The following is a 56,925-nucleotide window of genomic DNA, read 5'->3' as shown; positions in this document are numbered from 1 at the left end:
GCGCCGTGCCGGGTCACCATCGACTGCAGGCCGGCCAGGGGCTGGTACGGGCCGCACGGATGGTCCGACGATCCGGCGACGGTGACCCCGGCGTCCAGGAAGGAGCGGTGGGCGAACATCCGCTCGGTGCGGTCCGCCCCGTACCAGGTGGTCAACGCACCGCCGTGGTATCCGACATAGCCGGCGAAGGGGACGGCGATCGCGTCGAGTGCGCGCATGCGGGCCAGGATGCTCTCGTCGATGATGCTGCAGTGCTCGATGCGGTGCCGCAGCCCCGGCCGCGGCGCTTCGCGCTGCGCCGCCTCGAAGGCGTCGAGGACGAGCCGGATCGCGGCATCGCCGTTGGCGTGCACCCCGATCCGGTTGCCGTCCTCGTGCACGACCCGCACCTGTTCGGCCAGCTCGGCGGTGGGGGTGGTCTGTATCCCGTGCCCGCCCGCATCGGCGTACGGCTCGGAGAGCAGGCAGGTCCGCCCGCCGATGGCACCGTCGGCGAACGCCTTGACCCCGACCAGCCGCAACCGGTCGTCACCGAAGCCGCTGCCGGCGCCGAGGGCCCGTGCCGCCGGATAGTGGTCGACGGACAGCAGCATGCCGACCCGGAGGGTGAGCCTTCCGTCGGCCTGGGCCCGCCGCAGCAGGGCGATGTCGTCCGGTGCGATCAGCGCGTCGCAGACGGAGGTGAGCCCCGCGGCGTGCCACATGCGCTGCGCCCGGGCCAGGCCGCTCATCCGGTCCTCGGCCGAGCTCGCCCGGAGCGGCGACTCCCCCCGCGCGGTCGCGGGATACACGACGTTCATCAGGGCGCGTTCGACGAGCCGCCCGTCGAGACGTCCGTCGGGTCCCCGGCCGTGGTCACCGCCGTCGGGCGCGGGTGTGTCCTCGTCGATGCCCAGCGCACGCAGCGCCGGCGAGTTGGCCACCCCCCAGTGCCCGGCGACATGGACGACGATCACCGGGTGGCCGGGGGCCGCCCGGTCGAGATCCCAGCGGGTGACCGCGCCGGTCTTCGCATCGTCGTAGCGGCTGCCCCGGATCCACTCCCCCGGTCCGGTCCGCCCGGCCTCGTCCGACACCCGGCGGAGCAGGCCGTCCACGCCGCTGACGGCGTCGGCGGACAGATCGAGGTGCAGCAGGTTGTCGGCCGTCATGGCGAGGTGGATGTGGGCGTCGTTGAAGCCGGGGACGACGGTCGCCTCGCCGAAGTCGACCTCCGGCGCGCCCGGGAAACGCGACCGCAGTCCGGCGAGGGTGCCCGTGGCACGGATGCGTCCTCCGTCGACGGCGAACGCCTCGGGCTCACAACCGGTGTCCTGCTGGCTGACGATGTGCGCGGCGCGGTACAGCACCGGTGTCGTTTCGTGGATCACGCCGTCCCCCTCCGTGCGGCGCCTGCCGTCGCCTGCGGTGCCGGTTCCCGAAGCGGTACGGAGGGAGCGGCCGGCCGCACCAGCGTGAGTCCCAGGGCCACGAGCAGGTTGACGGCGAGTGCGATGATGCCGCCGTTGACGCCGTGCCACGGGTCGTTGCCCGAGGCCCACAGCGCCGTCATCACGGCCAGTCCGGCCACCAGTCCGGCAACCGCGGCCGGGGCGGTCAAGCGGCGCCAGTAGAGCGCCAGCAGCACGATCGGCACCAGCTGGGCCAAGCCCTCGTAGGACAGGACGGACAGCTGGACCAGCGTGTTGGGGAAGAAGAGGCTGCCCGCCAGGGCGAGCAGACCGGCGAGGAAGCACACCGCCTGGGAGAGCCTCTTGGTGCGGACGTCGTCCGCCGGAGCCGTGCCGGTGCGTCGGCTGCGCGGGTCCGCGCCGTTGCCGCCGCCCAGCAGCGTGCGGCCCCACAGGGTGCCGATGGCGAGCATGAAGACGCTCATCGGCACGATCGCCGACAGCGCCCCCGCGACACCGATCACGGCGACGACCGGAGCCGGCAGTGCGTCGGTGACCAGGCTGAACAGGGCCAGATCGGGATTGCCGAGGTTCGGCATCACGAACAGTGCGGTGGCTCCGACCATCATCGGGATGAACAGCAGCAGCTGGTACCAGGGCAGCAACAAGGCATTGTGACGTACGGCGTTGGGGCTCTTGGCGCTGAGGAAACCGGCCACGGTGGTGGGGAAGATCGTGATGGTGACGGCGTTCAGCAGCATGGTGGTCGCGAACCAGGTGCCGTCGAGTCCGCCGGAGTCGTGTCCGGGGAAGGTCAGCCACTCCGCCTTCTCCGTCACCATGCGGTGCATGAAGTCGCCGGCCCCGTCGAGGTAGTGCATCGGCACGTAGACGGCGAGGAACACGACGACCGCGATCACCAGCACGTCCTTGAGGGCGCTCACCCACGCCGATCCCCGAAGCCCGGAGACCAGGATGAAGACCTCGGCGACGACGAAGGAGATCACGGCGGCGAGGCGCAGATCCACGCTGCCGTACGTCATCGCGTTGACCACCACGCCCATGCCCTGGATCTGCACCTGGATGTACGGAACGATGAACACGGTTGTCACAACGGCGACCAGCATGCCCACCGGCCGGGAGCGGAAGCGGTGTTCGGCCATGTCGGCGATGGAGATGAGCCGGTGCCGGCCCGCGTACGTCCACAGGGCCGGGCCCACCACGTAGGCGACGCCGAACCCGACGGTGAGGTACGCCACCAGGTAGAGGATCGGCACCCCGTAGGAGTACGACCAGCCGGCCGTGCCCAGGAACGAGAAGCTGGTGTAGGTCTCGCCGGCCATCAGCAGCCAGATGAAGAGCACGCCGAGTCCGCGGCTGGAGACCGACCACTCGGCCAGGCCCTTGTCGCGTCCCCGGGCGCTGAGGACGCCGATGACGATGGTCGCCACCATCGCCAGCCCGAATATCGTCGTGGCGATCGCGGCCGAACTGCTCATCGGGCCTCTCCTTCGCTCGCGGCGGTGTGGTGCTCGTCGCGGGCGGGAGCCGCGGGACCTGCGGGGCGGTCGACGGGTAGGGATTCGGCCGTTCCGGCCCGGTAGGCGGGGTCGAGCCGGGCCGTGAGCCAGATGGCGAGCGGGCTCAGCACGGTGGCCCCGATGATCCAGGCGAGCAGGAAGGGGACGCCCAGGACGCGTGGTTCGATGCGGTTGGCGACCAGCGGCGCGAGGCCGTAGAGAACGGCGGGCACCAGCAGCAGCCACAGGGAGCGGCGCGAGCTGCCGGCGGGGAGTTCATCGAACGGGAGGGCTGCAGGCGGCAGTTGACTCTGCGCGGCATGGCTCCCGGTCCTACCGGTGGGGTCCGGCATGGGGGTTCCTTCCTCGGGTGTCCGGCGGGCGGGGGCTGCGCCGGGACGGACGGTGGTGCGGTGTTCGGGGTGCGGGCCGTGGTTCACACGGAGGGATCGAAGCGGCCGTCGACCGCGGTCCAGCCGCCGTCGACGGTGAGCACGCTGCCCGTGACGAAGGTCGACGCGTCCGAGACGAGGTAGGCGACGGCACCCGCGATCTCGTCGGCGCCCGCCCACCTGCGCAGGGCCGAGGCTTGCGCGTAGGCGTCGTACCACCGGGGGTCGTCGGCGATCTGGTCGGTCAGCGGGGTGCGCACCACGCCGGGGGCGATCGCGTTGAACCGCACGCCCTGCGGGCCCCATTCGTCCGCGGCGGTCCGCAGCAGCTGGACGAGACCGGCCTTCGCGGCCGCGTAGACGCTCTGCCCTGCCTCGACCGTGAAGGCGCGCATGGAGGCGAAGCCGACGACGCTGCCGCTGCCGCGGGCGGCCATCGCGGGGGCGACCGCCTTCATCAGGGACAGGTGGGCGCGCAGGTTGAGCGCGATGACCCGGTCGAACTCGTCGAGGGAGTAATCGGCGATGCGCTTGCGGACGTTGGCGCCGACGGTGACGACGAGGCCGTCCGGTGCGTCCCAGTCGGCAGCGGCCCGCAGCACGGCGTCGTCGTCCAGGACGTCCAGGGGGTACGGGACGGCGGTTCCGGTCCGGCTTCCCGGCGCCGGAGGTTCCTGCCGGGCGAGGCGCACGGTCTCGACGGCTCCGGCCTCGTCGCGGTCCGCGACGATCACGTCGGCGCCGTGGGCGGCCAGGGCGCGCACGGACTCGCGGCCGATGCCGCCGGCTCCGCCGACGACGACGATGCGGCGCCCGTCGAGCCGGAACAGGTTCGCGTATCCGGACGTGGTGCGGTGCATCGGCTCTCCTCGCTCGGGTTGCCCGGACGGGGGCGGCGAACAGGCTGCGGTCACGGCCGGATCACCGCCATCCGTGTGACGGTGAGTTCCCCGATCGCGAACCGGGGCCCCTCCCGGCCGGTTCCGGAGTCCTTCACGCCGCCGTAGGGCGCGATGTCGCAGCGGTAGCCGGGCACGTCGTTGACGACGACGCCACCGGTCTCGAGGGCGTCGATCGCGGCGAAGGCGGTGTTCAGCCCGCGGGTGAAGACGGCGGCATGGAGCCCGTACCGGCTTGCGTTCACCAGGGCATACGCGGTGTCGAGATCCGGGACCGCGCGCAGGCACACCACCGGGCCGAAGACCTCCTCGTCCCAGACGGGCAGTCCGTCGGGCACACCGGCGAGCAGGGTCGGGGTGATGCAGCGGCCTTCGCGGGCCCCGCCGTGGACGAGCCGCGCGCCGGCGTCGACGGCCTCCGCAGTCCAGGCCAGAACCCGGTCGGTGGCCGCTTCGTCGATGAGCGCCGAGACCCGGGTGTCCGCCTCCCGGGGGTCGCCGACGACGACCTGCGCCAGCCGGTCGGCGACCTTGCGTTCCAGTTCCGCGGCGACCTCCTGAACGGCGATCACCCGCTGGACGGAGATGCATGCCTGGCCGGAGGCGTAGGTGCCGCCGCGCACGACGGCATCGGCGGCGGCGTCCAGGTCGGCGTCGGAAGCGACCACCAGGGCGGCGTTGGAGCCGAGTTCGAGCACCACCTTGCGGGGCGCGGAGTCCCGGGCGATGCGGTGGCCGATCGCGGCGGAGCCGGTGAAGGACACGGCAGCGGTCTCCGGGTGGGTGGTCAGGGCGTGCCCCACGGAGGCGTCGCCGGTGACCAGCTGGACGGCTCCGGCGGGCGCACCCGCGGCGGCCAGCTGCTCGCGGACCATCCGGACCAGCCACAGCGTGGCCAGCGGGGTGGCGGGCGCGGGTTTGACGACGATGGGGCAGCCCGCGGCGAGGGCGGGGGCGATCTTGTGGGTGGCCAGCATCATCGGGTAGTTGAACCCGGCGATGCCGACGACGACTCCGATCGGCCGTCTGGTCCAGAAGCCGGTCATGCCGTCCCCGGACGGCAGCAGGTCCAGCGGCACGGTCTCACCGTGGAGGTGCGCGACTTCGTCGGCGGCCGCCTCCCAGGTGCCGATCGCCCGTACCACCTCGGTGCGGCAGTCGGTGCGCGGCTTGCCGGTCTCCAGGACGAGCAGGTCCTCCATGGCCTGCGTCGCCCTCCCCAACTCGGCTGCCACGCCCAGCAGTACCGAGCGCCGCACCCGGGAGGGGAGCCGCGCGACCACCGGCCGCAGCGACGCCGCATGCCGGACGGCCCGGCGCGCGAGGTCCTCGTCGCCGACCGGGGCCGTGGCGAACGCCCGGCCGTCGTAGGGAAAGCGGACGTCCTCGGTGCGTGCGGTGGCCACCCACGCGTCCGCGACGGGCAGGCGGGTGGTGATGTCCTCCGGGAACGGCGGCAGTTCGCGGCCCGGAGGCCGTGCGGGCTCGGTCATACGGCACCTCCGCCGGTCAGGAAGTGCCGTGCCGCGGCGGCGTACACGCGGGCGTACTCGCCGATCTCGCGCACTTCGACGTACTCGTCCTTCTGGTGGGCGATCCATTTGCCGCCCGGCCCGTAGACGACGGTGGGCAGGCCGGCGTCGCGGGTGAGGATGGTCCCGTCCGTGGTGCCGGGTACGGCGCCGAAGGGGGGCGGGGTGCCGTGCTCCCGGCGGTGTGCGGCGACAAGTGCGGTGACGACGGGGTGGTTCTCGGGGACCTCGACGGCGGGCCGGTCGTCGACGACGGTGAGTTCGACTCCGACTCCCTCCGTCCCGGCGGCTACCTCGGCGGCCCGGCGGATCCGGCCGGTCAGTTCGCCGTGGTCTGTGCCGGGGACGGTGCGCACGTCGACTCCGACGAGGCCGTGGGCGGGGATGACGTTGAGCTGGTCCGGGTCGCCGGCACGCAGCACGGTGGGGGTGACGGTGACCTTCCCGGCGTGGGGGTGGGTGCCGAAGCGGTTCTGGGCCCAGCCCTGGACTCCGGCGAGTGCCTCGACGATGCGGGCCCCGGCGACCAGCGGGCTCCTGGCCTCCTGCGGCATGGCGCCGTGGGCCATGACGCCGGTGAGGGCCAGGCGGATGCGGATGCCGCCGCGGGCCGAGGTGCACACCTCGTAGCCCTCGGGTTCGCAGACGATGACGGCATCGACCTCGGCGGCCAGCGGGGATGCGGCGAATGCCTTGGCGCCGAGCATCATGCCCTCCTCGTCGGCGAGCACGCCGAGGACGATGCGGCCGGGGAAGGGGCCGGCCAGTTGCAGGGCCCGCACTGCGTGGATCATCGCGGCGAGGCCGGACTTCATGTCGGCGGCGCCGCGTCCCCAGAGTCTGCCGTCCCGGATCTCCCCGCCGAACGGGTCGATGCTCCAGTCCCCGGGGTCGCCTTCGGTGACGACGTCGGTGTGGCCCTCGAACATCAGCGTAGGCCCGGGGCCGCCGCCGCCCTCGACGACGGCGACGACGTTCGGCCTGCCCGGCGCCACCTCCGACACCTCGTGCTCCCAGCCGAATGCGGTGAACAGCCGGGAGACGAGTTCCGCCGCCGGCCGTTCGACCTCCTCGCTGCCCGCCGCGCTGACGGTGCGCAGCCGCACCAGGTCGCGAGTGAGGGAGACCGCGGCGTCGGTGTCGACCACCGGTTCCCGGGGCGCGGTACTCGAACCGGAATGCATGAGGACCTCCAAGCGTGCTGGCCAGGCGACCGGACAGCTGGTCAGACCAGTTGATTTCCCGTACTCTTCTAGCACGCTCAGGAGTTGGTCAAGAGGCCGAGCGGATGGATGTGCCGAACCGTGCCCACCGGATGAGACGAGGGCGTGGCACCGAGACGGAACAGCGAGGGACACCGATGCCCGCCCACGACGCCCCCTTCCGGCCCGTGCAGCCGGTGCGCGCCTATCAGCGGGTCGCCGAGCAGATCGAGGACCGCATCCTCGGCGGCGACCTCCCTCCGGGCTCCCGGCTGCCGGCCGAGCGGGAGTTGGTGAACCAGTTCGCCGTCGGACGGTCCACCGTGCGCGAGGCGCTGCGGGTTCTGCAGTCCGCCGGGCTGATCCGGTCGCGTCCGGGCGATCCTCTGGGCGCCGAGGTGCTGGGGGTCACTCCGGACAATCTGAGCAGTGCTCTGGGCCGTCTGACCCGCTCCCATCTGTCGAGTCTCGGTGAACTGGTCCAGTTCCGCATGGTGTTGGACGCCGAGAGCAACCGGCTGGCCGCCCGGCTGCACCGCGAGGCGGACCTGGCGCGGATGGCCGAGCAGATCGACCGGATGGAGGCGCTCATCGACGTGGGGCTGCACGCCTTCAGCGAGGCCGACGCGCTGTTCCACCAGGCGGTCGCCGAGGCCAGCCGCAACGCGCTGCTCGGACTGTGCGCCCGCGCGGTGCACGACGCCGTCGTCGACGTCATCAAGGGAAGGATCGCCTCCTCGGACGACACCCGGGCGTGGATGGAGCGGTCCGTCGCCCATCACCGCCAGGTGCTCGCCGCGATCCGGGAGCGCGACGGCGAGCGTGCCGCCGCGCTGGCCCGCCGGGCGCTCTACGACTACTACGCCGACCATGTCGAGGAGGAGAAAAGGGAGTTGCTCGCCGCCGCGCTGGAGGACGGGTCCGTCGCGGGGCCGGCTCTCCGATGAGCCCCTCCCCCGGTCAGACGGTGTCCGCCGCCAGCAGGGTGCGAAGGTCGACGATCCGGTAGCCCCGCTCCTGGACGGCGTCGATGATCCGGGGCAGCGCTTCCGCGTCGAGCACAGGGCCCTGCCCGTCGGACGCCCCGACGTGCATCTGCACGATCTCTCCCGGGGCCAGGGCATCCACCGCGCGCGCGACGGCCCGGTCCACGGTCATGCCGCCGGCCGCGCCGAGGTAGCCGTTGGTGTCCGCCGTGAACTCGATGTCCGCGAACCCGAGTGCGTTGACGTGCGCGATGCCCTGCTCCGTGGTCTCGCTGTAGGGGAAGCGGAAGAAGGGCAGCGGTTCGGCGCCGGTGGCGCGGCGGATCGCGTCGTCGGCCCGCATCACCTCGTCCGTCATCTCCTGGCTGCTGAGCTCCGCGAACTGCGGATGGTTGTAGGAATGGTTGCCGATGCCGTGCTCGGCCGCCATCGCCCGGGCCGCTTCGGGGTGGCGATCGGCGAAGTCGCCCGTGAGGAAGAACGTCGCCGGGACCCTCCGGCGGCGCAGCTCGGCCAGGATCGTGTCCAGACCGGCGTCGTTCCATGCGGCGTTGAACGTCAGGGCGACGACTTTCTCGTCGGTGGGGATGCGCCGGTTGTCCGAGCCGAAGAGGTGCTCGACGGGAGAGGGTGCCCGCTCCGGCGCGAGCTGGGCCGGTGCTGCGGCCGTGGCCGGGCCGCGGTGCGGGACCGCGCCGGCGGTCGTGGGCAGCAGCAGGGCGGAGGCGACCGCCGCGGCGGCGACGGCGCGCCGCAGCACTCGGCGGCTGCGCGGGGTCCTCGCACCCGGTGGAGCCGGGAGCGTCCCCGCCTGCCGGCCCCGGGCTCGATGACAACTGGTGAGGTATCGGTTCATGTCGGCCAACGTAGGGGTCGGTGGGCGGAGCGCAGGCGCGGCGTGGCGCCGGTGTCACCCGGACGCCTCCGGCGTGCGCCGACGCCGTGGGAACCGCCCGGACGACATGTCCGTCGGTCAGTCGAGGGGATGGATGGCCAGCTTGAACTCGGCGAACGTCAGGAGGAGCGACCTCGAGGAGTTGTGCCGCACCATCAGGCCGACGGGGATGCCCGGGTGGACGAACATCTCATGGCTCTTGTGGTGGTAGTTGCCGCCCGGCGTCGTCGCATGGTCCTCGGTGGCGGTGGAGTCGGGGGCACCGAAGAGCCCGAGGGGGTCGCGGACGAACCGGTCACGGGTCTCCGTGTAGGAGCCGTCCTCCCAGTGCAGCATGGCGGTCAGTGATCCCCAGCCGTCGGCAGAGGGCCAGATGAGGCCGGAGCGCGGGTCGCCGTACATCGCGTGGACGTCGTCCGGCTGGTCGGGCTGGTGCATGCGGTACCGGTCGTAGGGCTCGCCGTCGGCGTCGAAGGGGAAGCGGACCATCGTGTACGTCTCGCCAGGCGGGATCTTCTGCGCCTGACTGTTCTTCAGCGAGCAGACATGTATGCCCATACGCACGATGGTAGGGCTTCTCCGCCTTCCGGGGCAGACGGCAGGGGACATCGAGGGGACCGGGCGGGCCGGGCGACGGCGGATCCGCACCGCGTCCGGTCGGCGGCAGAAGGCCTGCCCGGCCGGCGGCCCGCGGGTCCCGCAGCGGGTGCGGTCAGCCGTTCCCGGAAACGATCCGGCCGTCGCGGAGCTCCAGGACGCGGTCGGCCAGTTCGAGGAGACCGGGGTCGTGCGTGGCGACCAGGGCGGTGACGCCTTCGCTGCGCACCACGGCGTGCAGCAGTTCCATGACGGCGAGGGACGTCTCGGCGTCGAGCTGGCCGGTCGGCTCGTCGGCGATGAGCAGGGCGGGACGGTTGGCCAGGGCGCGGGCGACGGCGACACGCTGCTGCTGGCCACCGGACAGTTCGCCGGGGCGTTGCTCCGCGTGCCCGGACAGGCCGACGAGCGCGAGCAGCAGGGCGACACGTTCCTCACGAACCTTCCGGTCCGTCCGGCTCAGCCTCAGCGGCACGCCGACGTTCTCGGCGGCGGTGAGCACCGGAATCAGGCCGAAGCTCTGGAAGACGAACCCGACGGTCTCGCGCCGCAGTTGGAGCCGCTCCCGCTCGCTGAGCGCGGCGAGATCCCTGCCGTCGATCCGGATGCTGCCGGCATCGGGGCGGTCCAGGCCGCCGATGAGATGGAGCAGCGTGGTCTTTCCCGCTCCGGAGCGCCCCTTGACGGCGAGCAGTTCACCTCGCCGAACGCCGAACGAGACTCCCCGCAGCGCGTGGACGGCGGTGGGTCCGCGGCCGAAGGTGCGCACCGCGTCGTCGACGACGACCACGGAGTCCGGTCCGGACCCGCGCCCCGGCTCGGGGCCCGCCGCACCGGCGCGCCGGGCGGGCCGCTCGGGGACGCAGCGGTGTGCCGGTTCCTTGCTGGTCAACTGGCCTCCTGCGGTGTGGGGTTCCCGGCGGCCGGGGACGTGTCCGGCGGATCGTCCGCTCCGCCCGGGCCGTCGCCGGGCCGGACGGTGATGTGGTCGTGTTCCAGCCCCAGCACAACCCGGCGTCCGATGGCCAGGGCCTCGGTGAAACGCTGCGGGAGCTGGAGGCGTCCGGAGCGGTCGATGGTGGCGTACTCCCGCGCGGTGACGGCTTCTGCGCCGTCGTCGCCGACTGCGCTGCCGCGGAGCACCTCGGAGGCGGTGAGCCCGTCCCGGATGGCGACGGTCCGGCGGACTGCGGATGCGACCGTCCGGTCGTGAGTGACCAGGACGACCGTGGTGTCCAGTTCCTCGTTGACCGTCCGGAAAGCCGCCAGGACCTGTTCGGCGGCGTCCGACTCAAGTTCGCCGGTCGGCTCGTCGGCGAGGATCAGCTCGGGCTCGTTGGCCAGGGCGACGGCGATCGCGGCGCACTGCTGTTCGCCGCCGGACATCCGGTCGGGACGCCGGTCGTGGCAGTGGGCGACGCCGAGCAGGTCCAGCAGTTCGCCGGCACGGGCGGCGCGCCGACTGCGCCCGCGCCGGCGGCTGCGCCCGACGTTCAGCTGCATCGGCAACAGGACGTTCTGCCGGACTGTCAGGTAGGGGAACAGGTTGCGTGCCGTCTGCTGCCAGACGAACCCGACGACGTCGCGCCGGTAGCTCAGCCGGGCGTCCGCGTCCATGTCCACGAGGTCGAACCCGGCCACCCGGGCGGAGCCCGCGGTCGGCGCGTCCAGCCCGGCCAGAATGTTCATCAGGGTGGACTTCCCGCTGCCGGACGCGCCGACCAGGGCCAGGAGTTCACCGCGCTCCACCTCGAGGTCCAGGCCGCGCAGGGCCTGGACCTCGACACCGTCCGCAGTGAAGATCCGCACCACGCGCTCGCAGCTGATCAGCGCGCCCTGGTGGTCCGCCTCCGGCCGGAGATCCGAAGCGGCGCGGCGCTCGAGTTCGGCCAGTGACACCGGTACGACCCGGTCGCTCATGTCTGCTCCCCCGTCCTCAGTTCCCCTGCCGTCGCCCTGCGGGCGCTCCACCGTGCCTGGGCCGACGCCATCGCGCACACCGCCGCCGGCAGAACCACCGCGGGCAGTACGAACGACAGCGGGTCGGGGACCAGTACGGCCGTCGTACCCGCGACCTCCGGCGGCAGCACGTCGGCGCCGAACGCGAGCGCGGTCACGTCCACTCCCCCGCGCAGCAGGGGCACCGCGGCCAGGCCCGTGAGGACACCTCCGGCCGTTGCGACGACCACCTGCGGCAGGGGTTCGAGCGTGACCAGCGACCGGGCCTGGCGCCGGGTCATGCCGACGGCCCGCAGCCCGGACAGCAGGGCCCTGCGCCGGGGGGCCTCCTGGAGCTGGGCGAGCAGCAGGGCGATGATGCTGTATCCGGCGCCCGCCGCGACCGCCGCCACGTACACCCGCTGTGCGCCCGACTGCAGGGAGCCGGACCCGTAACCGGCGCGTTCCTCGGCCCGGACGTCCACGGCCAGGCCCTCTCCGCCGCGGGCCAGGGCCCGCAGGGCCCCGGTGTCCGCGCGCGCACCGGTGATGTGGACGGCATTGGGGGCCAGGAAGTCCGTGCCCCTCATGTCGGGGTGCGCCCGGGCCAGCGCCTCGGCGGAGACCACGGCGAAGTCCCCTGTGGTTGCCGGGGTGGCGGACCGGACGGCCACCGCCCGGACGAGGGTGGGGCCGGACTGGGCCTCGACCGTGACCTGCCCTCGTGCTCCGATCACCCGCGCCAGGCCCGGGGAGACGACGGCGGGCAGGGCGTCCTCCCCGCCGCTGCGGCTCAACACTGCACCGGGGAACGGAGGATCGCCGTCCGGTCCGAGGCGGTGCACGAGCCGGGCGTAGGAGGCGGGGTCGACGGCCACCAGGGTGAGCGGCGGCGTGGAGAAGTTGTCGGTGGACAGGCCGAATTCGGTGCGCACCACTGCGACGTCGCGCACTCCGTCGATCCGGCGGACCCGATCGGTGAAACCGTCCGGGAACACGGTGAACGCGCGGATGCGCACATCGGCTCCGACCGAGGCCGTCGCGGCATGCTCCCGGCCGGCGGCGATGCCGGCGAGAACCGATCCGCCGAAGGACGCGACGGTGAACGCGACGAGGACGGCGAGCAGCGGCATGGCCGTGACCGCCCCGGCCCGGGCGGCCCGGGCCAGGGCGAGGTGGACGACGGCACCCCTGAGGCGTGCTGTCCACCGCACGAGCAGCCGCAACGGCAGCGGATACAGCCTGAGCAGGACCACAGCCGCGACCGTCGCCAGCAGCACCGGTGCGGCTGCGGTGAGCAGGTCGGCGCCGGCGGACGGGCCGCGGCTCCACTGGGCGGCCAGCGCCGCGGCGGCCAACGCTGCGAGGGTCAGTTCCGCGACCGTCCGGCGCCGCGAGGGCCGGACGGCCGCCACGTCGTCGCGGCCGGCGACCCGCGGCCGGTGATGGGCCAGAACGGCCCGGATCGGCAGTGCCGCCGAGGCCGTGGCCGCCACGGCCGCGCCGAGCACGACCGCCGTCAGGTACCGCTCGGTGGTGACGAGCGCCAGGGCGAGCAGGGTTCCGGCGGCGGCTGACGGCACGGCGACCGCAGCGGTCTCACCGAGCAGACGCAGCCCGAGTCCGGGGAGCCCGGCACCGCGGGCCCGCAGCAGACCCAGTTCCGCGGCGCGTCCGGTGGCGGCGAGCGCGCCGGCGAGGAGCAGAACGATCACGGCGACCGTGGCGACCCCGACGACGGCGATCTGCACGAGCGGGACGGCGGACCGGCGTTCGCGCTCGAAGTCCCTCAGCAGGGTTCCCACGGCCTCCCCGTCCACGGCGAGTCCGGGCACGGGGGCCAGTACCCGCAGCACCGAGTTGGCCTCGCCTCCGGCCAGGGAGGTCAGAGCCCGCCGCAGGGCGGGAACGTCACGGGCAGCGACCCCGCCGGTTTCCAGGGGGTGGTGCCAGTAGGCGAGGGCGCCGCCGGTGAACCGCGGCAGTACGTCGCGGTCCGCGTCGCCGATGAGGACGGAGAAGTGCCAGTAGTAGGTGGGGGGGCCGTTGCCGCTGGGAACGGCCTGCAGTCCGGCCCGGTCGACATCGGGTTCGGCGTGCCAGTAGGGAGCGCGGGGGGCGCGCGGTTCGACGATTCCGGTCACCCTGACCGGCAGCCGGCCGGTCCGGCCGACGACCGGGTGGATGACCGACCCTGCCTCGAGGTGCATCTTCTCGGCCGTCGCGGCGGTGACCACGCCTTCGACGGCCTCGTCGTCCGCGTCCGCGCGGGCCCGACCGGAGGGCATCCGCCCCGATATCAGCCTGACGTGGGAGCGCAGCTCTCCTTGCTGGGCGAGCAGGGTGACCTCGGGGACTCGCCGTGAGGGCATGGGCAGCCCCGGATCGTTGACGGTTGCAGCATCGGCGTTGCGCAGTCCGTGGACGGCCGCCGCCGTGTCGAGGGGGAGGGAGGGCCCCGCAGCCGTGTGCAACGCCTGTGCCGTCGCGGCGAGTTCGGCTGGTGAGGGCACGGCCGCTGCACCGGCGGCCGCGTCCCGGCGGTGGAACTCGGCGGTGACGTCCACGCGCCGCTGGTGGGCCTCGGCGCCGGTCAGCACGGTCCGCAGGGCGGCGTTCTCGTAGCGGTCGACGGATCGGGGCAGCGCGGCGGCCAGGAAGGCGGTGACCAGGACGAGGACGCCCAGGGCCAGGGCTGGAACCCGGCCGGCCCTCAGCCGGGTCCGTATCCAGGGCACGGAGCCGGAGTCCGGCCGTGGCCGGGCCGTGCCGTTCCTGCGGCTGCCGATTCCCGTCATCGTCTCCTCCTCCCCGTCCGGTGCGGCCGGCGGTCCGGGCGGCGGCGCGGGGCCGTGTGCGCCGGCGCGTGCCGGGTCCTCCTGCGGCGCATCAGACGGCTCCTCGGCGCAGGACCGCGGCGTCGCCGGAGCTCCGCACGGCCAGGGCGGTCCCGATCGGCAGCACGGCGAGGGGCACCAGGACCAGCGTCACCAGCACGGTTGCCGAGGGGTGTACGACCAGCACGTCCGGAACCGGCCGATCCGCCGCGGAGGTGAGCACGGTCAGCGGCACGAGCAGCCGGGTGAGCAGTGCCCCGAGTGCGACACCGGAGGTGACCGCGGTCAGCACGAGGAGGCCCTGTTCGGCGAGGACCGCCCGGAGGATCCGGCCGCGGGGGGTGCCGAGCGCCCGCAGCACCTCCAGGTCGCCGGTGCGTTCGCGCAGCGCACCGGCGGTGACGGCGGCGAAGGCTGCAACGGCCAGGGCAGCGCCGACGAGCGCGGTCGCCGGCAGGGCGGTGCGCGGGCCGGCGCCGAACGGGTCGGCGCTCAGGTCTCGTTCGGTCTCCCTGCGGCTGACGAGCGAGACGTCGTCGGGCAGGGCGCGCAGGGCCGCTGCCACGCGGGCGGCGGCGCCCGGCTCGGTGCCGATCCACCACTCACCGGGCTGTAGCCCTGCGCTGGAGTTCGCGGTCAGGTAGCGGTTGACGCTTCGCAGGTCCATAAGGACGGCGCCGCCCCCGCCCGCCGGTGCGGTGGGCAGGGACTGCACGGCGCCGGTGAGGCGGACCGGGACGTCCGCTCCGGGCAGGTCCAGGACGGTGACGCCGCCCACTTTCGTCCCGGTGGCGCGCAGGAAGTCGTCGGTGACGAGGACCGGCAGTGTCCGCGGGGCCGAGCCGGAGGCGCGCAGCGTGAGCTCTCCCGTCGCGTGATCGGTGAACGCGGAGCCGGTGGCGTCCGCACCGGTGTCGTACCGCACGGCGAGCCGCTCCCGGCCGTTGTCCGGCTTCAGCGGCTTCGACCGGGGCTCGACGAACTCCTTGCCCGGCGACTCCTGGAAGTCCGGGTCCGTGACGTCGACGGTGGCGGCCCAGTCCGCCGTCCCCGTGGGCCGGGCGGTGCGGGCGGTACCGCCGGATCCCACCACCTGCAGACCGGTGATCGTCAGAACCTGCCGCTGCGACGTCACCGGCAACGGGTATGCAGCGCCGATTTCGGTCAGCCGCAGCGGTGCGGCCGGCCGACCGGTGGGGCCGGCGGCCTTCGCGAAGTCCAGGACGAGTCCGTGCGGGGCGCCGTCGGCGGGCACGTCGTCGAGAGCGAAGGTGTACGGCACGCCGTACCGGTCGTGGACGGTCGCCGAGACGCTCTCGAGTGGCACTCCGTCCCGGTCGCCCTCGGTCTCCAGACGCACGGTGATCCGCAACTGCCCCGGTTCGCCCGGCAGGAGGACACCGTCCTCCTGCCGGGCGGCCGGCCGCAGCGGATGCAGCAGGGCGGGCAGCGGGCCCTCGGCCTGGTCCGGGCGCAGGCTCATCACGTCGGCCGCGCGCACGGTGTCCGTCGCCAGGACGGTCGCCCGCCGGTCCTGGGGCAGGCTCACCCGGGAGCGGGCGACCGGCGCGACCTCGGCGGCGCCCGGCAGCCGTGCGAACACGCCGCCCTGACCGAACTGCGGGACGAGGGCGCCGGTGACCCTGATGTCGGCGCCGGCGCTGTGGGCGGCCTGATCGTGCTGCGAGCGGTCCCAGCTCGCGGCCTGGCCGAGCGCGAAGGTGCCCATGCCGGCGGCGAGCACCAGGGGGAGCACCGCGCCGGCGACGCGTCCGGGACGCCGCGACAGCTGCCACCCGGCGAGGGCGGGCCCGAGGGCGCGGCTGCGCTCGGCGCACCGGTCGGCGATCCGGGCCACCATCGGCAGCAGACGTGCGGTCAGCACGGTTCCGGCCACCAGGCAGAGCGCGGGTGCGGCGACCAGGACGGGATCGACACCGAGGGCGCCCGCGCCGTCGGCGGACAGTACGCCGCGCCCCTGCGCACGGCGGGAAAGCTGCCAGTGGGCGACGCCCGCGAGGAGCAGCAGCGCGAGGTCGCCCCCCGCGCGGATCGCCGCGTTGAGCGCGGGCCGGCGGATGCGGGCGGCCTGCTCGCCGACGAAGGTGCCGGGCCGGCGCAGCTGGGGTGCGGTCATGGCCAGGGCGCAGGCCAGGGCCGTGGCAGCGGCCACCCACCATGCGGCGGCGTCCGTTTCTGCCGGGAATCGGACTCCTGCCCGGGCGAGGGCTCCGTGGGCGGCGAGCAGGCGGACCAGCGGTCCGGCCAGCAGCACGGCGGTGACGACGGCCGGGACAGCGATCAGCAGCGCCTCGGTGAACGTGAGGGCGGCCAGCCGGGCACGTGAGCTTCCCCGGGCCCGCAGCACGGATGTCTCCTCCGCGCGCTCGCCGGTGAGGAGCCGGGCGACGAGCAGCAGCCCGAAGGCGGCGAGGGCGGCGAGCTGGAGCGCTCCGACCAGCAGGGCGGACCGGCTGACCAGCAGGGACCGGCGAACCTCGGTCAGCAACCCGGGCAGCTCGGTGGTGACCTGGGTGGCGTTGCCGGTGGCTCCGCCGTCGATCCGCCGGGCCGCGCGTTTCAGACTCGCGCGGAGGTCGTCGATGCGATCGGCGGTCAGGGCGGAGAAGTCCGCGCGGGCCTGCCAGGCCATGGCCCGCGGCGCGACCCGGCCGGAGTCGAACGCGTCGTGGGTGACGAGCAGCGGGCCGTAGGTGGTGAAGCCGCTGAACGAGGCTCCGCGTCCGCCCAGCCGGTCCAGCCCCCAGTAGGGGTCGTCGCGGTCGGCCGGCCGGTAGACGCCGGTGATGCGGACGCGCAGCGGCGGCCCGTGCAGCCGGTCGGTGAGGGTGATGCGGTCGCCGGTGCGCACGTCCAGGGCGCGGGCGGCGGTCCGCGGCAGGGCCACGGGAACGGGGCCGAGGGCCGGAGTGGGGCCCGGGCGTTCGCCTTCGACGATGGTCACCCGGGCGGGGTCGAAGGTGGCGAGCAGGGTGAGATCGGGCTCGCCGGTGGTTCCGCGGTCGCGGCGGGTGTCGGCGGGCAGCGCGTACGGGCCGGAGCGGGTACTGGCAGCGATGCGCACCGGCAGGCCGTCGAAGGCGGCCGTCGACACCTCGCGCACGGCGGTGTCCTGACGTGCACGGCTGCCGGCGGTGACGGCCGACTCCACCTCGAACAGGGTTCGGTCGGCCGAGCGGTGCCGGAGGGTTTGCCGCAGCCCGGCATCGCCGACCGAACCGCTGAAGGCGCCGAGCGCGGCCAGAGCGCAGGTCGTCAGGACCACGGTGAGGAGTGCGGCAGTCGTCAGCAGCCGGTGCGCACGCACCCTCAGCAGCACGAACCCCGTCACGTCTCCCCCAGCCGGGGGCGGGCCCTCCCCGGCCTCCCCCCGGTGTGCAGTGTTCCTCATCGGCCCGCTGGGCGCAGCCCGTTGGGCAAGGAATCGAACAGATGCGGGAGGATTCCGGGAGCGCGGCGGGGGCGGTCCGTGCGGGCCGCCCCCGCCCCGGGGGATCAGGTGACGGTCAGGATCTGCTTCGCGGTCGTCTCGGAGCTGTTGCCGGCGTAGATCTCGATGACGCCTTCCTCGACCACGAGCCGTCCGTCCTCGGCATTCGTCCAGAACCCGAGGTCATCCGCACCGAGCCGGAACCGGACGGTGGTGGACCGGCCCGCTCCGACGGTGACCCTGCGGAATCCGCGCAGCCTGCGCACGGGTTGGGCGATGCTCGCGGCCGGGTCGCGCAGGTAGAGCTGGACGACCTCGTCGCCCTCGCGGTCACCGGTGTTGCGGACCGGGACGGCCACCTCGACCGTGTCGCCCTTGCGCAGGGCTCCGGCGCTGATGCGCGAGGTGCTCAGCCGCGGCTCTCCGACCTCGAACCCGGTGTAGCTCAGGCCGTGGCCGAAGGCGAACTGCGGCCCGTGGGCCAGGTCGAGGTACTTGGACGTGTACTTGTTGTCCTTGTCGAAGGGGCGCCCGGTGTTCTCGTGGTTGTAGTACACGGGAACCTGGCCCACGGTCCGGGGGAAGGTCACCGGGAGCTTGCCGCCGGGGTTGACCTCGCCGAACAGGACGTCGGCGACCGCGTTCCCGCCCTCGATGCCGGGGTGCCACGCCTCCAGGACCGCGGGGGCGTCGGCGATCCAGTCACCGAGCGCCAGCGGCCGCCCGTTCAGCAGCACGACGGCGAAGGGCTTGCCGATCTCCGCGACGGCCGCGATGAGCTTCTCCTGCGCTCCGGGGAGCGTGATGTCGCTGCGGGAGGCGGCCTCACCGCTCATTGCGGCGGGTTCGCCGGCCACGACCACGGTGAAGTCGGCCGCCCTGGCGGCGGATACGGCCTCGGGGATCCCGCCGGTGTCCTTGCCCTCGGCGTCGACGCCTTGCGCGTGGGCGACCTTCGCACCGGGTGCCGCGGCCTTGATCGCGTCGAGGATCGTGTCCGTGGGCTTGGTGGCGAAGGGGAACGTCCACGCACCCAGCATGTCCTTGGAGCCGGCGAGCGGACCGACGACCGCGATGGAGGACGTCGTCCGCTTCAGCGGGAGCGTCCTGTCGTCGTTCTTGAGCAGCACCATCGAGCGGGCGGCGGCCTCCCGGGCCGCCTTGCGCGCGGCAGGGGTCGGCTCGGGGACGGCGGCGTCCTCGTCGACGTACGGGTTCTCGAACAGTCCGAGCGCGAACTTCAGGCGCAGGATGCGCGCCACCGCGTCGTCGAGCCGGCCGATCTCGATCTTCCCGCTGCGCAGCAGCTTCTTGCCGTGTTCGGCGAGATCGGTGCTGGTCATCTCCATGTCCACACCGGCGTTGAGGGCGAGCCGGGCCGCATCGGCACCGTCGGCGGCGAAACCGTGTGCGATCAGTTCGTGCACGCCGGTCCAGTCGCTGACCACGAACCCGTCGAATCCCCACTCCTGTTTGAGGATGTCGGTGAGGGCGTGCGTGTTGCCGTGTGCGGGAACGCCGCTGATGGTGTTGAACGACGCCATGACCGTGGCCACGCCGGCGTCCACGGCGGCCTTGAACGGAGGCAGGTAGTGGTTTCGCAGCCGCTGCTCGGAGACGTCCACCGTGTTGTAGTCGCGTCCGCCCTCGGCGCCGCCGTAGGCCACGAAGTGCTTGGCGCAGGCGGCCAGGCGGTCGTCGGCCACGATGTCGTCGCCCTGGAAGCCGCGGACCTTGGCTGCGGTGAACACCGAAGTCAGGTACGGGTCCTCGCCGTTGCCCTCGGCGATACGGCCCCAGCGGGGCTCATGGGTCACGTCCATCATGGGTGCGAACGTCCAGTGCACGCCGTTGGAGCGTGCCTCCTTCGCGGACACCTCGGCGTCCCGGGTGGCGACGTCCGGGTCGAAGCTCGCTGCCTGGGCCAGCGGGATGGGGAAGGTGGTCCAGAAGCCGTGGATGACGTCCAGGCCGAAGAGCAGGGGAATTCCCAGCCGGGACTCCTCGACGGCGATGCGTTGCAGGGCGTTGCTGCTCTTGGTTCCGAAGATGCTGAGGACCGACCCGAGCCGGCCGTTGCGTGCGGCCTCTTCGGCCTCCTTGGTCTGCCCACCGCCCGGGCCGGTGTTGTAGGCCCAGGGAAGCTGCTGAAGCTGGCCGAGCTTCTCCTCGACGGTCATCCGGCCGAGCAGTTGCCGGACCTTCGCCTCGTGCGGGCCGGGCCGGGCGGAGCGTCGCGCCACCGCTTCGGGTGGGTTCGCCGGTCCGGCGGCCTGCGCCGGGGCGCTGCCGGCAACGCCGCCGACGGCAACCGCACCCCCCAGTACGCCGAGCACGCTACGTCGTCGGACACCGTCCATGTCTTCATCCTTTGAAGGAGTTTCGGCGTGCATCGGGCACAGTCGATCAAGAGTTGACCAGAAGTTAGATGCGCGGTGCGGCCGGGTCAAGTGCTGACGCAGAGAACACGTGGGTTCCGGCGGGCGCGGGCGCCGGCCCGCACGTCGCTGCCGCACGCCGCTGCGCCGGTCGGTGCAGCGGCGTGCGGTGCGCGTCGGGCACCCCGCTCAGGACGGCGCGGAGGACCCACCGTCCTCAGGCCCGGCAGGAGACGCATCGGGCTGCGGCCCGTCACCCAGGCTGCGGCGCCCGGTGGGACGCTCCGGTTCGGGTTCGGCCGGTCCCGGGGCGGACACGGCGCGTTCGGCCGCGGTCGCGCCGCGAGCCGGCGGAAGAGTGGTCGAAGCCCGGCTGGGTCCGGTGCCGAGGGGGCGGCGTGCAGGAGTCATCCGGGCAGTCTCGCATCCCCCGTGAACAGCCTGAACCCAAGGTGGCGGAACGGCACTTCGCGCCGTCTGCGGGTCTCCGCAGCAGGGCCGTGCGGGACTGCCGATCCCGTGACCCACCGGGGCCGGACGGCCGCGTCCCGTGTCCGCCGCTCCTCGGCTGCGCGGTCCTCTCGCACGCAACGGGGAGGTTCGCCTCCGTCCGGGCGCATCCCGTCACGGCACCGGGCCCTGTCCGGTACCCGGAAACTCCACCGGGTTACGCCGTAGAGTCGGAACATGACCCCGAGCGAGGAGACCGCGCGCGTGGACAGCTGGATCTGGTCGGTGCGGCTCACCAGGACCCGCTCCCAGGCGGCCGCGGCCTGCCGGGCCGGCCATGTGCGCCTCAACGGCGAGCGGGTGCGGCCGGCGCATGCCGTTCGCGTCGGTGACGAGGTGCGGCTGCGGCATCTGGGCCGGGAGCGGATCGTCGTGGTGTCCCGGGTGGTGCGCAAGCGCGTCGGGGCTCCGGTCGCGGTCGAGTGCTACGTCGACAACAGCCCGCCGGAGCAGCCCCGCGAGGCCGGAGCGGTCGGCCGCCGTGATCCGGGTGCGGGACGACCCACCAAGCGCGACCGGCGCGAGTGGGAGCGCCTGCACGATCATCTCCGCGACCACTGAGCCATCGGCCGCCGGCCCGCGAACCGGCGCCCTGCCGGCGGAGGCCACGTCATCCGCGCCCACCTGTCCCGGGAACGGCAACGCCGGTGCCCACGGGGTGGAGGCCCCGGGCACCGGCGAAGTACGCCCGCCCTCCGGCTAATCCCCGAGGGCCGCTCTCGGCGCGCAGAGCGCCCAGATGATGAAGGCGTCCACGGCGATCAGCACGATCGACCAGACCGGGGCGTAGGGCAGGAACATGAAGTGGGAGATCATGCTCAGGCCCGCCACGACGACACCGACGACCCGCGCCCACATCGCGCCGGTCATCAGCGCGAACCCGGCGAGGACGACCGCGATGCCGAGGAAGAGGTGCACCCAGCCCCAGCCGGAAACGCTGAACTGGTACGTGTAGTTGGCGGTGCTGACGAAGATGTCGTCCTTGGCGATGGCGGCGATCCCCTCGAAGATCGCCATCGCCCCGCCCACGACCAGCAGGACGGCGGCGGTCATGGTCCATCCGGCCACTGCGCCGCGGTGCTGCTGATATCGGCCGGGGTGCTGCCCTGCGTGAGTGGCCATGTCGGGCTCCTTCGTGGACCGATCCGCACCCAACCGGTGGACCGGGGGCGCGGCCTTCGATTTCAGGTTTCCACGGGTTGCGCCGTCCGGCATCTCGGGCCTGCAGGACCACGGCCGGGAGCCGCATCACAACGTCTCCGCCGCCACTCGACCGGTGCGGACCGCTTCTTTCAGCGCCGCGTGGTCGCGCTCGTTCTGGTCGGCGTAGCTCTCTGCGAACTCGGCAAGTGCCCGGTCGAAGCGATCGCTGCGCCCCAGATAGGCGGCGATGGCGATCCGGTCGCCGGACCGCGCGTGGGCGCGCGCCAGCGTCGCACCGGACACCTCGCCGAACGCGCGCATCGTGTCGAGCTCCATCAGGTCCGGCTGAGCGATTCCCTTCCAGTCGCGCAACTGCCGTACGTAGAAGTCGCGTTGGCGTCCATCGATGCCGTGCACCCGCTGCCGGCCCAGGAAGATGTCGCTCGTCGCCTGCATCAGCCGCTGTCCGCACACCACGCGTTCGCCGTGGTTGCTGTGGACGCTCTCGCCGGCGTAGGGGGCGAGTACCGACCGGTCCGCCTCCTTGGCCTGGAGGATCAGCGGATCCCGGCCGTCCCGGCCGAGCAGCAGCACGATCCAGCAGCGGGTGCCCACACTGCCCACCCCCACGACCTTGCGCGCCACGTCGACCACCCGGTACTGGGCCACCAGATGCCGGCGATCCGACTCCAGTGTGCGGCTGTAGCGGTCGATCAGGTCCCTGATGCCGAGTTCGAGCGTGTTCCGCTCGACGTCCGGCAGCAGGTCCTCGAGCCGGACGAGCAGCGGCGGGTCCGGGACGAAACGCCGCTCGCCGTCGACCTCGGCGGTGAGTTTGCCGAAGGCCTGAAGGTTGTCGTGCCTGCGCGCCTTCGCCGCGGCCCTGGTCAGCCGCTCCCGCTCGCCCTTGCGCAGCTTCGAGGAGAGCAGGTGGCCGAGCTGCCCGAACTCGGCGGATGAGTACCAGACCTCGAGATGGCCCATGCCGGCGAGCCGGCGCATGCCCTCCCGGTACGCCCGCACGGCCGCCCGCACGATGAAAGAGCGTTCCAGGTCGTCGAACCCGTTGGCCCGGGCGGCGATGACCAGGCTCGCGGCGAGCCGTTTGACGTCCCACTCCCACGGGCCCGGCAGCGTCTCGTCGAAGTCGTTGATGTCGAAGACCAGGCGCCTTTCCGGTGATGCGAGCAGCCGGAAGTTCAGCATGTGCGCGTCTCCGCAGAGCTGCGCACGCAACCCCGACTGCGGGGTGCCGGCGAGGTCCTGCGCCATGATCGCGGCGGCGCCCCGGTAGAAGCGGAAGGGGGACTCGGCCATGCGTCCGTACCGGACGGGCACGAGGTCGGGGAGCCGGGCGCGGGACTGCTCCTCGATCACGTCCAAGGGGTCCGGCCGCCCCGGCGCGGGGGCGTAATCGGCATGTGCCGACCGGGGCGCGGCCTTCCGTGCCGCTCTGCCCCGCTCGGCCCGCTCGCCCGGTCCTGCCGGCGGCACACCCCGGTCGGGTCCGAGGCCGGTTTCGTCGTCCATGGCATGAGCCTCCCGAACTGCTCCATGGTCGCACCCCGGGCCGGTGGCCGCACTCTTGAGCCCGTGCGGGCAGGTCTCTAGCCTGGGCGTGCCCGCGGCCGGGGTGCGCGGTGCCGACGAGGCAGACGGCCTGGGGGAAGAGGACCGATGACCGGGACAACCGTGCGCCGTACGCTGCCGGCCGCCGTGCCCCTGACCGTCCTCGTGATGCTGGTGGTGTCCGGGATACAGCCGCGCGACCGGGTCACCTGGCTGCTGGAGACGGTGTGGGGGCTCGTCGGCCTGCCGGTCGCCGTGGTGGTGTGGCGGCGTTTCCGGTTCACCGGGCTGCTGTGCGTCCTGCTGGCCCTGCACGCCCTGCTGCTCATGACCGGGGGCCACTGGACGTACGCCGAGGTGCCCTTCGGCGATTGGCTTCAGCAGGTGCTGGGGCTGTCGCGCAATCCGTACGACCGGATCGGGCACCTGGCCCAGGGGTTCGTGCCGGCGGTCCTGGTCCGTGAGCTGCTGGTGCGCACCTCCCCGCTGGGCGGCAGCCGCTGGCTGTCGCCGCTGACGGTGTGCGCCTGTCTGGCCTTCAGCGCCTTCTTCGAGCTGCTGGAGTGGTGGGCGGCGCTGGTCGGCGGCAGCGGGGCCGATGCTTTCCTGGCCACCCAGGGGGACGTCTGGGACACCCAGTGGGACATGTGCTGCGCCCTGGCCGGCGCCGTCGTCGCCCTGCTGACGCTCAGCCGGGTGCACGACCGTCAGCTCGCGGGGCTCGCACAGGACGCGGACCGAGGAGCGTTGGGCCGGGCCCGGCGCGGTTCCGGTCCTCCGCGCGCTTGAGCGGGTCCGCGACCGCGGACGGGTTCCGGCCCCCGGCATGCGCTGCCGGGGGCCGGAACCTGTGCTGCGGGGATGTCGTCAGCCGTCAGCCGATCTCCGCGCCGTAGGCGGCGAGGGCCTCGGTGACGGGCTGGAAGTACGTCTCGCCGCCCGAGCGGCAGTCACCGCTGCCGCCGGAGGTGAGGCCCAGCGCCGTGGAGTCGGCGAACAGCGGGCCGCCGCTGTCCCCGGGCTCGGCGCAGACGTTGGTCCGGATCAGGCCGGTGACGGTGCCCTCCTGGTAGTTCACCGTGGCGTTGAGACCGGTGACCGTGCCGGAGTGGACCTCGGTGGTGCTGCCGCTGCGCTTCACCCGCTGCCCGACACTGGCGTCACCCGCCTCGGTGATGTCCTGGCTTCTGCCGTTGTAGAGGTTCACCTCGCTCGGGTGGGGGACGTCGGCCGTGTACCGGACCAGGCCGAAGTCGTTGCCCGGGAAGCTGCTGCCCTCCGTGGCCCCGACGGCCGGACCGTTGGGCGAGGAGGACCAGCTGTCCGCGAGTTCGGCGCAGTGACCTGCGGTCAGGAAGTACGGCTGGCCGCTCCTGAGGACGTTGAAGCCGAGCGAGCAGCGGTAGCCGCCGCCGTAGATGGCGTCGCCTCCCGAGAGGACGGGCTTGAGTTCGCCCTTCATCCGCTTGATCGCGACCTTGCCGCCGAGCCCGGCGGCGACCGTTCGCAGCTTCCCCAGCTTCGTGCCCGTGACGGTGCTGTCGGCCGTGACGACGACCTTGTTGACCCGCGGGTCGGAGGACCACGCGGTGCCGGGAATGGCGGCCCGGTCGGACAGCGTCCGCTTCGCGGCGTCCAGGTCGGCGAGGGAGTGGGGGACCATCCGGGCCTCGGCTCCCTGGGCGCGGACGGCGGTGGCGGCGTCCCGGTCGAGGACGTTGACGACGAGCCGCTGGGCGCCGGAGTCGTAGTACCAGCCGGCGGAGCGGTCGCCGAGGTCGTCGGAGAGTCCGCCGGCGATCCGCTGGGCGGAGCTCAGGGACAGCTGGCCCGGGTCGGGCACGGGCGTCGCGCTGGGGTCGGCGCCGGCTTCGGTGGTGGAGAGCGTGAGCGCGGTGGCGAGCAGGGTCGCCACCCCCGCGCCTATGGCCGTGGTGCGCCGGTTCATGCGTCGGGGCATGGTCTGAGACCTCCATTGAAGGACGGGCCCGGCACGGGGCGCACGAACCCGACATGTACGTAGAGTCATTAGATGACTACCGAAGGAATGCGGGGGCCGCCATCGCTGGGCCCGCAGACCGGTGGGATGCGATCCTCACGAGGCCTCCCTCCAGGGCGAGTTGGGGCACCGAGCAGGGCGAACCGTTCGGGTGACCCATTCCGGCCCCCTACCGGGAAGGCGACCGGGGAACAATGCAGAGATTTCTCTGCAAAGAGTTCTCTGCACCTGTACCGTGGCCGCATGCCCTCCTTGACGAACCCTCCCGACGGGACGGAGCCGCCGCGGCCGGTCCGGCGCATCGACGCCCGCAGCCTGCGCGGTCTGGCGCATCCCCTCCGGATGCGCATCCTCGACCTGCTGGCCCTCGACGGTCCGACGACCGCCACCGGACTCTCCGGGCAACTCGGAGAGAACACCGGCACCGTCAGCTGGCACCTTCGCCAGCTGGCGCACCACGGCTTCATCGAGGAGGACACCGGGCGAGGAACCAAGCGGGAACGCTGGTGGCGGGCTGTCGACGCGAAGAAGACACTCAACACCGCGGACTTCCGCCACGACCCGGCCACCCGGGGCGCCCTGTCCGTCTACATGCACGAACTGCTCCAGCAGCTCTTCGGCCGGATCGAGACCTACCTCGCCGAGGACTGGCCTGAGGACTGGCGCGGCGCCGGCACCATCGCCGACTGGCACGACCTGCGGATGACTCCGGCCCAACTGAAGCAGTTCAACAACGAGTTGGCGACTGTGATCGCCCGGCACGCCGCCGCCGGGCCAGACGCCGCACACCCGTCGGACGCCCTGCCCGTGATCGTGCAGCTCCAGGCCTTCCCCCGGAAGGAGGGGAGCGCCGGATGACCGGCTCCGCGCGAGGCGGGCTGCTGCGCAGGCACCACGACTTCCGCATGCTGTGGTGCGGTGAGACGGCCGGGCAGTTCGGCACCTCGGTCAACGGGTTGGCCATGCCGCTGGTGGCCGTCTCCACGCTGCAGGCGAGCACGCTCCAGGTCGGCTTGATCAGCGCCTTCGCCTGGCTGCCGTGGCTGATCATCGGGTTGCCCGCCGGCGCGTGGGTGGACCGGCTGCGCCGCCGTCCGGTCATGCTGGTCTCGGCCGGCGCGTCGCTGTTGCTCTTCGCGTGCGTTCCGGTGGCCGCGGCGGCCGGCGTACTCGGTGTGGGACTGCTTCTCGCCGTAGCGCTGCTCGCGGGCAGCGCAGCCGTCTTCTTCAAGACCGCCTACAGCGCGTACCTGCCGAGCATCCTCGCCCCCGAGGACCAGCCGGAGGGCAACGCCAAACTGCACGGCAGCGCGTCCGCCGCCCAGATCGCGGGTCAGGGGTCCGGAGGGCTCGTCGCCCAATGGGCCGGTGCCGTGAACGGGTTGTCCGCCACCGCGTCGGCCTTCCTGATATCCGCGTTATGCCTGCTTCGGATCCGCCACCGCGAGCCGCGCGTCCCCCGGACCGGGCGCCGGACCGGGGCGCTGGCCGCGGAAGTCGCCGCGGGCCTGCGGCTCGTGGCGGGCGACACCTGGCTGCGTACCCTGACGCTCTTCGGTGCGACGTCGAACATCGCCCTGATGGGCTACCAGTCCATCCTCATCGCGTTCCTGGTGCGCGAGGCCGGCCTGTCCCCCGGCAGCGTGGGCACACTCATCGCGGCGACCGGCACCGGTGGTGTCGCCGGCGCCTTCGCCGCCCGCCGGGTTGCCGCCCGGTTCGGGACGGCCCGCGCGATGCTGCTGTGCCAACTGGGCCTCCCCGCCTTCGCGCTGCTGATCCCGCTGACCCACGACGGCCCCAGGACATGGTTCTTCGTCACCGGTGGCTTGTGCGTGTCCGCCGGTGTGGTCGCCGGGAACGTCGTCAAGGCGGGCTTCCAGCAGCGCTACTGCCCGCCGGAGCTGCTCGGCCGCGTGAGCGCGAGCACCGCATTCCTCAACTTCGGGGCCCTGCCCCCCGGAGCACTTCTCGGCGGGATGCTCGGCGCGGCCCTCGGGCTCCGGGAGGCGATGTGGATCATGACGGCCGGGGTGCCCCTGGCCGCGCTGATCCTCCTCTTCTCACCGGTGGGGCGCGTGCGGGATCTTCCGACGAGCCGGACAGGCCCTGTTCTGGGCGCGGAGGGAACTTCCCGCAAGGAGTCCCCTCCGCACCCCCGTTGACGGGCCGGCCTCTCAGCGGGCGCCGGGCAGTCGCACCTCCACGGCCGTCTCCCCCGCCTCGGCACCCAGGCCCTCGACGCGCGGCGCCCCGTCGCCGTCGACAGCGACCCGGAAGTCCCGGCCCGCGAGGCGCAAGCCCTCGGCACGCAGCGGCCAGTAGGCGGAGGACATCGCCGGGTCGACGATCAGGCGGTTGCCCGGCGCGTCCGCCTCCAGGCCGAGGATGGACTGCAGGACGAGCACCGACGATGCGGCGGCCCACGCCTGCGGCCGGCAGGACGCCGGGTAGGGGGCGGGACGGGGGCCGCCGGCGGTGCCGTGTCCGGCGAACAGCTCCGGCAACCGGCCGTCGAACGCGGCCGAGGCGGCGATCAGCCCCTCGGCCAGCGACGCGGCCGCCCGGTGCTGTCCGGCGCGGACCAGACCGTGCACCGCCACCGCGGTGTCGTGCGGCCAGATCGAACCGGTGTGGTAGCCGAGCGGGTTGAAGCCGACGGAGTCGGCAGCGAGGGTGCGCAGCCCGAATCCGGAGTCCAGGTGCGGGCCGCCCAGCCGGGCGGCGACGTGGGCGCTCTCCTCGGCGTCGAGCAGGCCGGTACCCAGCAGATGACCGATGTTGGAGGTGACCGCGTCGACCTGCTGCTTGTCGCGGTCCAGGGCGATCACCGGGTAGGGGCCGTCGGCGTCCTCGGCCCAGAAGTGGGCGCGGAAGCGGCGGGCGAGCCGGTCGGCCCACTCCTCCCAGCGGTCGGCGCCGGGGCGGCCGAAGGCCCGCAGCAGGGCTGCGGTGTTCACCGCGGCCTCGTGGGCGTAGGCCTGCACCTCGCACAGGGCGATCGGAGCGTCGGCGAGCCGTCCGTCGCGGTGGCGCACCGCGTCGCCGGAGTCCTTCCAGCCCTGGTTGGACAGGCCGCGCCCGGTGGTGTCGACGTACTCGAGGAACCCGTCGCCGTCCGCGTCGCCGTGACGGTCCATCCACTCCGCGGCCGCTTCGGCGTGCGGCAGCAGTGCCTCAACCTGGTCGGCGGGCATGCCCCAGCGCCAGGCGTCGTGGAGCAGGGTGATCCACAGCGGCGTTGCGTCGACGGTGCCGTAGTAGCAGGGCGGCAGGGCGAGTTCGCCCTGGTTGAGGCCGTCGCGCCGCACCTCGTGCAGGATCTTGCCGGGCTGCTCCTCGGTGTCCGGATCGACAACTCCGCCCTGGCGGCGGGCGAGGGTGCGCAGCGTGCCCCCGGCGAGGTCGGGGCCGAGCGGCAGGAGCATGCGGGCGGCCCACAGGGAGTCCCGGCCGAAGAGGGTCAGGAACCAGGGGGCGCCGGCGGCGAGGAACGCGTCCCGGCCGTCCTGCGGATCGGTGAGCAGCAGGGCGGCGAGGTCCCGGCGGGAGGTCTCGAACCAGTGGTCGAGGCCGCGGTCGGCGCTTCGCAGCCGGGCGTCCTGCCACATGGCGGTGCGCACCTGTTCGGGAGCGGCGTGGAAGGCCGCGTCGTCACGGTCGTCCGCGGTGACGGCGACGGTGGCCTCCCAGCTCTCGCCGGCGGCCAGTTCGACGTCCCAGGCGAGCTCGGCGGGCCCGTCGGAGGGGGCGGTGACGGCGTCCGGAGCCGGCGAGGCGCCGAGGCGCACGGTGAGCCGGCCGTCGGACCAGGTCAGCCCGTCGTCGCCGGCTGCGGCAGTGGCAAGCGTCCCGGTCCGTCCGCTCTTGACCGCGTCCATGGTGCCGAGGTCGGTCGCCGCGTGGAGCCGCAGCCGGATGTGCGCGCCGCTGCGTCCGGCGTTGGCCAGCGTGAAGCTCTCCGTCATACGGCCGTCGGCGAGGGTGCGCCGCCGCTCGAGGGTGACGGCCGGGTCCGGCGAGTGCTCGGCCACCCCGCGCAGGACGGACCGGAAGGCGGCCCGGCCGGCTCCCGCGGTCTCGCCGGAGATGGGGGCCGTCTCCACGCCCACCACCGAGGTCTCCAGCCGGGAGAGGATCCTCCGGTCTCCGTGGTAGAAGCCGTCGGCGCCGCTGCCGATCCGTCCGTCGCTCCGTGAGACGGCGAAACCGGGGGCGCACACGGTGATCTGCGCGTCGTGGAGGAAGGGCTGGAGTCCGGCCGGCGCCTCGGCGGCCGCGTCGGATCCGGCGCCGTCCGGGGCCTTGACAGTGGTGTCCATGGAGGCGCAACCTCTCTTTCATTGGATCGTTCAAACCACTTTCCAATGAGCTCACGGCCGAGGTCAAGGGCTCCTTGGCGACGAATTGGATCGCTCCAACACCCGTCCGGCAGGCGAACAACGGAGACCCGGTCATGCCCGCGAGCAGCCACCCGTCCCCTTCGAGGTCGGGCCAGGTCACGATGGCCATGGTCGCCACGCGGGCGGGCGTCTCCACACAGACCGTGTCGAACGCGCTGAACACCCCGGAACTGCTGCGCCCCGAGACCCTGGAGCGGGTGCTGCGCACGATCGACGAGATGGGCTATCGCCCGCACCGCGCCGCCCGTTCACTGCGCACCCGAACCAGCCGGCTCATCGGCTACGGCATCCGGTCGGCCGCCTCCGGGGGCTCGTCGCCGATCCTGGACCGCTTCCTGCACGCCCTCTCCGCCACGGCTGACGAGGCCGGCTACCGGATTCTGCTGTTCGCCTCCCCCGCCGGCCCGGACAGTCTCGCGGTCTACGAAGAACTCCTGGGCGAGCGCGGGGTGGACGCGTTCGTGCTCAGCGACACCCACCGCGGTGACCGGCGGCAGCGCTGGCTGGACCAGCGCGGCATCCCGTTCGTCGCCTTCGGCCGGGTCTGGTCCGGCCGGGAGACCGGGGACTGGGTGGACGTCGACGGCGCTGCCGGGACGGACGCCGCCGTGGAACACCTGGCCGCTCTCGGCCATCGCAGCATCGCCTTCCTGGGCTGGCCGCGCGGCTCGGGGGCCGGGGACGACCGCGCCCAGGGATGGCTGCGCGCCATGCGCCGGCACGGGCTGCCCGTGCGCGGCCGGCGGGCCGAGAGCACCGACGACGTGCCGAGCGCCGCCGCGGCAGCCGTGCCGCTCCTGGACGCCGGCGCGACCGCGGTGGTCACCGCCAGCGACACGCTCGCGCTGGGCTGCTACCGGGCGCTCGGCGAACGCGGCGCCGCCCCCGGGCGTGAGGTGTCCGTCACCGGCTTCGACGACTCGCCGGCCGCCTCACTCGTCTCGCCCGGCCTGACCAGCATCGGCCAGCCGCTCGAGGACGTCGGCCGGGAGTGCATCCGGCTGCTGCTCGGCCGGGTGGAGGACACCGGTCGGACCCCCGAACGCGTCCTGCTCGCCCCCTCGCTCGTCGTACGCGACAGCACGTTTGCCCCACTGTGAACGCCCGAACCTCCAGGAGGAGAGACATGCCCACTCGTACGAACGCGGCGACCGCTGCCCTCTGCGCGGCAGTGCTCGTGGCCGCCGTCACCGGCTGCTCCAGCGGCTTCGACAAGGCGAAGGACGGCCCCGCGCAGGACGACAAGGGCGCCCAGAACCTGAAAGTTCTGATAGCGACCTCCGGCAACGCCGAGACGGCCGCGGTCGAGAAGGCCGCGAAGGCGTGGGAGAAGAAGTCCGGGAACACGGTCGAGGTCCAGATCGCGAAGGACATCAACCAGCAGCTCGGGCAGGCCTTCGCAGGCAACCGCCCGCCGGATGCGTTCTATGTGAACTCCGACCAGTTCGCCAACTACGCCAAGGGCGGCTCCCTCTACGCCTACGGGGATCAGGTACCGGATGCCGAAGCCTTCTCCGCCGAGCTTCGGCAGTCGTTCACCTACGACGGCAAGCTGGTGTGCCTGCCCAAGGACAGTTCGACGCTGGGCCTGGCGGTGAACACGGATCTCTGGAAGAAGGCGGGTCTCACCGAGGCCGACTACCCGGAGAACTGGGAGGAACTGGAGAAGGCCGCCGACAAGCTGACCAAGGGCGACGTGACCGGGCTCGTCACGTCCAACGAGTACCAGCGGCTCGGGGCGTTCATGAAGCAGGCCGGCGGCTGGGTCACCGACAAGAAGCAGACGAAGATCACCGCCGACTCGCCGCAGAACGCGAAGGCGCTGGCGTTCGTGAAGAAGATGCTGCGCTCCGGATCCATGAAGTACGCGAACCAGGTGGACGCCGGCTGGGCCGGTGAGGCGTTCGGCAAGGGCAAGGCCGCGATGACGATCGAGGGCAACTGGCTCGCCGGCGCGATGAAGCAGGACTTCCCGGACGTGAAGTACGACATCGCCGAGCTCCCCGCGGGCCCGAAGGGCAGGGCGACACTGGCGTTCAGCAACTGCTGGGGCGTCGCCGCTAACAGCACCCACCGCAAGGCGGCCGTCGACCTGGTCCGCTTCCTGACCTCGCAGAAGGAGCAGCTGACGGCCGCCGACGCCACCGGTCTGATGCCCTCGCGCACCAGCGCCCTGAAGACGTACGCGCAGAAGCACCCGGAGAGCGCGGCCTGGGTGGCGGGGAGCGCCTACGCCCAGGGGCCGGTGACCGTCGCCGGTTCGAACAAGGTGCTGGCGCAGTTCAACACGGACCTGGCTTCCCTGGCCACGCGGGACCCGAAGGCCCTGCTGGCGTCGCTCCAGCGCAACGGCGAGAACAAGGTCGGAAAGGGCAACTGAGCACCGTGACCGCCGACGTCATCGAGCGCCCGCCGAAGCGGCGGGCGCCCCGGTCCCCGGAGCCGGGCACCCGCAACCTCCGGCGGGGCGAGGGGCTGTGGGGCTGGCTGTTCGTCAGCCCCATGGTCACCGTGCTCGGGTTGTTCCTGCTGCTGCCGATCCTGATGGCGGCCTGGGTCAGCCTGCTCGACTGGGACGGCCAGTCGAACCCGTTCACGGCCGACGCGCGCTTCGTGGGGCTGGACAACTACCGCAACCTGCTCACCGAGGACGGTCTGGACCGCACCCTGTTCGCCACCTCGCTGCGCAACAACCTCTACTACGTGCTGCTGACGGTCCCGCTGCAGACGGCGCTCGCCCTCACCCTGGCGATCGTCGTCAACCAGCGCCTGCTCCGCGGGCGCGGGCTGCTTCGCACGACGTTCTTCTTCCCGTCGGTGACGAGTTCGATCGCCGTGTCGACCGTGTTCCTGTTCCTCTTCCAGGGCAGCGGCGCGATCAACCGGATGCTGTCCTGGATCGGTGTCCAGGGACCGAACTGGTTCGCGGACTCCCGCGGTGTCCTGCGGGTCCTGCTGTCCGGGCTCGGGCTCGTCGACTCGGTGGCCCCCGGTGCCGCGGCCCCGGGCGAGGGGTTCATGGGACTCGCCTGGTCGGAGTGGCTGGCCGGTCCCTCGGTGGCCATGAGCACGCTGATCGTGCTGGCCGTCTGGACGACGTCCGGCACGTTCATGCTGATCTTCCTCGCCGCGCTGCAGGACATCCCGCGCGAACTCGAGGAGGCCGCCGCCCTGGACGGGGTGAACCGGCGGCAGATGCTGTTCCACGTGATCCTTCCCGCGCTGCGCCCGGTGCTGTTCCTGGTGCTCACCCTCGGGCTCATCTCCACCTGGCAGGTCTTCGACCAGGTCTATGTGATGGGGCAGGGCGAGCCCGGCAACACGACTCTCACCCCGGCATTCCTCTCCTACACCTCGGGCTTCGAGGACGCCGACTACGGTCAAGGAGCCGCGATCGCCTTCATCCTGCTCGCCATTGTCCTGGTGCTGACGGCGTTCCAGCGCTGGGCGCTCCGTGAACGCGGTCCGCGGACGGAGGTGCGCCGTGCCGGTCGCTGAGAAACTCCGGGGATCCTCCGTCGAGCGCCCGATCCTTCCGCGGCTGCCGCGCCCGGTGCGGCTCACCGGCTACGCACTGGTGCTGGCCTTCGGCCTGCTCTATGCACTGCCGTTCGTGCTGCAGGTGGTCACGAGCTTCAAGACCGACCCGGACGCGGCCTCCCGGCCGCTGTCGCTCATTCCGTCGCCGTGGACTCCCGGCGCGTACCACCAGCTCTTCGGGGCCGCCGGCGGGGACGGGGTGCCGTTCTCCCGCTGGCTGGGCAACAGCACACTGGTCGCGGTGCTGGTGACCGCCGGCCGGGTGCTGTTCAACTCGATGGCGGGCTACGCGTTGGCGAGGCTGCGGTTCCGGGGGCGCGGCATGCTCACGGCACTGGTCATCGGGGTCATGGCGGTGCCTCCGGTGGTCCTGCTCATCCCGAAGTTCCTGGTGCTGAACACGTTCGGCATCTTCGACACCTACGCCGCGATGGTGTTTCCACTGCTCGTGGACGCGGCCGGGATCTTCATCATGAAGCAGTTCTTCGAGTCCGTTCCGCGTGAGGTGGAGGAGGCGGCCAGGATCGACGGTGCGGGGATCGTCCGCATCTTCTGGTCCGTGGTGCTGCCGATGGCGCGGCCCGCGCTGATCACCCTGACGATCCTGTCCTTCCAGGGCTCCTGGAACGAGTTCACACATTTCCTGGTGTCCACCCAGTCCTCGGAGTTCGAGACGCTCACCACCGGGCTGGCCCGTGTGGTCTCCGGCGGGCTCGGCAAGGGTACGCAGTACCCGCTGAAGCTGACGGCGGCACTGCTGTCGACCATCCCGGTCGCAGTGCTGTTCTTCTGCTTCCAGCGGTACTTCGTCCGCGGGGCCAATTCCGGTTCCGTCAAGGAATGAGAACGGCGACGGGGACGGCCGGCGCAGCGAGCGCCGGCCGCCCCGTGGCGTTCATCGGGGTCCCGGTCTCAGACCAGGCCCTGGGCGAGCATCGCATCGGCGACCCGTTCGAAGCCGGCGGCGTTCGCGCCGAGGACGTAATCGCCCGGCGCGCCGTAGCGTTCGGCCGTCTCGTGGCACGAGCGGTGGATGTCCCGCATGATCTCGGTCAGCCGCTGCTCGGCCACCCCGAACGTCCACGAGTCGCGGCCCGCGTTCTGCTGCATCTCGAGCGCGCTGGTCGCGACACCGCCGGCGTTGGCCGCCTTGCCCGGGCCGAAGGCGACGCCGGCCTCACGGAAGACGCGGACCGCCTCCGGTGTGGCGGGCATGTTCGCGCCCTCGGCGACCGCCATCACGCCGCCGCGGACCAGGGTGCGCGCGGCGTCCTCGTCGAGTTCGTTCTGCGTCGCGCACGGCAGTGCCACGTCGCAGGCCACGTCCCACACCCTCCCGCCGGGCAGGTACCTGGCGGACGGTCCGCGGCGCTCGGCGTAGTCGGACATCCTGCCCCGCTCAACCTCCTTGACCTGCTTGAGGAGTGCGGCGTCGATGCCCTTCTCGTCGACCACGCAGCCGGCGGAGTCCGAGGCCGTGAGCACGTTGGCGCCGAGGGCCTGGGCCTTCTCGATCGCGTAGAGGGCGACGTTCCCGGAGCCGGAGACCGTCACCTGCCGGCCGTCGAGGGACTCGCCGCGGGCGGCCAGCATCTCCGCGGTGAACAGCACGGTGCCGTACCCGGTGGCCTCGGTGCGCACCTGCGATCCGCCCCAGGCCAGGCCCTTTCCGGTGAGGACACCCGACTCGAAGCGGTTGGTGATCCGCTTGTACTGGCCGAACAGGTAGCCGATCTCACGGCCGCCCACGCCGATGTCGCCGGCCGGCACGTCCGTGTGCTCCCCGAGATGCCGGTGCAGCTCCGTCATGAACGACTGGCAGAAGCGCATGATCTCGGCGTCGGAGCGGCCCTTGGGGTCGAAGTCGCTGCCACCCTTGCCGCCGCCGATGTTCAGCCCGGTGAGCGCGTTCTTGAAGATCTGCTCGAAGCCGAGGAACTTGATGACGCCGAGATCGACCGACGGGTGGAAGCGCAGACCCCCCTTGTACGGCCCCAGCGTGCTGCTGAATTCGACGCGGAACCCGCGGTTCACCCGGATCTTGCCGGAGTCGGTGGTCCAGGGCACCCGGAACATCAGCTGCCGCTCGGGCTCGCAGATGCGCTCCAGCAGTGCGGCATCCAGGTATTCGGGGCGCTGTTCCAGGACCGGGGACAGCGACTCCAGTACCTCGCGGACGGCCTGGTGGAACTCGGGCTCGCCGGGATTGCGCCGCAGGATCTCCGAGCGGACGGCGTCCGGGCCAGGGCGGGAATGCCCTGCGGCTGCCCTCCGGTCGATCGGAGCCGGCATCGGATCACGCTCCTTGTGCATCGGGGTCGGGGATGGTCTCCCGTCATCCGGCTGCCCGGTTCGAAGGCATCCGAATCCGGTGTCTGCGGGTACTGCACGGCGGAACCAGGAGGTCAGTGAGCGTACAGGGCCTCGATCTCCTCGGCGTAGGCCGACTCGACGACAGCGCGCCGGAGTTTCCGCGACGGGGTCACGAGACCTGCCTCCTCGGTGAACGTCCCCGGCAGGATGCGGAAGTTGCGCACCGACTCGGCAGTGGACACCAGGGTGTTGGCGGCGCTCACCCCACGGCGGATCTCGGCCTCCAACTCGGGGTCACGGACGAGTTCGCGCGGGGTGAGCTTCGGTTTGCCCCGCAGCTTGAGCCAGTGCCCCGTGGCATCGTGGTCCAGGGTCACCAGCGCGGCCACGTACGGCCGGTCGTTGCCGACCACGATGCACTGCTCGACGAGCGGATGTTCGCGCACCCGGTCCTCCAGCAGAGCGGGCGAGAGGCTCTTGCCGCTCCTTGTGACGATGATCTCCTTCTTCCGGCCGGTGATGGTGAGATACCCCACCTCGTCCATGGACCCCAGGTCACCGGTGTGGAGCCAGCCCCCGCGCAGGGATTCGGCGCTCCCCTCGGTGTCGTTGAGGTACCCGGAGAAGACGGTGTCGCCCCGCAGCAGGATCTCGCCGTCGTCCGTCAGCCGCAGCGAGACGCCGGGGACCGGGGTACCCACCGTGCCGAAACGGACCCGGCCCGGCGGGTTGGCCGTCGCCGCGGCGCTGGACTCGGTCAGGCCGTAACCCTCGTAGATGGTCACTCCGGCCCCGTCGAAGAAAAGCCCGAGGCGGCGGCCCATGGTGGAGCCGCCGCTGACCGCGTTCCGCACCCGTCCGCCCATCGCCTCGCGGATCTTGGAGAAGACGAGCCGGTCGAAGAGCAGGTGCTGCATGCGCAACGCCGTTCCGGGCCCCGGCCCGAGGCCCAGGGCCTCCCGCTCCCGCGCCTCCGCGAAACGCACCGCGATGTCGGCCGCACGGTCGAAGACAGCGAGGTTCCCCTCCTCCTCGGCCTTCGCCCGCGCGGCGTTGAAGATCTTCTCGAAGACGTACGGCACAGCCAGCACGAACGTCGGCCGGAACGACCGGAGGTCGGGCAGCAACGCGGCGACGGCCATCTCCGGCTGGTGGGCCAGCCGCGCTCCCGCCCGCACGGCCGCCACCTCCACCATGCGCCCGAAAACGTGGGCGAGCGGCAGGAACAGCAGGGTGGACGGCTGATCACCGTCCGACGGTTCGAACAGCGAGCGCCAGCGGGCGATGAGGTTGTCGCACTCGGCCATGAAGTTGGAGTGGGTCAGCACGCATCCACGGGGGCGGCCCGTGGTGCCCGAGGTATAGATGACGGTGGCGACAGCATCGGGCTTGATGGCGAGACGGTGCCGGTGCACGACGCTGTCGGCCACCCGTTCGCCGTCCGCGACCAGGTGTTCCACCGCACCGGCGTCCAGCTGCCACACCCGGGTCAGCCAGGGCACCCGGTCGATCACCGCGGCAAGCGTCATCGCGTGGTCGTCGTCCTCGAGGACGCATCCCATGGCCCGGGTATCGTGCAGGATCCAGGCCAGTTGCTCGCTCGACGAGGTCGGGTACACGGGAACCGGACGGGCGCCGATGGTCCACAGCGCGAAGTCGAAGAGAGTCCACTCGTAGCGGGTACGCGACATGATGGCCACCGGATCGCCGAAGCGTATGCCCTGTGCCAGCAGGCCCTTGGCCAGGGCCATCACCTGGTCGCGGAACTGCGCTGTGGTGACGTCCTCCCAGCGGTCACCGGCCTTGCGCCCGAGCTGCACCCGTCCCGGCTGCTGGTCCGCACCCTCGAACACGGCGTCGGCGAGCCCGCCGACTTGAGGAGCAGTCGCCAGGGCGGGCACAGTGATCTCTGACACGTGTGGTCCTCGGCAGCGATGGATGCGGGTGCGCGTAACGTATCCGGTCGGCTACCGCTGCGGGAACTCCGGGGCGTGACCGCGCCCCTACCGGACACGCACCCGGCGCGTCCGGTGAGGACCGGCCTGGGGGCTGCGATGCCGTCACGATCCGCTGCCGACCGTCTGCTGGCGGTGCTCGAGTCGTTCGACCTCGGTTCGCCCGCGCTGACGCTCACCCGGATCGCCGGCGAGCGGGGCTGCCGCTGTCCACGGCCCACCGCATCGTCGGCTCGCTCACCCGCTGGGGGGCGCTGGAACGCGGCGAGGACGGGCGCTACCACATCGGCCTGCGGCTGTGGGAGGTCGCGGCTCTCGCGCCGCGAGGGGTGGGACTGCGGGAGCGCGCAATGCCGTTCCTGGAGGACCTGTACGAAGCGACCCACGAGAACGTGCAGCTCGCCGTGCGCGACGGGCAGGACGTCGTCTACATCGAGCGGATCTCCGGCCGTTCGGCGGTGGGCGTCCGCAGCCGGGTGGGAGCCCGGTGGCCGCTGCACGCGACGGGCGTCGGCCTGGTGCTCCTGGCGCACAGTCCCGCCGACGTGCAGGAGGAGGTGTGCGCGCGGCCACTGGAGGTGTTCACGCGGTTCACCGTGCGGGACCCGGCGCAGCTGCGGCGCATGCTCGCCGAGGTCCACCGGACGGGGTGCGCGGTGAGCGACCGCCAGATCACCCACGACGCCGTTTCGGTGGCCGCACCGGTCCGGGACGCCGAGGGCGGCGTGGCCGCGGCGGTGTCGGTGGTCATCCCGGCGGAGCACCCGCATCACACGCTGGTCCCGGTGGTCCGGGTCGCCGCTCGCGGCATATCCCGGGCGCTGGGCTGGCAGCCGGCGGGCCGGGGCTCTGATGCGCGACACCGCTTCCGCCCGGCGGAAGGGCCCTTGTGGGCGCGTGGCACAGGTCACGAGTCTGGGGATCGCCTCGAGCCGTGGCGGAACAGCGTGTTCCGCCACGAGGTCCCCTCAGCGACGGGAGAGTGCCGTGACCGATTTCGTCAGGAACCAGTGGTACGTGGCCGCGTACGGCCGCGAGGTGGACCGTGAGCTCCTGGGGCGGACCGTCCTGGGCGAACCGATCGTGCTGTACCGGACGGAGGAGGGCTCCGCCGTCGCCCTGGCCGATCGGTGCGTGCACCGGCGGTTCCCGCTGTCGGCAAGCAGGCTGGACGGCGACCGGATCGTGTGCGGCTACCACGGGTTCACCTACGACACCGCCGGCGCCTGTGTGTCCGTCCCGGGACAACAGCGGATTCCGCGCACGGCACGCGTCGCGGCCTACCCGGTCGTCGAACAGGACTCGTTCGTGTGGGTCTGGATCGGCGACCCGTCACTGGCCGATCCCCGGGCAGTGCCGCGGGCTCCGCATCTTGCGGCGGACGGGTGGACGACCGTCGACGGGATGGAGTGCATCGACGCCGGCTACGGGCTGCTGGTGGACAACCTGATGGACCTCTCCCACGAGACCTATCTGCACGGCGGCTACATCGGCACCCCGGAGGTGGCGGCTGCACCGATCAGCACGGAGGTCGACGAGGGGGCCGGGATCGTGCGGGTCAGCCGGCACATGGACGACGCCGAGTGCCCGCCGTTCTACGCCCGCTCGACGGGGATCGAGGGGCGCATCACCCGCCGGCAGGACATCGAGTACCACGCGCCGTGCCTGTACCTGCTGCACAGCCGGGTCGCCCCGGTCGGGGTGCTGCCGGGCCCCGACGGCGACGACAACTCGGCCTTCCACACTGAGATCACCTACGCCATCACGCCGTCCACGCACGGCCGGGTCTACGACTTCTGGGCGGTCTCCCGGGACTTCGCGATCGAGGACGAGGAAGTCAGCCGGGTGCTGCGGGACTTCAACCACACGGTCGTGATGCAGGACGTCGACGCGCTGAACCTGCTGCAGAAGGCTCTGGACGACGAGCCCGCCGGATATCAGGAACTCAGCATCAACATCGACACCGGCGGACTCGCAGCACGACGCATCCTGGCCCGGCTGGCCGAGGAGGGCGCGCGGCGGACCTCCGGGACACCGGCGGTGGAGGCGGCGGCCCGATGACGGGCGGGCCCACCGCCGAGGTCTACCGGATCGACTGGCTGCCGGGCACCGACCTGCTGCACGGGATCTGCCACTGCGGGGCGGAGAAGGTCACGGAGGACCCGGTGGGCATGTGGGACTGGATGCTCGCCCACCCGCAGGGGCACGTCCCGGGGACGCTGCACGGACAGGAAGGACGGCATGGGCCGCACGCATGAAGCGACGACGGAGCTCGTCGTCGCCGCCAGGACCGAGGAGGCGCTCGGCGTGGTGTCACTGACCCTGCGCCGGCCCGGCGGCGGGATGCTGCCGCCCTGGGAGCCGGGTGCCCACATCGACCTGGTCCTGGAACCGGACCTGGTGCGGCAGTACTCGCTGTGCGGGGACCCCGCGGATCCGGACGCCTGGCGGATCGCGGTGCTGCGGGAGCCCGCCGGGCGCGGCGGCTCGGCCCGGGTCCAGGACTCTCTCGCGGTGGGCAGCAGGGTCGCGGTCCGCGGCCCCCGCAACCACTTCGCGCTGGAGCCCGCCGAGCGCTACCTGTTCGTCGCGGGCGGCATCGGTATCACCCCGATCCTCCCCATGATCCGGGCCGCCGAGGCCGCGGGGGCGCGGTGGCGGCTGCTGTACGGGGGCCGCACCCGGGCATCCATGGCCTTCCTCGACCGGCTGGACGCGTACGGAGAACGGGTGCACGTCGCGCCGCAGGACGAGACCGGCCTGCTCGACGTGGCCCCGCATCTCGACGCGGCCGGCCCGGACGCCCTCGTGTACTGCTGCGGCCCGGAGCCGCTGCTGGCAGCCGTGGAGAAGCTGTGCGCCGGCCGGCAGTCCGGGGCGCTGCGGGTGGAGCGGTTCGGCGCCGTCGGGGCGCCCGCCGTCGCGGAGGCGTCCCCGGAGGACGGAGGCTCCTTCGACGTCGTCCTGGCGCGGTCGGGCCTGTCCCTGACCGTCCCGCCGGGGACCACCGTGCTGGAGGCCGTGGAGCAGGCCGGGGTGGACGTGCTGTCCTCCTGCCGGGAAGGCACCTGCGGAACCTGCGAGACGGATGTGGTGGAAGGGGAGCCGGACCACCGGGACGCCCTGCTCACCGAGGAGGAGCGGGCGGAGGGGGCGTCGATGATGATCTGCGTCTCCCGCTGCCGGGGCCCGCGGCTCGTGCTCGACCTGTGAGGCCCTCCGTCGCCGCGCCGGGTCCCTTCCGGCCCGGGAATCGTGGCCCGGACGCCAACCGCAAGGCGGTCAGGACTTCGTGACCGCGGTCTTCCCGGGCCGACGGGGGACAGCCCGGGTCTCGTCCAGGTGTCCGTACACCGTCGACCGGCTTACGACCGATACTTGTCGGCGATCTGCGGGACCGTCTCTTCCCGTGCGCCGTGGAACCGTTGGCCGAGTGCGGCCCGGTCGTCGGTGGGCTTGGGCCGGGACTGCGGCTCCGACGACGGGTCCGGGTGGGATCAGCGGGTCCGCGAGCGGAAGGTGCGGCGATAGGTGCCCGGGGACACGCCGACCGTGCGGTTGAAGTGGCGGCGCAGCGTCGTGGCGGTGCCCATGCCGGTGGCCGCGGCGATGGCGTCGACGCTGTCATCGGAAGTCTCCAGCAACTCCTGGGCGTGGCGGATCCGCTGGGTCAGCAGCCATTGCAGCGGGGTGGTACCGGTCACCGACCTGAAGTGACGGCCCAGGTTGCGTGAGCTCATCCGTGCCTGGCGAGCCAGGTCGTCCACGGTCAGCGGACGGTCCAGCCGGCCGAGAACCCAGGGGAACAGTTCCGCCAGCGGGTGGCTGTCCGGGGCGGGCACCGGGGTGGTGACGAACTGGGCCTGGCCGCCGTCCCGGTGCGGCGGCACGACCAGTCGGCGGGCGGCCGCGTTGGCGATCGACGAGCCATGGTCGAGGCGGACGAGGTGCAGGCACAGGTCCATGGCGGCGGCTTTGCCGGCGGAGGTGAGCACGCTGCCGTTGTCCACGTAGAGCACGTCGGGGTCGACTCTCACCCGGGGGTGGCGGTCGGCCAGGGCTCGGGTGTGCGCCCAGTGTGTGGTCGCCCGCTTCCCGTCCAGCAGGCCGGCGGCGGCCAGCACGAACGCGCCCGTGCACAGAGAGGCCACGCGCGCGCCGGCCTCGTGAGCCGCGCGCACCGCGTCGACCAGGTCGGCGGGTGGCTCCTCCTCGACGTCGGCCCAGCCCGGGACGATCACGGTGTCGGCGCGCGGGAGCCGGTCGAGGCCGTGATCGGGTTCCAGGAGGAACCGGCCGGCCCGCACGGCGCCCGGCCCGCAGACGACGACGTCGTACCAGGGTTCGGCCACGCCGGCCGGAGTGGAAGCGAAGACCTCGTAGGCCAGGGCCAGTTCGAAGTGCAGCATTCCGTCGGTGACGGCCAGTGCGACAGTTTCCATGTCGGGAACTGTACGGGGGATGGCGTTCCGGACGCTCGTGCGGGAGGCCCGCCCTCGTCAGGATGTCCGTGACGGATCTCAGCGGATCACTGGAGCACGGAGGAGAACTCATGGGGTCGGGGCAGGCGGTGGCGGTGTTCGGCGCGTACGGGCACACCGGGCGCTTTGTGGTGGCACAGCTGCGGGAGCGCGGGTTCGTCCCGGTTCTTTCCGGCAGGGACGCCGCCAAGCTGAAGGTGTTGCAGGCATCCCAGCCCGGACTGGACGTCCGCCCGGCGTCGGTCGGTGAGCCGGCCTCGCTCGACCGCGCACTGGCCGGTGCGGCGGCCGTGGTCAACTGTGCCGGGCCCTTCGCCACGACGGCCGCTCCCGTGATCGAGGCGGCCCTGCGCGCCGGGATCCCGTATGTGGATGTGGCGGCCGAGATCGAGGCCAACGTCGACACCTTCGCACGCTTCACGGACCGCGCTCGCGCCGCGGGAGCGGTGATCGTCCCTGCGATGGCCTTCTTCGGCGGCCTCGGCGACCTGCTGACCACCGCCGCGATGGGCGACTGGGCGGCAGCCGACGAGGTGCACATCGCGTACGGGCTCAGCAGTTGGCACCCCACCGCCGGGACGCGTGCTGCGGGCGCGGTCTCCCGGCAGCGACGGGGCGGCCGACGTGTCCGCTACGCGAACGGGCGGTTGGAGTACCGCCACGACGATCCGCCGACGCTGCTCTGGCCCTTTCCGGATCCGATGGGCCCCCGGGCCGTCATCGGGGAGTTCACGATGGCTGACGTCGTCACCGTTCCCAGCCACCTGTCCGTCCCCGAGGTGCGCACCTCCATGACGATCGAGGCGGCCAGGGACGTGTCCGCCCCGGACACACGGGCACCGGCCGCGGTCGACGAGCGGGGGCGGTCCGCCCAGACCTTCCTCATCGATGTCGTCGTGCGCTCCCGCGGCACCGAACGGCGCGCATGGGCGAGCGGTCAGGACATCTACGCCGTCACCGCACCGCTCGTCGTGGAGGCGGTCGACCGCATCGTCACGGGACGGACCGGAACGGCCGGCGTCGCCTCCGCCGGCAGGATCTTCGACGCGCCCGACTTCCTCCGCTCGCTGTCCGCGCACATCTCCCTGGAACTGCGCCGGTAGCGGGCAGGCCACCGACGCCGTGCGCCGGGCTGCTGTGGTCGCGGCGTATCCCCGTCACTCGAACAGCCGTCCCGACCGGGCTCCGCGACTCTTCCGGCGACCGGTGGAGGGCCGGTCGGGAAGCCCCCGTCCGCCGGGCGGACGCGCCATCAGGGCTGATACTCACACCTGTGTCTGGCCTGGGAGCACGGCATCTGCAGCGAGACTCCGGGAGGCGGACATGGCGAAGGGGCCTGCCGGGGCACGCGATGCAGTGCGGCGGTTCGCACTCGGCCTGCCGGGAGCGGTCGAGGAGTTCCCGTGGGGCGAGAGCGTGGTGAAGGTCAATCGCAAGGTCTTCGTCTTCCTCGGTTCCGGCGACAGCACCCGTCCGCCGCTCATAACGGTCAAGCTGAGGGACGAAGCGGTGCACGCCCACGCGCTCACCGTGGCCGGCGCGGAGCCGGCGGGGTACGGGCTCGGCAGATCCGGCTGGGTCTCCGTCCCTCTGACCGGTGGAGGCACGCCGGCCGGCGAGCTGCTGTGCGAATGGGTGGAGGAGAGCTATCGCGTGATCGCCCCCAAGCGCTTGGTCGCCGACCTCGACGGGGAGTGAGACCCCACGCCGGCCGGGCCGCTGGTTCCGCAAGTTCGGTCTGCGGGACGGGTCTTCACCCGCTGTCCGGTCGGAACGGACGCGGGCACCGGCTCGGAGAGTGGCCTGCCTGCGGCGGGACGGCATCCGTCGCGGGCATGCCCCCCACGACGCATGAGGTCGCGTCCCGAAACGCTGGTCGCACGCCTCGCCGGGGGCACGACCCGGCGCTTTTCCAGCAGCGGTCAGGTCGACGCGTCGTGGAGGACGGCGAACCGGCCCCGGCACGCACGGCCGTCCGGCGTCCGCCAGCCCGCGGTGACGTGTCCGCCGGACGGGGACACGTCCGCCCGGGAGGTCTGCGGGTCCGGTCGGAGGACGCGCGCCACCTCGATCGTCAGACGTCGCGCTGACCCGGTGCCGACGCCCGATGCGGCGTCGGCTTCCACAACGATGCGGGTGCCCTGCGATCCGTCGGCGACGGTCGTCGGCCTCGCGTCCGCCGGGAAGCCGGGGCCGGCGAAGCAGGCGGTGACGGAAGGGTCACGGGTGTCGGTCATGCTCTGGGCCTGCGGCTCTGCGCGGCCTTGGAGGAGTGCGAGCAACTGGGCGACGAGCACCGGGTCATGGGCACCGTCGTACACCCATCGCCGTCCCAGCACCCCGTGCTCGGAGGTGCCGATGAGGCCCCCGTCGGCTCCGGCGAGCGGTGCCCCGCGGTAGGTCAGGGGGACGTGGTAGGAGACCGGTCGATCGCCGGACTCGTCCGTGACCACCATGAACTCGATCCCGACCTCGCCCTGCGGGTCGTCGAGCCGGAAGCCGCCGGCCTTGGACAGTCTCGGTTCGCGCTCCGCGCCGACGTACCACGGCTCCCCGGGCAGCCAGGCCGCGAGCAGCTCCAGCTTGCCGGGAGTCATGGTGGTGTTGTGGATGACAGCCATGTCGGGTGAACGCCTTCCGTCGGCGGTTTCTTCCCTTGCCCCGGCCCTTCCTCGTGGGTCCCTGGGCGCTGGGTGCGCCGTTCCCCTCGGACGTCAGTAAGCGCCGGAGGGAAGGAGCACCGCGAGTTCCTGGGCTGCGTTGGTCAGGGCCGGTCGCAGGCGCAGCAGTTCGGGTAGGTCCATGCGGTAGGCGGGGGCCGCGACGGAGAGGGCCGCGCGGGCCGTCCCGTCGGCGCCGAGGATGGGAACGCCCAGCGCCCTGATGCCCGGTTCGTGCTCCTCGTCGGCGACCGCGTGGTGTTCGGTACGCGTGCGGTCGATTTCGGCGCGGAATGCCGATCGCTCCACGATGGCGTTGGGGCCGAGTGGCGTCAACTCGATGGATTCCAGTAGGTGTTCACGCTCCCTCTCCGGAGAGAAGGCGACGAGCACCTTGCCCATCGACGTGCAGTGGAGGGGACCGTGCCGGCCCGGCTCTCCTTGGACGCTGACCTGCTGCGGCCCCTGTACGTGGTGGATGTAGATCATCCGGTCGCCGTCAGGCACCGCCATCAGCACGGCCTCGCGGGTGAGTTCGGCCAGCCTGCGCATCACGGGAAGAGCGATGCCGGTGAATCCGTGTGCCTGGGAGACGGACTGCCCCAGCTGGTAGACGCGCAGGCCCAGCGTGTACCGCTTCGTTCGGGGATCGAACTCCACGAAACGGTCGCGGGCGAGCGACTTGAGCAGCCGGTAGCAGGTGCTCGTCGGGAACCCCGAGGTACGGGCCAGTTCGGAGAGGACGGCGCCGGACGGGTACCGGCCGAGCATGCCGAGCACATGGAGTGCCTTGCCCACCATGTCCGAGGGCGCTGCAGAATCGGGCATGCCCCCATCTTGCCATATGACGGCAAGCCATGCCGTTGTTCGGCAAGATTCATTGACAGTACACGGGCCCGCGTCGATCATCGTTGCCGTCGCCGCATCACCCCTCCCGGCGGCCCTTCACGCACCCCGGGCGAAAGGCCATCCCCCATGTCGACCCCGACTCCGTCAGCCCCGGCGAGCCCGACGGCCGTCGTCCTCAGCAGACAGCGCTGGACGCGGCTGATGCCCGTCGTCTTCGTGACCTACAGCTTCGCCTACCTGGAGCGGTCCAACTTCTCCGTCGCCGTGGCCGGCAGCATGGCGGAGGACCTCCGGATCACGGGTTCGGTCTCCGCGCTGCTCGGATCCCTCTTCTTCCTGGGCTACTTCGCGTTCCAGATCCCCGGTGCCGTCTATGCCGAGCGGCGGAGCGTCAAACAACTCATCGTGTGGTGTCTGGTCCTCTGGGGCCTGCTGGCCACCGCGCAGGGCCTGATCGCCGACGTCCGGGTCCTCATGGCCGTGCGCTTCCTGCTCGGGGTGTCCGAGGCGGCGGTGCTGCCGGCGATGGTCATCCACATCACCCACTGGTTCACCAAGCAGGAGCGCGGGCGGGCCAACACCTGGCTGATCCTCGGCAACCCCGTCACGGTGCTCTGGCTGACCGTCGTCTCCGGCTACCTGGTCGAATGGATCGGCTGGCAGGGCATGTTCATCGCCCAGGGCATCCCGGCCCTGCTGTGGGCCGTGGTGTTCCACCGGTTCATCGACGACCGGCCCCGGGACGCCGCCTGGCTCTCCGAGTCCGAGCGCAAGGACCTCGAGGAGGCGCTCGACGCCGAGCAGCAGCAGCTCCCGTCCTCCGACGGCTACCTCGCCGCTCTGCGCTCACGGAACGTCATCCTGCTCTCCCTGCAGTACTTCCTGTGGAGCGTGGGTGTGTACGGCTTCGTCTTCTGGCTGCCGTCCATCGTCAGTGCCGGCAGCCACGAGGGCATCGGTATGACCGGCGTCATCTCCGCCACGCCGTACGCGTTCGCGTGCGCCGCGATGCTGGTGAACAGCAGGGCCTCGGACCGGGCCGGCAACCGCAGCCGATTCGTCTGGCCCTGGCTGCTGCTGGCCGCCGCCGCCTTCTACGGTTCCTACCTGCTGGGGGACGCGTTCTGGCTGTCGTTCCCGCTGCTCTGCCTGGCGGCCGCTGCCATGTACGCGCCCTACGGCCCGTACTTCGCGACGATCCCCGAGTTCCTCCCGCAGTCCGTCAGCGGAGCGGCGATCGCGCTCATCAACTCCTTCGGGGCCCTCGGCGCCTTCGCCGGAAGCTACCTGGTCGGCATGCTGAACGACGTCACGGGTTCCACGGCCGCGTCCTTCCTGACCATGGCGGGCTGCCTGGTCGCAGCGGCGTCGCTGATGTGGGCGGTGCGCACCCCCGGCATCGTCGACGGTGCCGTCGCCCTCGCCGAATCCGGCTGACGAACCAACGGCAGCGCACGCCCCGAATGGCGGTGCCGTCCGGTGTGGACGGCACCGCCATTCGGGGCGTGCGGAAGGGCCGTTTCCGCCACCGGACCGCCGAGCGTGGTAGTGGACGGTCATGTCCAAGAAGTCATCGGCCGGACCGCCCCACGGGCCGGCCGCCCTCCGGAAGCGGATCCGCCACAGGTTCGAGCACACGCCCGTGGGACGGGGCTGGCGGCGGGGTTACGAACTCGAGTTGATGCACCGGGCGCTGGGCTTCGCGGCCCTGGGCACCCTCACCCTGGCCCCGCTGCTGATCGTGGTCGCCGCGACCGACCCCGAGAACGGGCGCGGCTTCGCGGAATGGCTGAGCGAGGCCATCGGGGTGTCACCGGCCTCGCAACGGGCGGTGGAGCTCCTGTTCGCCCAGCCGCAACGCGCCCTGCAGTCCACAACGGCCTTCGGCCTGGCGGCGCTCGCATTCTTCGGTCTGGCGTTCAGCTCCGCGGTCCAGACCGGCTACGAAAAGGTCTGGGATCTGCCCGCCGCCCACTGGGGCACCATGTGGCGGCACGTGCTGTGGCTCGCACTGCTCACCGGCTATCTCTTCCTGTCCGCGAAGGTCACCCTGGAGCCCGAGCCCGTCGCGGCTTCCTGGGTGCGGCTGCTGATCACCGTGAGCAGCTCACTGCTGTTCTTCTGGTGGTCCCAGCACCTGCTGCTGGCCGGGCGCGTCGACTGGGGCGCGGTGCTGCCGGGCGCAGTGACGACCGTCCTCGGGCTGACCGGGCTGCGGGTCTTCTCGCAGTTGGTGTTCTCCCCGCTGATCGCCACCAACGCGGTGACGTACGGTCCCATCGGCACCGTCCTGGTCATCCAGTCCTGGCTGGTGGGGGTCGGATTCGTGGTGTTCGGCGGCGCCCTGGTCGGGCGCGTCCTCCACGAGGAACGCCCGCGGCTGGTCCGGGCGATGCGCCGCCGGTGAGGCAGCGTGCAGCGCCCCGCGGCGGGTGGGACGCTCAGCGGCGGGTTCGCTTGTACGCCCGGTGCGCCCGCAGCACGCCGAGCAGTACGGCCGCCACGAAGACGATGATCCCGATGACCAGCAGTGCCAGCAGCCCCTCGACGACGGCGCCGATGAGGCCCAGCACCATGGCGACCAGGATGAGCGACAGGATCAGCACCATTTCTCGGCCCTCCGCCTCGTGCGCTTCAGCGGCGGGCGAGGCGTCGTTCGCCGCCGCTGCCGCGCTCGTAGGTCAAGTCGTAGTGGGTGAAGACCGCCTCCTCGTCCTCGACGGGCAGTTCGCCGTCGGTTCCGATCGCGGGCGCGCTCCTCACCAGGCCGCGGGAGTAGCCGACCTTCAGGTAGCCGGGGCCGACGTGCGCACCGGCCAGCGGCACGAAGACCAGACGGCGACGGGTCGGCACGCCCACGGTCACGGTCGCGAAGGACGGCAGATCCGTTCCGGTGTCGACGTAGACCGACTCCAGGGCACCGATTTTCCGGCCGTCGGAGCCGACCACGTCGTGGCCGCGCCACTCACGGATGTCACCGGGCTCGAACATCGCTGTCCTCCGGGTTTCGCTGGGTGTACCCCTCACTCTCAATCTTTGACCTCCTCGGCCGTGGGCGCACGGGCGGCGCACCGGAACGCCCGGGGCGTCGGGAGGTGGTGCCGCAAAACCTCGTGACGTGCCGGTCCCCGGGGCCAGGGACGCGGGGCCGGCCCAGGGCCTTTCCGGGGCGGGGCGCGCTCGCCGGTTCGCAGGCCGTCGCGTTTCTGTGCATCGTGCCCGTCAACCGGCGGCCGATCGAGTGGGGCCGCGGCCATGCCCGTCTTCCACACCCACCACGGCGCGGGCGGGCCTGCCGAGGCCGCTGGCCCGGTCAGGGACGGCGTGCGACGCTGAAAGAGTCACCGCCGAGGGTTCTCGGGAGGGCCGATGGGACGCGACGTTCCCGCGCTCGTCTTCACCCGGGACGACCGCCGCCGCTACCGCGAGAAGATGCAGGTGTGCCTGGACTCCTTCGCGCGGATGCTGGCGGAGTCGCGGTTCGACGCCGAACGACCGCAGGTCGGGCTGGAGATCGAGCTGAACCTGGTGGACGAGGCCGCGGAGCCGCTGATGCGCAACACCGAGGTCCTGCGTGCCATCGCCGACCCGGCCTGGGCGACAGAGCTCGGCCGGTTCAACCTGGAGATCAACATCCCGCCCCGCAGGCTGACCGCGGGCGGCCCGGGGGCATGGCAGCAGGAGGTCAGGGACGCGCTGAACCACGCGGAGGCCCGGTCCTCGCCCTCCGGCGCACATCTGATCATGATCGGCATCCTGCCCACTCTCCGGCAGCAGGACGTCACCCACGACTCCATCTCGGACAATCCGCGCTACCGGCTGCTCAACGAGCAGGTGTTCGCCGCACGCGGCGAGGACCTGCGGATCGCCATCGACGGCGAGGAGCGGCTGCGCACGTACGCCGACAGCATCACCCCCGAGGCCGCGTGCACGAGCACCCAGTACCACCTGCAGGTGGGCCCGGACGACTTCCCGGCCTACTGGAATGCCGCCCAGGCGATCGCGGGCATCCAGGTCGCCCTCGCGGCGAACTCCCCTTTCCTGTTCGGCAAGGAGCTGTGGAGCGAGACCCGGATCCCGCTGTTCGAGCAGGCCACGGACACCCGGGCCGACGAGCTCAAGGCACAGGGGGTGCGGCCGCGGGTCTGGTTCGGCGAACGCTGGATCACCTCGGTCTTCGACCTGTTCGAGGAGAACGTGCGCTACTACCCGGCGCTGCTTCCGCTGTGCGACGAGGAGGACCCGCAGCGGACCCTCGAGAGCGGCGACACCCCCGAGCTCGGCGAACTGACCCTGCACAACGGAACGATCTACCGGTGGAACCGTCCGGTGTACGCCGTCGTCCACGGCCGGCCGCATCTGCGGGTGGAGAACCGGGTCCTGCCGGCCGGGCCCACGGTCGCCGACACGGAGGCGAACGGCGCGCTCTACTACGGGCTGGTCCGGGCGCTGGCCGAGGAGGAGCGGCCGGTGTGGACGCGGATGTCGTTCGCCGTCGCCGAGGCCAACCTGCACGCCGCGGCCCGGCACGGAATCGACGCCCGCCTGTACTGGCCGGGCATGGGAGAGGTACCCGCACCGGAGCTCGTCCTGCGGCGGCTGCTCCCGCTGGCGCACCGGGGACTCGAGCGGTTCGGGATGGACGCGGCCTGGCGGGAACCGCTGCTCGGCATCATCGAGCAGCGGTGCATCACGGCCCGCAACGGTGCGGTCTGGCAGGCGGAGACGGCCCGGGCCATCGACAAGGTGTCACACGTCGGACACCACGAGGTGCTGCGCCGGATGACCGGCCAGTACATCGACTTCATGCATCTCAACGCCCCCGTGCACACCTGGCCGGTCGACTGACGGCGGGGCGTGTACGGCGGTCCGGCCCGCATCCGTCCGGTGGTGGGGGACGGCACGAGCGGGCGTCCGGTGGCACAGTGGCCAGAGGTCGTCACACCACCCGCCGCCGGGCCCGATGCCGATCCCGAGGAGTCACAGACGTGAGTACGCGGACCTCCACCCGTGCGATCCAGGGCGCCCCGTGCTGGGTGAGCCTCATGGCGCGCGACCTGGACGCCACACAGGACTTCTACGGCTCCGTCCTGGGCTGGACCTACCGGGGCAGCTCGGCCGGCGCCGACGTGTCCGTCGCCCTCGCGGACGGCAGGCCCGTCGCGGGCATCAACGCGCTGGCGCCGTCCATGGGCGTTCCGGTCGCCTGGACCGCCTACTTCTCGGCGCCGAACGCGGACATCGTGGCGGCCCGGATCCGCGAGCGCGGCGCTACCGTGGGCGTCGGACCGCTCGCATTCGGTGCCGGCCGCGCGGCCCTGGCCTCCGACCCCGCGGGGGCGGTCTTCGGATTCTGGGAGGGTCCGGTGCAGGCGGGATGGCGGGTGGGAGCCGCGAATGCGCCGGCCGCGCTCGAGCTGCACACCCGGGACGCCTTCGCGGCGGCGGTCTTCTACGGCGAGCTCTTCGACTGGGCCTCCGGCCTCCCGGACACCTGCACCGTCTCCTACGAGCACGAGACCGTCCTGGTGCTTGCCGAGGGCAGGACCGTGGCCTCCCTCATGGGGGGCGGCATCGAGGCGGCGCCCGATCCGCAAGTGCGCCCGCGCTGGCACGTGTTCTTCTGGGTCTCCGATGTGGATGCCGCTGCCCGGGCGGCCGTCCGCGGCGGAGGTACGGTTGTCTCCGGCCCGCAGGACGCGCGCGCCGGACGTGCCGCCTCGCTGCGCGATCCCGATGGTGCCCTGTTCGCAGTGACCTCGGGCCAGGCATGACCGGTGCCGGGTGCCCGCGGCCCGGCCAGTGAGCGTTTCCCGGCGTCGGAAGGTGTTGCATGGGCGGTCTGCTCGGCCGGTTCGGCGATGCCCGCAGGCCGCGGGGGGAAGCTGACCGGAGCCGCCGCCACGTCCCTCGGGAGGATGCCGGGGAACGACGTCGCATCGGCTTCGGCCGCAGCGTCGCCGGCCAGGTCTTCGTCATGCAGATCCTGGTGGTCGTGCTGCTGGTCGTGGCGTCCCTGGTCGCCCTGGTGACGCAGGCCCGCCACGACAGCAAGGAGGAGGCGGGCAACCGGTCCCTGGCCGTCGCCGAGACGTTCGCCAGCGCCCCGGGCGTTGCCCGGGCCCTGGCGTCGTCCGATCCCACCGCGGTGCTGCAGCCGCGGGCGGAGGCTGCCCGCAAGCGCTCCGGGGTGGACTTCGTCGTCGTGATGACCAAGGAGGGCATCCGCTACACCCATCCGCGGCCGGACCGGATCGGCAAGCACTTCGTCGGAACGCTCGGACCCGCGCAGCGGGGCGGCACGGTCACGGAGACCTACTCGGGGACCCTCGGCCCCGCCGTCCAGGCCGTGGTCCCGGTCCGCGGGGACGGCGGCCGGATCGTGGGGCTCGTGTCGGCGGGCATCACGATCGACAAGGTCAGCGGGGCGGTCAACGCCCAGCTGCCCATCCTGCTGGGTACCACGGGCGCCGCACTGGGCCTCGCCACCTGGGGCACGCTCCTGGTGAACCGTCGGCTGCGCCGGCAGACCCACAATCTCGGCCCGGCCGAGATGACCCGTATGTACGAGCACCACGACGCGGTCCTGCACTCCGTGCACGAGGGAGTCGTCATCGTGGGCGGCGACGGCCGGCTGCTGCTGGCCAACGACGAGGCACGGCGGCTGCTGGAGCTGCCGCCGGACGCCGAGGGGCGGCCGGTCGGCGAGCTGGGCCTGGAGCCGTCCATGGCGGAGCTGCTCGCGTCGGGCCGGGTCGCCACCGACGAGGTGCACTCGGCCAAGGACCTTCTGCTGTCCGTCAACCACCGGCCGACGGACCTGTACGGCGGCCCGCCGGGCAGCGTTGCCACCCTGCGGGACACCACGGAGCTGGCGACCCTCACCGGCAAGGCCCGGATGGCGCGCGAGCGGCTTCAGCTGCTCTACGAGGGCAGCATGCGCATCGGCACGACCCTCGACATCGTGCGGACGGCCGAGGAACTGGCCGAGGTGTCCGTCCCCCGGTTCGCCGACTACGTCACCGTCGACCTCGCGGACTCGATCCTGCGGGGTGAGGAGCCCCGGGACACCGAGCCCGAGCTCCGCCGTTCGGCGGTTCGCGGTGTGCGCAAGGACATCCCGTTCTACCCGCTGGGCAGCCGAATCCGGTTCGTCCCGTCGACCCCGCAGTCGGCGGGGCTGCGGAGCGGGCGGGGGGTCCTGGACGCGGATCTGACCGCCGCGTCCGGCTGGCAGGAGCAGGCTCCGGAGCGGGCCCGCGGGATCCTCGGCCACGGCGCGCATGCGCTGATCTCGGTGCCGTTGCAGGCGCGCGGTGTGGTCCTGGGCGTGGCCAACTTCTGGCGTGCCGAGCGGCCCGAGCCCTTCGAGGCGGACGATCTGTCGCTGGCCGAGGACCTGTCCGCGCGTGCCGCCGTCTACATCGACAACGCCCGGCGTTACACCCGTGAGCACACGATGGCCGTGACCCTCCAGCGCAGCCTGCTGCCGAGCGCTCTGCCCGAACTGGCCGTGATCGACGCCGCGTTCCGCTACATGCCGGCGCAGGCCGGCGTGGGCGGCGACTGGTTCGACGTCATCCCCCTGTCGAGTTCGAGGGTGGCGCTGGTGGTCGGCGACGTGGTCGGGCACGGTCTGCACGCGGCGGCCACCATGGGACGGCTGCGCACAGCGGTCCACAACTTCTCGACCCTCGACCTGCCGCCGGACGAGATCCTCGGTCACCTCGACTCCCTGGTGAGCCGGATCGACCAGGCGCAGCCGTCGTCCCGGGGCGGGGCCGCCGTCACGGGGGCCACGTGCCTGTACGCGGTTTACGATCCGGCCGCCCGGAGCTGCACGATGGCGCGGGCCGGTCATCTCCCTCCGCTGCTCGTGGGACCGGACGGCACCGCGGAGTTCGCCGAGGTTCCCGCCGGTCCCCCGCTGGGGCTCGGCAGCGTTCCCTTCGAGTCGGCGACGGTCGACGTCCCCGACGGCAGCAAGCTCGTCCTGTACACCGACGGGCTCATCGAGGACCGGAGCCGCGACATCGATGCCGGGCTGGAGCTGCTGCGCACGGTGGCGTCGGACACGCTCCGGTCGCCGGAGGAGATCTGCGAGGCCGTCCTCGCCACGCTGCTGCCCGAGCGGCCGAGCGATGACGTGGCGCTCCTCGTCACCCGGGCGCACGGTCTGGCTCCCGGGCGGGTCGCCGGGTGGGAGGTCCCGGGTGACCCGGCGGCCGTCGCGGACGTCAGAGCCGGGGTCACGGCGAAGCTGGCCGAATGGGGGCTGGACGAACTGGCCTTTTCCACCGAGCTGATCCTCAGTGAGCTCGTCACCAACGCGATCCGCTACGGAGCGGACCCGATCGCCGTACGGATGCTGTACGACGACCGGAACCTGGTCTGCGAGGTGTCCGACACCAGCAGCACCTCGCCCCATCTGCGGAGCGCCGCGAGCACGGACGAGGGCGGGCGGGGGCTCTTTCTCGTCGCCCAGTTCGCGGAGCGGTGGGGCACCCGCTATCTGAGCGACGGAAAGATCATCTGGGCCGAGCAGGGTCTGCCGGCCGGGTCCTGATCCGCCGAGGCAGGCCGGGACCCGGCCGGTCGTCAGCCGCCGGTGCCGACTTCGACCACGCTGGGACGGCCTCGTCCGAAGCGCTTCCACAACGGTGGCCCGGCCAGGATCACGGCGATCACCGCGTACACCACCAGGGAGAACGGCGTGTTGACCAGCCCGGCGAGGCTGCCGTCGCTGAGCTGGAGCGCCCGGCGCAGTTGCTGCTCGGCCGCCGGGCCGAGGATCACGCCGATCATCGCGGGCAGCACCGGCAGGCCGAAGCGGCGCATACCCAGTCCGATCAGGCCGATGACCAGCAGCAGGACGAGATCCAGCGGTTCGCCGCCGATCGCGTACACGCCGACGCCGGCGAAGAACAGGATCCCGGCGTAGAGGTGGGGACGGGGGATCCGCAGAAGCTTCGCCCAAACCGGCGCGAGCGGCAGGTTGAGCACCAGGAGCAGCACCATCCCGACGAACAGGGATGCGATGAGGCCCCACACCAGCTTCGGCTCGTGCTCGAACAGCAGCGGGCCCGGCTGGATGCCGTACTGCTGGAAGGCTGCGAGCATCACCGCGGCGGTGGCCGTGGTCGGCAGCCCCAGGGTGAGCATGGAGACCAGGGTGCCGGCCGCCGAGGCCGAGGCCGCGGACTCCGGACCCGCGACACCTTCGATGGCGCCCGTACCGAACTCCGAACGGTGCTTCGAGAGCCGCTTCTCGGTGACGTACGACAGGAACGTGGGAATCTCCGCGCCACCGGCCGGAATTGCGCCGAACGGGAAGCCGATCACGGGCCCGCGCAGCCACGGCTTCCAGCTGCGGCGCACTTCCGCCCGGCCGAGCCACGGCCTGCCGACGTCCACGGGCTTGCCGGAGGTGCGGCGCAGATGGGCCGCGACCCACAGGGCCTCGCCGAGGGCGAACAGTCCTACCGCGACGACGACGACGTCGACACCGTCGGCCAGGTGCAGCGATCCGAAGGTGAGCCGCTGCTGTCCGGTCATGGCGTCCAGGCCGATGAGCCCGATGGTGAGGCCGATCAGCAGGGATGCGAAGCCGCGCACGCGGGAGCGGCCGAGCACGGACGTGACGGCGATGAAGGCCAGCACCATGATCGCGAAGTAGTCGGGGGCGCCGATCCCGACGGCGAGCGAGGCCACGGTCGGCGCCAGGACCACCAGCAGGACGGTACCTATGACGCCGCCGGCGAAATGTCCGATCGCGGCCGCGGCGAGGGCCTGGGATCCCCTGCCGGACCTGGCCATGGGATGGCCTTCGATCGCGGTGACGACCGCGGCCGTCTCCCCGGGGGTGTTGAGCAGGATGGAGGTGGTGGAACCGCCGAACATCCCGCCGTAGTAGATGCCGGCGAACATGATGAACGCGGCGGTGGGGTCGAGTCCGTAGGTGACGGGCAGCAGCAGGGCAACGGCCATGGCGGGGCCGATGCCCGGCAGGACGCCGATGGCCGTTCCCAGCAGCACGCCGGTCGCGGCCCACAACAGGTTCACCGGGGACAGAGCCGTGCCGAATCCGTCGAGGAGGAGATTGAGCGAGTTCATCTCACAGCACCTTCATCAGGGGTCCGCCGGGCAGCGCAACACCCAGCAGGTTGTTGAAGACCAGGAAGGTCACGACGGAGAGCACCGCCGCGATGAGCGGGTCGCGCACCGTGTTCCGGCTGCCCAGCGCGTAGGCGGCCCCCCAGAACAGCAGAGCCCCTGAGAGCGGGAACCCGAGGGGCTCGATGAGGACGGCGTTGCCGAGGAGAACGGCCGCCAGCAGCAGGACGGTTCGCCAGTCGCCCGGTGCCGCGAGATCGATGTCCTCGCCGCCCTCGGCTTCGCCGCGCCCGCCTCGCAGCACGTCGACGGCGAGGAGTACCGCGACGACGGCGAGGAGTGCCCCGACGATCAAGGGGACGGTCTGCGGGCCGACGGGCCCCCGCTGGGTGAACTCGCCGTCCATCGTGAGGGCGTCGGTGAGGACGAGGACCCCGAGCACCAGGAGCAGCAGGCTGACGCCGAGTTCCGGGCGTCCGCGCAGCAGGCCGCCGTTGCGCTCGGGTGCGGGGGTTTCGGTGGGGGTGGGTGCGGTGGTCACAGGCCCAGCTCCTTCAGCACGGTGTCGACGCGGCGGTCCTGACCGTCGAGGAAGCGCCCGAAGCCGGCACCGGTCAGATACGCGTCGCTCCAGCCGTTGCGCGCCAGTGCGTCCTTCCACTGTTTCGACGCGTGGAGCCGGTCGACGAGACCGGTGAGCCGTTCCCGCTCCTCCCGGCTGAGGCCCGGGGGCGCCACGATGCCGCGCCAGTTGGTGAACTCGGTGTCCACGCCTGTTTCCCTGAGCGTCGGGGCGTCGATGTCCTCGGCGCGTTCCGGCCCGGTCACCGCGAGCACCCGCAGTTGCCCGGACTTGATCTGGTCCAGGTACTCGCCGACACCGGAGACGCCGAAGGCGACCTTGCCGCCGAGGATCGAGGCGAGGAGCTCGCCTCCGCCGTCGAAGGGGACGTAGTTGACGGACTTCGGGGTGATCCCGGCGGCCTCGGCCATCAGCATGGGGGCGAGGTGGTCGGGGCCTCCGGGGGAGGACCCGCCGCCGACGGGCATGGACCCCGGGTCCTTCTTCCAGTCGGCGAGCAGTTGCCCGAAGTCGCGGTACGTGGAGTCCTTGTCGACCACGACGATGTCCGGCTCCTCGGTGAGCCGGGCTATGGGGGTCGTGTCGGCGAGCGTGGAAGGGGCGTGGTTGGTGTGCACGGCGCCGACCACGCCGAGCCCCATCGACATCGCGAGCTTGCCGTTGCCGCGTTCGGAGACGAGCCGGCTCAGGCCGACCGTTCCGCCGGCGCCGGGGAGGTTGAACACCTCGGCGCTGTTGTTGAGGCCGGCGTCCTCGATGGCTTTCGCCGCGGTCCGCGCAGTGATGTCG

At 72.2% G+C, this 56,925-nt stretch carries 46 protein-coding genes and 1 pseudogene (2 of these 47 only partly in view); 20 read left to right on the top strand and 27 right to left on the bottom strand.

The window, feature by feature from the left end:
* From M1E25_RS22235 to M1E25_RS22210, 6 genes are all read right to left on the bottom strand, one after another.
* Positions 1–1,370: the 5' portion of an amidohydrolase gene (locus tag M1E25_RS22235; RefSeq protein WP_251418485.1), read on the bottom strand. 250 nt of this gene lie to the left of the window's left edge; 1,370 of the gene's 1,620 nt are visible here — the first part of the coding sequence; the start codon lies at positions 1,368–1,370; its stop codon lies beyond the left edge, outside the window.
* Positions 1,367–2,890: a sodium:solute symporter family protein gene (locus M1E25_RS22230; protein WP_251418483.1), complete on the bottom strand. Its 1,524-nt coding sequence runs from the start codon at positions 2,888–2,890 to the stop codon at positions 1,367–1,369. The genes M1E25_RS22235 and M1E25_RS22230 overlap by 4 nt, the downstream gene beginning before the upstream one ends.
* Positions 2,887–3,264 carry a DUF3311 domain-containing protein gene (locus tag M1E25_RS22225; RefSeq protein WP_251418481.1) on the bottom strand — a complete coding sequence of 126 codons (378 nt, stop codon included), beginning with the start codon at positions 3,262–3,264 and terminating at the stop codon, positions 2,887–2,889. The genes M1E25_RS22230 and M1E25_RS22225 overlap by 4 nt, the downstream gene beginning before the upstream one ends.
* 83 nt (positions 3,265–3,347) lie before the next feature.
* On the bottom strand, positions 3,348–4,163 hold the full coding sequence (locus M1E25_RS22220; RefSeq protein WP_251418479.1) for an SDR family NAD(P)-dependent oxidoreductase: 816 nt from the start codon (positions 4,161–4,163) through the stop codon (positions 3,348–3,350).
* A gap of 50 nt (positions 4,164–4,213) precedes the next feature.
* Positions 4,214–5,695, bottom strand: coding sequence for an aldehyde dehydrogenase family protein (locus M1E25_RS22215; protein WP_251418478.1), 1,482 nt, complete (start codon positions 5,693–5,695; stop codon positions 4,214–4,216).
* Positions 5,692–6,918, bottom strand: a complete 1,227-nt coding sequence (locus M1E25_RS22210) for a M20 family metallopeptidase (RefSeq protein WP_251418477.1) — start codon at positions 6,916–6,918, stop codon at positions 5,692–5,694. Before M1E25_RS22210 ends, M1E25_RS22215 begins: the two co-directional genes overlap by 4 nt.
* Positions 6,919–7,094: 176 nt before the next feature.
* Between M1E25_RS22210 and M1E25_RS22205 the strand changes: the two genes are divergently transcribed.
* Positions 7,095–7,883: a FadR/GntR family transcriptional regulator gene (locus M1E25_RS22205; RefSeq protein WP_251418476.1), complete on the top strand. Its 789-nt coding sequence runs from the start codon at positions 7,095–7,097 to the stop codon at positions 7,881–7,883.
* A 13-nt stretch (positions 7,884–7,896) separates the two neighbouring features.
* On the opposite strand, the gene M1E25_RS22200 is transcribed toward M1E25_RS22205, so the two are convergent.
* From M1E25_RS22200 to bglX, 7 genes are all read right to left on the bottom strand, one after another.
* Positions 7,897–8,778: a polysaccharide deacetylase family protein gene (locus M1E25_RS22200; RefSeq protein WP_251418475.1), complete on the bottom strand. Its 882-nt coding sequence runs from the start codon at positions 8,776–8,778 to the stop codon at positions 7,897–7,899.
* Between the two features lie 117 nt (positions 8,779–8,895).
* Positions 8,896–9,375 carry a hypothetical protein gene (locus M1E25_RS22195; protein ID WP_251418474.1) on the bottom strand — a complete coding sequence of 160 codons (480 nt, stop codon included), beginning with the start codon at positions 9,373–9,375 and terminating at the stop codon, positions 8,896–8,898.
* 154 nt (positions 9,376–9,529) lie between these two features.
* Positions 9,530–10,204 carry an ABC transporter ATP-binding protein gene (locus tag M1E25_RS22190; protein WP_251418509.1) on the bottom strand — a complete coding sequence of 225 codons (675 nt, stop codon included), beginning with the start codon at positions 10,202–10,204 and terminating at the stop codon, positions 9,530–9,532.
* A gap of 98 nt (positions 10,205–10,302) precedes the next feature.
* Positions 10,303–11,334 carry an ABC transporter ATP-binding protein gene (locus tag M1E25_RS22185; RefSeq protein WP_251418473.1) on the bottom strand — a complete coding sequence of 344 codons (1,032 nt, stop codon included), beginning with the start codon at positions 11,332–11,334 and terminating at the stop codon, positions 10,303–10,305.
* A complete protein-coding gene (locus M1E25_RS22180; protein ID WP_251418472.1) occupies positions 11,331–14,150 on the bottom strand; it encodes an FtsX-like permease family protein in 2,820 nt (939 codons plus the stop codon). Before M1E25_RS22180 ends, M1E25_RS22185 begins: the two co-directional genes overlap by 4 nt.
* A 91-nt stretch (positions 14,151–14,241) precedes the next feature.
* Positions 14,242–17,541: an FtsX-like permease family protein gene (locus tag M1E25_RS22175; protein ID WP_251418471.1), complete on the bottom strand. Its 3,300-nt coding sequence runs from the start codon at positions 17,539–17,541 to the stop codon at positions 14,242–14,244.
* Positions 17,542–17,705: 164 nt separating this feature from the next.
* Positions 17,706–20,000, bottom strand: coding sequence for a beta-glucosidase BglX (gene bglX, locus M1E25_RS22170; protein WP_251418470.1), 2,295 nt, complete (start codon positions 19,998–20,000; stop codon positions 17,706–17,708).
* 705 nt (positions 20,001–20,705) lie between these two features.
* Here bglX and M1E25_RS22165 point away from each other — a divergent pair.
* Positions 20,706–21,089, top strand: coding sequence for an RNA-binding S4 domain-containing protein (locus M1E25_RS22165; RefSeq protein ID WP_251418469.1), 384 nt, complete (start codon positions 20,706–20,708; stop codon positions 21,087–21,089).
* A 138-nt stretch (positions 21,090–21,227) separates the two neighbouring features.
* On the opposite strand, the gene M1E25_RS22160 is transcribed toward M1E25_RS22165, so the two are convergent.
* Together M1E25_RS22160 and M1E25_RS22155 are read right to left on the bottom strand one after the other, a co-directional pair.
* Positions 21,228–21,650, bottom strand: a complete 423-nt coding sequence (locus M1E25_RS22160) for a DUF7144 family membrane protein (protein WP_251418468.1) — start codon at positions 21,648–21,650, stop codon at positions 21,228–21,230.
* Positions 21,651–21,776: 126 nt separating this feature from the next.
* On the bottom strand, positions 21,777–23,201 hold the full coding sequence (locus tag M1E25_RS22155) for a DUF2252 domain-containing protein (protein WP_251418467.1): 1,425 nt from the start codon (positions 23,199–23,201) through the stop codon (positions 21,777–21,779).
* A gap of 147 nt (positions 23,202–23,348) precedes the next feature.
* Between M1E25_RS22155 and M1E25_RS22150 the strand changes: the two genes are divergently transcribed.
* Positions 23,349–24,029, top strand: coding sequence for a DUF2238 domain-containing protein (locus M1E25_RS22150; RefSeq protein ID WP_372501289.1), 681 nt, complete (start codon positions 23,349–23,351; stop codon positions 24,027–24,029).
* Between the two features lie 85 nt (positions 24,030–24,114).
* Here M1E25_RS22150 and M1E25_RS22145 read toward each other — a convergent pair whose 3' ends face one another.
* Entirely contained in the window at positions 24,115–25,200 is a 1,086-nt protein-coding gene (locus M1E25_RS22145; protein WP_251418466.1) for a S1 family peptidase, read from the bottom strand.
* Between the two features lie 282 nt (positions 25,201–25,482).
* On the opposite strand from M1E25_RS22145, the gene M1E25_RS22140 reads away from it, so the two are divergent.
* The gene (locus M1E25_RS22140) at positions 25,483–26,097 is read left to right on the top strand and encodes a winged helix-turn-helix domain-containing protein (RefSeq protein WP_251418464.1); all 615 of its coding nucleotides are present in this window, start codon (positions 25,483–25,485) and stop codon (positions 26,095–26,097) included.
* The gene (locus M1E25_RS22135) at positions 26,094–27,404 is read left to right on the top strand and encodes an MFS transporter (RefSeq protein ID WP_251418462.1); all 1,311 of its coding nucleotides are present in this window, start codon (positions 26,094–26,096) and stop codon (positions 27,402–27,404) included. Before M1E25_RS22140 ends, M1E25_RS22135 begins: the two co-directional genes overlap by 4 nt.
* A gap of 12 nt (positions 27,405–27,416) precedes the next feature.
* Here M1E25_RS22135 and M1E25_RS22130 read toward each other — a convergent pair whose 3' ends face one another.
* Positions 27,417–29,561 carry an amylo-alpha-1,6-glucosidase gene (locus tag M1E25_RS22130; protein ID WP_251418460.1) on the bottom strand — a complete coding sequence of 715 codons (2,145 nt, stop codon included), beginning with the start codon at positions 29,559–29,561 and terminating at the stop codon, positions 27,417–27,419.
* Positions 29,562–29,695: 134 nt separating this feature from the next.
* On the opposite strand from M1E25_RS22130, the gene M1E25_RS22125 reads away from it, so the two are divergent.
* From M1E25_RS22125 to M1E25_RS22110, 4 genes are read left to right on the top strand one after another with little or no spacing between them, the layout of a single operon-like run.
* Entirely contained in the window at positions 29,696–30,742 is a 1,047-nt protein-coding gene (locus M1E25_RS22125; RefSeq protein WP_251418458.1) for a LacI family DNA-binding transcriptional regulator, read from the top strand.
* Between the two features lie 26 nt (positions 30,743–30,768).
* On the top strand, positions 30,769–32,022 hold the full coding sequence (locus M1E25_RS22120; protein ID WP_251418457.1) for a sugar ABC transporter substrate-binding protein: 1,254 nt from the start codon (positions 30,769–30,771) through the stop codon (positions 32,020–32,022).
* A 5-nt stretch (positions 32,023–32,027) separates the two neighbouring features.
* Positions 32,028–33,140, top strand: a complete 1,113-nt coding sequence (locus M1E25_RS22115; RefSeq protein WP_251418455.1) for a carbohydrate ABC transporter permease — start codon at positions 32,028–32,030, stop codon at positions 33,138–33,140.
* Positions 33,127–34,026, top strand: a complete 900-nt coding sequence (locus M1E25_RS22110) for a carbohydrate ABC transporter permease (RefSeq protein ID WP_251418453.1) — start codon at positions 33,127–33,129, stop codon at positions 34,024–34,026. The genes M1E25_RS22115 and M1E25_RS22110 overlap by 14 nt, the downstream gene beginning before the upstream one ends.
* 68 nt (positions 34,027–34,094) lie before the next feature.
* On the opposite strand, the gene gdhA is transcribed toward M1E25_RS22110, so the two are convergent.
* A complete protein-coding gene (gene gdhA, locus M1E25_RS22105) occupies positions 34,095–35,474 on the bottom strand; it encodes an NADP-specific glutamate dehydrogenase (RefSeq protein WP_251418451.1) in 1,380 nt (459 codons plus the stop codon).
* 113 nt (positions 35,475–35,587) lie between these two features.
* Entirely contained in the window at positions 35,588–37,411 is a 1,824-nt protein-coding gene (locus M1E25_RS22100; protein WP_251418449.1) for an AMP-dependent synthetase/ligase, read from the bottom strand.
* Positions 37,412–37,549: 138 nt separating this feature from the next.
* Here M1E25_RS22100 and M1E25_RS22095 point away from each other — a divergent pair.
* The 4 genes and pseudogenes from M1E25_RS22095 to M1E25_RS22080 form a co-directional block, all read left to right on the top strand.
* Positions 37,550–38,286 (top strand): annotated as a pseudogene (locus M1E25_RS22095) (IclR family transcriptional regulator); the annotation flags it as partial.
* 151 nt (positions 38,287–38,437) lie between these two features.
* Positions 38,438–39,511: an aromatic ring-hydroxylating dioxygenase subunit alpha gene (locus M1E25_RS22090; protein WP_251418447.1), complete on the top strand. Its 1,074-nt coding sequence runs from the start codon at positions 38,438–38,440 to the stop codon at positions 39,509–39,511.
* A complete protein-coding gene (locus tag M1E25_RS22085; protein WP_251418445.1) occupies positions 39,508–39,708 on the top strand; it encodes a hypothetical protein in 201 nt (66 codons plus the stop codon). Before M1E25_RS22090 ends, M1E25_RS22085 begins: the two co-directional genes overlap by 4 nt.
* Entirely contained in the window at positions 39,692–40,663 is a 972-nt protein-coding gene (locus tag M1E25_RS22080; protein WP_251418443.1) for a PDR/VanB family oxidoreductase, read from the top strand. Before M1E25_RS22085 ends, M1E25_RS22080 begins: the two co-directional genes overlap by 17 nt.
* 284 nt (positions 40,664–40,947) lie before the next feature.
* Here the strand turns inward: M1E25_RS22080 and M1E25_RS22075 are convergent, their stop codons facing one another.
* Entirely contained in the window at positions 40,948–41,892 is a 945-nt protein-coding gene (locus tag M1E25_RS22075; protein WP_251418441.1) for a helix-turn-helix domain-containing protein, read from the bottom strand.
* 110 nt (positions 41,893–42,002) lie between these two features.
* Here M1E25_RS22075 and M1E25_RS22070 point away from each other — a divergent pair, with 110 nt between their 5' ends.
* Both M1E25_RS22070 and M1E25_RS22065 read left to right on the top strand, forming a co-directional pair.
* On the top strand, positions 42,003–43,034 hold the full coding sequence (locus tag M1E25_RS22070) for a saccharopine dehydrogenase family protein (protein ID WP_251418507.1): 1,032 nt from the start codon (positions 42,003–42,005) through the stop codon (positions 43,032–43,034).
* Positions 43,035–43,254: 220 nt separating this feature from the next.
* Positions 43,255–43,629 (top strand): MmcQ/YjbR family DNA-binding protein, encoded by a 375-nt coding sequence (locus M1E25_RS22065; RefSeq protein ID WP_251418439.1) that lies wholly within the window; start codon positions 43,255–43,257, stop codon positions 43,627–43,629.
* A gap of 224 nt (positions 43,630–43,853) precedes the next feature.
* Here the strand turns inward: M1E25_RS22065 and M1E25_RS22060 are convergent, their stop codons facing one another.
* Together M1E25_RS22060 and M1E25_RS22055 are read right to left on the bottom strand one after the other, a co-directional pair.
* Complete coding sequence (locus M1E25_RS22060; protein WP_251418438.1) at positions 43,854–44,552, bottom strand: maltokinase N-terminal cap-like domain-containing protein; 699 nt, start codon at positions 44,550–44,552, stop codon at positions 43,854–43,856.
* A 93-nt stretch (positions 44,553–44,645) separates the two neighbouring features.
* The gene (locus M1E25_RS22055; protein ID WP_251418437.1) at positions 44,646–45,419 is read right to left on the bottom strand and encodes an IclR family transcriptional regulator; all 774 of its coding nucleotides are present in this window, start codon (positions 45,417–45,419) and stop codon (positions 44,646–44,648) included.
* A gap of 147 nt (positions 45,420–45,566) precedes the next feature.
* On the opposite strand from M1E25_RS22055, the gene M1E25_RS22050 reads away from it, so the two are divergent.
* Both M1E25_RS22050 and M1E25_RS22045 read left to right on the top strand, forming a co-directional pair.
* Positions 45,567–46,877, top strand: a complete 1,311-nt coding sequence (locus M1E25_RS22050) for an MFS transporter (RefSeq protein ID WP_251418436.1) — start codon at positions 45,567–45,569, stop codon at positions 46,875–46,877.
* 121 nt (positions 46,878–46,998) lie between these two features.
* Positions 46,999–47,847 (top strand): YhjD/YihY/BrkB family envelope integrity protein, encoded by an 849-nt coding sequence (locus M1E25_RS22045; RefSeq protein WP_251418435.1) that lies wholly within the window; start codon positions 46,999–47,001, stop codon positions 47,845–47,847.
* A gap of 34 nt (positions 47,848–47,881) precedes the next feature.
* Here M1E25_RS22045 and M1E25_RS22040 read toward each other — a convergent pair whose 3' ends face one another.
* Together M1E25_RS22040 and M1E25_RS22035 are read right to left on the bottom strand one after the other, a co-directional pair.
* Positions 47,882–48,049, bottom strand: coding sequence for a hypothetical protein (locus tag M1E25_RS22040; protein WP_251418434.1), 168 nt, complete (start codon positions 48,047–48,049; stop codon positions 47,882–47,884).
* Between the two features lie 25 nt (positions 48,050–48,074).
* Positions 48,075–48,431, bottom strand: a complete 357-nt coding sequence (locus M1E25_RS22035) for a PRC-barrel domain-containing protein (RefSeq protein WP_251418433.1) — start codon at positions 48,429–48,431, stop codon at positions 48,075–48,077.
* 378 nt (positions 48,432–48,809) lie between these two features.
* On the opposite strand from M1E25_RS22035, the gene M1E25_RS22030 reads away from it, so the two are divergent.
* The 3 genes from M1E25_RS22030 to M1E25_RS22020 all read left to right on the top strand — a co-directional run bounded on the left by M1E25_RS22030 (position 48,810) and on the right by M1E25_RS22020 (position 54,006).
* Positions 48,810–50,288 carry a glutamate-cysteine ligase family protein gene (locus tag M1E25_RS22030; RefSeq protein ID WP_251418431.1) on the top strand — a complete coding sequence of 493 codons (1,479 nt, stop codon included), beginning with the start codon at positions 48,810–48,812 and terminating at the stop codon, positions 50,286–50,288.
* 140 nt (positions 50,289–50,428) lie between these two features.
* A complete protein-coding gene (locus M1E25_RS22025) occupies positions 50,429–51,214 on the top strand; it encodes a VOC family protein (RefSeq protein ID WP_308290465.1) in 786 nt (261 codons plus the stop codon).
* 59 nt (positions 51,215–51,273) lie between these two features.
* On the top strand, positions 51,274–54,006 hold the full coding sequence (locus M1E25_RS22020; RefSeq protein WP_372501282.1) for a SpoIIE family protein phosphatase: 2,733 nt from the start codon (positions 51,274–51,276) through the stop codon (positions 54,004–54,006).
* A 32-nt stretch (positions 54,007–54,038) separates the two neighbouring features.
* Here M1E25_RS22020 and M1E25_RS22015 read toward each other — a convergent pair whose 3' ends face one another.
* The 3 genes in view from M1E25_RS22015 to M1E25_RS22005 are tightly spaced (at most 1 nt apart) and all read right to left on the bottom strand, a layout consistent with a single transcriptional unit that may run on beyond the window.
* Complete coding sequence (locus tag M1E25_RS22015; protein ID WP_251418430.1) at positions 54,039–55,553, bottom strand: tripartite tricarboxylate transporter permease; 1,515 nt, start codon at positions 55,551–55,553, stop codon at positions 54,039–54,041.
* 1 nt (position 55,554) lies between these two features.
* Positions 55,555–56,094 carry a tripartite tricarboxylate transporter TctB family protein gene (locus M1E25_RS22010; protein ID WP_251418429.1) on the bottom strand — a complete coding sequence of 180 codons (540 nt, stop codon included), beginning with the start codon at positions 56,092–56,094 and terminating at the stop codon, positions 55,555–55,557.
* A protein-coding gene (locus M1E25_RS22005) for a Bug family tripartite tricarboxylate transporter substrate binding protein (protein ID WP_251418428.1) crosses the window boundary here: on the bottom strand, positions 56,091–56,925 show its 3' portion. The gene runs 149 nt beyond the window's last position; 835 of the gene's 984 nt are visible here — the last part of the coding sequence; the start codon falls outside the window, past its right edge; the stop codon is at positions 56,091–56,093. Before M1E25_RS22005 ends, M1E25_RS22010 begins: the two co-directional genes overlap by 4 nt.

Source organism: Streptomyces meridianus, from assembly GCF_023703325.1.
In the GTDB taxonomy this organism is placed as follows: domain Bacteria; phylum Actinomycetota; class Actinomycetes; order Streptomycetales; family Streptomycetaceae; genus Streptomyces; species Streptomyces meridianus.
Note: the sequence above shows the minus strand (reverse complement) of the source record. Positions and strands in the feature narration are given on the sequence as shown.

Bases quoted from the DNA above. Each gene is read 5' to 3' on its own strand.
- M1E25_RS22230 (WP_251418483.1), bottom strand. From the start codon at position 2,890: ATGAGCAGTTCGGCCGCGATCGCCACGACGATATTCGGGCTGGCGATG.
- M1E25_RS22225 (WP_251418481.1), bottom strand. From the start codon at position 3,264: ATGCCGGACCCCACCGGTAGGACCGGGAGCCATGCCGCGCAGAGTCAA.
- M1E25_RS22220 (WP_251418479.1), bottom strand. From the start codon at position 4,163: ATGCACCGCACCACGTCCGGATACGCGAACCTGTTCCGGCTCGACGGG.
- M1E25_RS22215 (WP_251418478.1), bottom strand. From the start codon at position 5,695: ATGACCGAGCCCGCACGGCCTCCGGGCCGCGAACTGCCGCCGTTCCCG.
- M1E25_RS22210 (WP_251418477.1), bottom strand. From the start codon at position 6,918: ATGCATTCCGGTTCGAGTACCGCGCCCCGGGAACCGGTGGTCGACACC.
- M1E25_RS22205 (WP_251418476.1), top strand. From the start codon at position 7,095: ATGCCCGCCCACGACGCCCCCTTCCGGCCCGTGCAGCCGGTGCGCGCC.
- M1E25_RS22200 (WP_251418475.1), bottom strand. From the start codon at position 8,778: ATGAACCGATACCTCACCAGTTGTCATCGAGCCCGGGGCCGGCAGGCG.
- M1E25_RS22195 (WP_251418474.1), bottom strand. From the start codon at position 9,375: ATGGGCATACATGTCTGCTCGCTGAAGAACAGTCAGGCGCAGAAGATC.
- M1E25_RS22185 (WP_251418473.1), bottom strand. From the start codon at position 11,334: ATGAGCGACCGGGTCGTACCGGTGTCACTGGCCGAACTCGAGCGCCGC.
- M1E25_RS22180 (WP_251418472.1), bottom strand. From the start codon at position 14,150: ATGACGGGAATCGGCAGCCGCAGGAACGGCACGGCCCGGCCACGGCCG.
- bglX (WP_251418470.1), bottom strand. From the start codon at position 20,000: ATGGACGGTGTCCGACGACGTAGCGTGCTCGGCGTACTGGGGGGTGCG.
- M1E25_RS22165 (WP_251418469.1), top strand. From the start codon at position 20,706: ATGACCCCGAGCGAGGAGACCGCGCGCGTGGACAGCTGGATCTGGTCG.
- M1E25_RS22160 (WP_251418468.1), bottom strand. From the start codon at position 21,650: ATGGCCACTCACGCAGGGCAGCACCCCGGCCGATATCAGCAGCACCGC.
- M1E25_RS22155 (WP_251418467.1), bottom strand. From the start codon at position 23,201: ATGGACGACGAAACCGGCCTCGGACCCGACCGGGGTGTGCCGCCGGCA.
- M1E25_RS22150 (WP_372501289.1), top strand. From the start codon at position 23,349: ATGACCGGGACAACCGTGCGCCGTACGCTGCCGGCCGCCGTGCCCCTG.
- M1E25_RS22145 (WP_251418466.1), bottom strand. From the start codon at position 25,200: ATGCCCCGACGCATGAACCGGCGCACCACGGCCATAGGCGCGGGGGTG.
- M1E25_RS22140 (WP_251418464.1), top strand. From the start codon at position 25,483: ATGCCCTCCTTGACGAACCCTCCCGACGGGACGGAGCCGCCGCGGCCG.
- M1E25_RS22135 (WP_251418462.1), top strand. From the start codon at position 26,094: ATGACCGGCTCCGCGCGAGGCGGGCTGCTGCGCAGGCACCACGACTTC.
- M1E25_RS22130 (WP_251418460.1), bottom strand. From the start codon at position 29,561: ATGGACACCACTGTCAAGGCCCCGGACGGCGCCGGATCCGACGCGGCC.
- M1E25_RS22125 (WP_251418458.1), top strand. From the start codon at position 29,696: ATGCCCGCGAGCAGCCACCCGTCCCCTTCGAGGTCGGGCCAGGTCACG.
- M1E25_RS22120 (WP_251418457.1), top strand. From the start codon at position 30,769: ATGCCCACTCGTACGAACGCGGCGACCGCTGCCCTCTGCGCGGCAGTG.
- gdhA (WP_251418451.1), bottom strand. From the start codon at position 35,474: ATGCCGGCTCCGATCGACCGGAGGGCAGCCGCAGGGCATTCCCGCCCT.
- M1E25_RS22085 (WP_251418445.1), top strand. From the start codon at position 39,508: ATGACGGGCGGGCCCACCGCCGAGGTCTACCGGATCGACTGGCTGCCG.
- M1E25_RS22080 (WP_251418443.1), top strand. From the start codon at position 39,692: ATGGGCCGCACGCATGAAGCGACGACGGAGCTCGTCGTCGCCGCCAGG.
- M1E25_RS22075 (WP_251418441.1), bottom strand. From the start codon at position 41,892: ATGGAAACTGTCGCACTGGCCGTCACCGACGGAATGCTGCACTTCGAA.
- M1E25_RS22070 (WP_251418507.1), top strand. From the start codon at position 42,003: ATGGGGTCGGGGCAGGCGGTGGCGGTGTTCGGCGCGTACGGGCACACC.
- M1E25_RS22065 (WP_251418439.1), top strand. From the start codon at position 43,255: ATGGCGAAGGGGCCTGCCGGGGCACGCGATGCAGTGCGGCGGTTCGCA.
- M1E25_RS22060 (WP_251418438.1), bottom strand. From the start codon at position 44,552: ATGGCTGTCATCCACAACACCACCATGACTCCCGGCAAGCTGGAGCTG.
- M1E25_RS22055 (WP_251418437.1), bottom strand. From the start codon at position 45,419: ATGCCCGATTCTGCAGCGCCCTCGGACATGGTGGGCAAGGCACTCCAT.
- M1E25_RS22050 (WP_251418436.1), top strand. From the start codon at position 45,567: ATGTCGACCCCGACTCCGTCAGCCCCGGCGAGCCCGACGGCCGTCGTC.
- M1E25_RS22045 (WP_251418435.1), top strand. From the start codon at position 46,999: ATGTCCAAGAAGTCATCGGCCGGACCGCCCCACGGGCCGGCCGCCCTC.
- M1E25_RS22040 (WP_251418434.1), bottom strand. From the start codon at position 48,049: ATGGTGCTGATCCTGTCGCTCATCCTGGTCGCCATGGTGCTGGGCCTC.
- M1E25_RS22035 (WP_251418433.1), bottom strand. From the start codon at position 48,431: ATGTTCGAGCCCGGTGACATCCGTGAGTGGCGCGGCCACGACGTGGTC.
- M1E25_RS22030 (WP_251418431.1), top strand. From the start codon at position 48,810: ATGGGACGCGACGTTCCCGCGCTCGTCTTCACCCGGGACGACCGCCGC.
- M1E25_RS22020 (WP_372501282.1), top strand. From the start codon at position 51,274: ATGGGCGGTCTGCTCGGCCGGTTCGGCGATGCCCGCAGGCCGCGGGGG.
- M1E25_RS22015 (WP_251418430.1), bottom strand. From the start codon at position 55,553: ATGAACTCGCTCAATCTCCTCCTCGACGGATTCGGCACGGCTCTGTCC.